The sequence below is a fragment of the Actinospica sp. genome, assembly GCF_035552695.1.
Lineage (GTDB): Bacteria > Actinomycetota > Actinomycetes > Streptomycetales > Catenulisporaceae > Actinospica.
On sequence record NZ_DASZKT010000129.1, the window covers coordinates 1 to 49,778 of the forward strand.

Genomic DNA, 49,778 nt, shown 5'->3' on the forward strand with positions numbered 1-49,778 from the left:
ATGGCCTCGGTCGTCGCGACGGTGGACTCGGGCTCGTTCAAGCAGCCGATCGTGGTGCAGGGCGCCGCCCAGCTGACCGCGACCTCGCTGCCCTCGAGCGCGCAGCAGAGCCTGTGGCAGATGATGAAGGCGGTCACGACGGAGTCCGACGGCACCGCCTACAACGTCTTCAGCGGCGTCAACTCGACGGTCTACGGCAAGACCGGCACGGCGGACGTCGGCTCCACCCAGGACAAGCCGAACAGCTGGATGGTCGTGTTCGATCCGACGCTGGACATCGCGATCGGCTGCGTGGTGCTCGACGCGGGCTACGGCGCCTCGTACGCGGGGCCGGAGACGGCGGCGGCGCTCGCGGCGATGCAGTGATGCCGCAGTCACAGATGCCGCGGTCGCACCGCATCCGGTGAGGTCATAGCACCGCAGAACCCTGTCCCCGATGGGCGCACTCCGGTAGGATTGCGCCCATCGGAGCTTTCGTAAGACTTCGAAGGGGATGGGGAATGGGGATTCTCGGGGACCTCGAAAACGCTGCGGGAGACCTCGTTCACGCGGGTGCGGACGTGGTCGACGCCGGAGCGCAGGTGGCGGGCGACGTCGTGCACGGGGTGGGCGACTTCCTGACCGGCGTGGGCGACGGCGTGGAAGGCATCTTCAAGGGCCTGTTCGACCACGTCGGCGCGCCCGAGGAGATGGCCGCGGACCTGCGGAAGATGGCGCAGCAGCTGGAGCAGCTCGGTCAGCAGCTGGTGCAGGACGCCGCGAAGGTGACGTGGCAGGGCGAGGCGGCGGACTCGTTCCGGCAGCACACCTCGCAGCTCTCCGAGCAGTTCTCGCAGATTTCGACGGAGCTGAACGACGCCGCGAATCTCGCGGCCACGCTGATCTGACGCTGAACGGAACCGCGATCCGCGGGTCGCGATATTCATAGGGGGCACGGGGATGGCCGACGCGTTCTCGGTCGACGCACAGCAGTTGCAACAGGTCTCGCAGGACTGGAACACGCAGGCGCAGCAGGTGGAACAGTTGCCCAAGCAGCTGTCCACGATCGAGTCGCATCTCGGCACGCTGCTGGAGAACACGCTGGCGAGCGACGCGATCAACATCTTCCTCGGCGGCGCGCAGCTCGCGGTCTGGTTCGAGCTGCGGTCCAAGCTGAACGACGCGGCGGGCAAGCTGGACACGCTCGCGCAGCAGCTGGGTCAGGACTCGGAGACGCTGCGACGCTGCGCGGTCGAGTACCAGATCGTCGATGACGCGGCGGCGAACGGGATCACCAACATCCAGGCGGCGCTGAACTCGAACGCGCCCGGCTCCGCACAGATCAGAAATCTGCTGAACTCGCTTTCCGGGAGCGACGGGGCGACGGCGGCGGGCGCGGCGCAGTCGCTGCTCGGCACACCGGCCGGCGGCGGCTCCAACGGCGGCGGATCGACGAGCACCAGCGGCACGGGCACCGGAGGCGGCGGGTCCACCGGCGGAGGCGGCTCGGCCGGGGGTGGCGGAGGCGGCGGTTCCACGGGCAGCGGCGGCGGCGCTGGCGGCGGCGGAACCGGCGGAGGTTCGACCGGCGGCTCGACCGGCGGCGGTGGCACCACGACCGCGGGCGGCGGCGGGATCGCCGACACCACCGGCGGCGACTGGCAGACCACCGGCAACTGGACCGCGGGCATCAACGGCCCGCGCACCGGTGAGGGCATGCGCACCACGCTGCCCGACTACTCCTCGCTCTCCCCCGGGCGCCAGCAGATCTTGGCGAACATGGAGGCGCGGGTGCGCCATCAGATCGGCTACAGCCAGTCCGCGTACACCGACGGCTACCGGGACGACTGCTCCGGCAGCGTCTCCGCGGCCTGGGGGCTGGCCAAGCCCGGCACGAACTGCACCGGCCTGATGGGCTCCTCGGTCTCGCACTCGATCAGCAAGGACGACCTGCAGCCGGGCGACGCGATGATCGCCAGCGACCACGTGGTGCTCTTCGGCGGCTGGGCCAACGCGCAGCACACCCAGTACTACGCGCTGGAGGACGACGGCTCGGACGGCACCGTGGCGCACGTCATCCCGTACCCGTACTGGTCGCACAACGGCGTGACCAACGGCGGCACCTACGAGCCGTACCGCAAGAACGGCGTTTCCTGACCACCGAAGCAGAAGGCGGGATACCCACCCGTGCCCGGAATCACCTCGCGCGCCGCGCTCATCGGCGTCGCGATGCTCACGCTCGCGCTCACCGGCTGCTCGGCTCAGGTCGGCCAGTCGAGCACGAACGTCTCGAAGGTCACCACGACCGGCCAGGGCAGCCCGAGCGCCCCGGCGAGCACCACGAACGCGGCGGTCGGCGACTGCACACCGCAGACCACGAACGTGTCCGCCGAGTCCGCCGCGCAGATCGTCCAGACGCCATGTACGAGCCCGGGCAGGCGAGCGCCGCGCCCGACTCGATGGTCGAGACGTCCTGGGGCAGCGTGCTGACCAGCAGTCAGATCGCGGCCGCGGGCGCGAACTTCGTGAAGCTGACGGGCGCACAGACCACGACGTTCTTCAGCGGCGGCCTGGGCGGCACTGACGCACTGCTGACGCCGAGCACGCTGGGCAAGGCCCTGACCTCGGCTTCGTCCAGCTGGGCGCTCGCCGGGACCAAGACCGTGCAGGGCGTGAGCTGCGTCGAGATCAGCGCACCGAGCGCGCAGGACGCTCCGGCCACGGCCATCGCCGTGAACGCGGCGACCGGCCTGCCGGTCGAGGTGACCTACTCGGGCTCGAACGCGCTGACGTTCGCGGGCTACGGCACGACGGCCGCGATCAGCGCGCCCAGCGGAACGGTGGACGGCTCAAGCCTCGGCTGAGACCAGCGCGTCGCGGCACAGCAGCACGAGAGCACGGTCGTCGTTCACCGAGCGGGCGACCGTGTCCACGATGCGCATCGCGCCGCCCGGGAAGCTCTTGGTGTGCAGGGTCTGCGCGGCGCCGAGCAAGCGGTCCAGGCCCACGGAGAGGTCCCGGCCGGGCCGCTCGACGAGTCCGTCGGTGTACAGCAGCAGCGCGTCGCCGGGGTCCAGGCGGCCGCGGCACGGCTCGTACACCACCTCGGGCAGCACGCCGAGCACCGGGCCCGGGGTCTCGGCGAGCTCCCACTCGCCGGCGCCCGCGTTCAGCCGCGCGACCGGCGGATGTCCGGCGCTGTAGCACTCGAACTCGCCGGACTCCAGGTCGAGCACGAGGTGCACCGCGGTGGCGAAGCCCTCCTCCCAGCCCTGCCGCAGCAGGTAGCGGTTCGCCGAGGCCAGGAACTCGGCGGCCGGGACCGAGCCGAGCAGCCCGCCGAACGCGCCGGACAGTGCCAGGGCCCTGGTTCCCGCCTCCAGGCCCTTGCCGCTGACGTCCACCAGGCCGAGTTGCAGCACGCCGCCCTGTTCAGAGCGCGCGGCGATCAGGAAGTCCCCGGCGAAGGACTGGCCGCCCGCCGACTTGAGCGCGACGTCCACCTCCCAGCCGTTCGGCAGCCGGGGCACCCGGCCCTGCGCCTGCAGCCGCTCGCGCAGATCGAAGAGCATGGATTCGCCGCGGGTGCCGCGCACGCCGAGGCGGACCCGTTCCCGCGACATGACGAGCACGACCAGCGCGGTGAGTCCGACCAGCAGTACGGTGCCGGGGTCGGGCCGGGACGGATTCATCGTGGCCGAGTCGGCGAGCACGACCACGGCCGCCGCCGCCAGCAGGACCAGCTGCGAGGTGAAGGTGAGCGTGAAGCCGCCGAGCAGCAGCGGCAGGGTGACCATCGAGGTCTGGACCCACGGGTTGTGCAGGTGCGCGAGCACCCCGAGCACCGCGGTGAGCGCGAGCAGCGCCGGCAGGACCAGGGCCTCGGCCGCCAGCAGTCGATGCCTGATCCAGAACCGCGCCGCCCACATCCGGCTCCGGCGGCGCGCCGCATCACGCGAGCGGGCCGCCGGACGGTCCATCGCAGCCGTCGCCATCATGGACGCCGACCTTACCGACCCGGCCTCGCCACCGTCATCCGGCGCGGGGGCAAAAGTCCCGGTGAAGTCCCACCGTGTCACTCGTTGGTAGGAATACGGTGGGGCACGGCCTACTCCGGCTTGGGCAGCTCTCCGGTGGACTCGAACTCGGTGAGCATGGCGATCCGGCGGACGTGCCGCGGGTCCTGGCTGAACGGCGTGTCCACGAAGATCTCGACGAAGCGCGTCGCGACCTCGATCGAGTGCATCCGGGCGCCGATGCTGATCACGTTGGCGTCGTTGTGCTGCCGGGCCAGCGAAGCGGTCTCCTCGCTCCACACCAGCGCCGCGCGGGTGCCCGGCACCTTGTTGGCGGCGATGACCTCGCCGTTGCCGGAGCCGCCGATGACGACGCCGAGCGTGCCCGGGTCGTCGGCCGCGCTCTTGGCCGAGGCCATCACGTAGGGCGGGTAGTCGTCGGTGGCCACGTACTCGTACGGCCCGCAGTCGACCGGCTCGTGCCCGAGCTCCTTCAGCCGTGCGACGAGGTGGTTCTTCAGCTCGAAGCCCGCGTGGTCCGAGCCCAGGTAGATACGCATGTGGCTAGTCTGCCATGGTCCGGTTGCCGACGAGCTTCCAGGCGGTCGGCAGCAGGCCGGCGGCGAGGAGAATCTTCAGCGCGTCGCCGAGCAGAAAGACCGTCAGCCCGTAGTGCAGCGAGGCGGACGCGGACAGGTGCGCGGACCAGGCCAGGTAGGGCACGCCGCACGCGTAGATGACCACGTTGCCCGCGACCATCGTGAGCGCGGTGCGCCACGGGGAGCGGTCGGCGCCGCGTTCCGCGAGCCGGCCGACGAGCGCCCCCGCCAGGACGAAGCCGACCAGGTAGCCGAGCGTGGCCAGGTGGATCGAGCCGGTGCCTCCGCCGGCGAACCACGGCACCCCCACGAGTCCGGCGAGCAGGTACAGCGCCATCGAGGCGGCCCCGCGGCGGGCGCCCAGCGCCGCGCCGACCAGCAGCACGCCGAATGTCTGACCGGTGACCGGCACCGGCGAGCCGTGCACCGGGATGGAGATCTGCGCGGCGAGTCCGGTCAGCCCGGCACCACCGATGATCAAGGCGGCCGCGCGAGCCGTCGAGCCGAGCGGGACGCGGACGAGATCGGCGAGCACGCGGCGGTCGGCGCGCGGATCGAGGGCGAGAGTGGACGCCATCGAGGCTCCTTAGCTTGTAGGGATCCTCAGATTGGGATCTTCATCCAACGACGCTAGCGGCGCGCCGATCGCGAACCTGTTGCCGAAAGCCACAAAATCAACTCTCATGCCTTGCTCAGCTCCCGCTCGACCGGCTCACAGCCGACTCCCAGCCGGCTCACAAGTGGGGCACAGTGGATGAAGGCACGTTGGACGCATGACCAGAGCGGCCGCGAGCCCGGCGAGGACGAGACGGGGAGACGAGGCGGAGTGGCGGATGGCCGAATCACGACCTGAGGCGCGCATCCTGGTGATCGACGACGAGGCCTCGATCACGGACCTGGTCGGCCTCGCGCTGCGCTACGAGGGCTTCGAGGTGGCCAGCGCGGCGAACGGCCGGGCGGCGCTGGCCGCGGCCGCCGAGTTCGGTCCGGACCTGCTGGTGCTGGACGTGATGCTGCCGGACTTCGACGGGCTTGAGGTGTGCAGCCGGCTGCGCGCGCAGGGGCTGCGGGTACCTGTGGTGTTCCTGACCGCGCGGGACGCCACCGAGGACAAGATCACCGGGCTGACGGTCGGCGGGGACGACTACGTGACCAAGCCCTTCTCGCTGGACGAGCTGATCGCGCGGATCAGGGCCGTGCTGCGCCGCACCCGGCCGGGCCAGGAGGGGGCGCAGCTCGGCTACGCGGACCTGGTCATCGACGAGGACGCGCACGAGGCGCGGCGCGGCGGCGAGCCGATGGAGCTGACGCCGACCGAGTTCAAGCTGCTGCGCTTCCTCACCCTGAACGCGGGCCGGGTGATGTCGAAGGCGCAGATCCTGGACCACGTGTGGCAGTACGACTTCGGCGGCGGCGACAACGTCGTCGAGACCTACATCTCCTATCTGAGGAAGAAGGTGGACCGCGACCGGGTGCCGCTGATCCACACCGTGCGCGGGGTCGGCTACTCGCTACGGCTGCCGCGGGATCCGAGAGCGTCCCTGGGATCCGATGGCGGGCGCTAAGCGGGTCTATCGCTGGTTGTGCGCGAAGCATCGCGGCGGCCGCGGTTCGCTGCGGGCGCGGCTGCTGCGCACGCTGCTGATACGGCTCGTCGTCGCGCTGCTGATCGCCGGCGCGGTGACCTCCTGGGCCGTCTACAACCTGCTGCTGAGCAACCTGGACGCGCAGCTGTCGGCGGCCTCGGTGCTCATGAACCAGTACGTCGCCACACAGTCCGAATCGCACAACCCGCCGGTCCTGAGCACCTCCTCGGACACGCAGTGGGCCAGGGCCGCGCAGTCCGGCATGCTGCCCGCGCTGCTGCTGATGCGGCTCTCCAACGGCACGGTCCAGCAGATCGGCTCGACTCCGGCGATCACCGCCGCCATGAAGGCCGGACGGCCGGGGTCCGGGCCGAACCAGGACGGCGCCGAGTTCTACACGACGATCCAGGACTCGACCAAGTACCGCGTCCGGGTGAGCTACCTCCCTGATGATCAGGGCACGCTGATCCTCGCGACCTCCGAGCGCAGCGTGACGAACACCATGTGGCACATCGGCCTCGTCGAGCTGGTCACCGCGGGCCTCGCGTTCTGCTTCGTCGGCTGGATGGCGAGCATGAAGATCAAGCGGCAGCTGCGGCCCTTCGAGAAGATGGGCGACGAGATCGTGCTGATCGGCAGCGGCGAGCTGAACCAGCGGGTGGCGCCGGCCGATCCGGACACCGAACTGGGCCGGGTGGGGCATTCGGTGAACATGATGCTCACTCGTCTGGAGCACGCGTTCAACGAGCAGCGCGCCTCGGAGAACCGGCTGCGGCGCTTCATCGCGGACGCCTCGCACGAGCTGCGCACCCCGCTCGCGTCCATCCGCGGCTATGCCGAGCTGTTCCGCCGCGGTGCGTCCTCGCGGCCCGAGGACCTGGCCTTGGCGATGCGCCGGATCGAGTCCGAGGCAAGCCGGATGGGCGTATTGGTCGACGAATTGCTGCTGCTCGCCCGGCTGGACTCCGGACGTCCGCTGGACCGCGCGATCGTGGACCTCAGTGTTCTGATCCACGACGCGGCGCGGGACTCGCTGGCCGCAGATCCGCGCTGGCCGATCGAGACCGCGGTGGACGACGCGGACGGCCCGGTGCGCGTGATCGGCGACGGGGACCGGCTGCGCCAGGTGCTCGCGAACCTGTTGTCCAACGTGCGTGCGCACACCCCGCCGGGCAGCCGCGCCACGATCCGGGCGTGCCACGAGGGCGAGCAGGTGGTGCTCGAGGTGGCCGACGAGGGGCCGGGCCTGAGCGAACAGCAGCAGCGGCTCGTCTTCGAGCGCTTCTATCGCGCCGACAGCTCGCGCGGTCGCGGCGGCGGTACCGGCGGGAGCGGACTCGGGCTCTCGATCGTGAACTCGGTCGCGCAGGCGCACGGCGGCACCGCGGCGGTGCGGTCCCGGCCGGGCGGGGGCGCCGTGTTCACGGTGCGCCTGCCGCTGGCCGGGACCGCCGTCAGGCCGTCACCGACTGATGATTCGACCGATTCGACGCCGCTCAGTCAAAGATCGGCTCGCGGGTCCGGGTCCGCTTGAGCTCGAAGAAGCCGTCGGTCCCGGCGACCAGCAGCACCCCGTCCCACAGCTTCGCCGCGGCCTCGCCCTTGGGCGCCGGGGAGACCACCGGACCGAAGAACGCCACGCCCTCGGTGGCGATCACCGGGGTGCCGACGTCCATGCCCACCTGGTCCATGCCGGCGTGGTGCGACTCCTTGAGCGCCTCGTCGTAGGCGTCGGTGCCCGCCGCGTCGGCCAGCGACGTCGGCAGCCCCGCCTCGGTGAGCGCGGCCTCGATCACCTCCCGGCTGAACTCCTCCTTGCCGAGGTGCCGCCGCGTGCCGAGCGCCTCGTACAGCGGACGGACGACCTCGTCGCCGTGCTGCTGCTGAGCCGCGATCAGCACCCGGACCGGGCCCAAGCCGCGGCCGAGCATTTCCTTGTACCGCTCGGGCAACTCCTCGCGGCCCTCGTTGAGCACCGAGAGCGACATCACGTGGAAGCGCACGTCGATCGGACGCAGCTTCTCCACCTCGAGCAGCCAGCGGCTCGTCATCCAGGCCCAAGGGCACAGCGGGTCGACCCAGAGGTCGGCCGCCACCCGTTCCCGCACAGAATCCGTCATGACATCGCCAACACCGGCAGCGGCCCCGCCCATTCCCGCCACCCACGGCCGTAGGATTCCATGCAAGTATCTTCAGCACGCAAGAGACCTGACCAACCAGTCCGAGTAAGGAGCCGTGCAGGAAAGTGCCCGGTACCAATCTGACACGTGAAGAGGCCGCTGACCGCGCGCGCCTGATTTCGGTTTCGTCCTACGAGGTCGAGCTCGATCTCACGGTCGGCTCCGAGAGCTTCGGCTCCAGCAGCACCATCAGCTTCACCGCCGAGCCGGGTGCGGCCACGTTCGCCGACCTGGTCACGAAGGGTTCGGTCCACGAGATCACCCTCAACGGCCGCTCGCTCGACCCGGCCGTCGTCTTCGCCGACTCGCGCATCGCCCTCGGAGACCTCCAGGCCGAGAACGTGCTGCGGGTGCGGGCGGAATGCCAGTACAGCCACACCGGCGAGGGCCTGCACCGGATGGTGGACCCGGTGGACGGCGGCGTGTTCCTGTACACGCAGTTCGAGGTGCCGGACGCCCGCCGCGTGTTCGCCAACTTCGAGCAGCCGGATCTGAAGGCCAGCTTCGAGTTCACCGTGACCGCGCCGGCGACCTGGGAGCTGTTCTCCAACGCGCCCACGCCGGCGCCGGAGCCGGTGGCCGACGGCGTGGCCGTGTGGCGTTTCGCGCCCACGGAGCGGATCTCGACCTACATCACCGCGCTGGTCGCGGGTGACTACGGCGTCGTGCGCAAGAACTACACGTCGGCCAACGGCACGGTGATCCCGATGGCCGTCGTCGCGCGCAAGTCCCTGATGGAGTACCTGGACGCCGACGAGATCTTCGACGTCACCTTCAAGGGCTTCGACTACTTCGAGGCGAAGTTCGACCAGCCCTACCCCTTCGCCAAGTACGACCAGCTGTTCGTGCCCGAGTACAACGCCGGCGCGATGGAGAACGCGGGCTGCGTGACCTTCCGCGAGGTCTACGTCTTCCGCTCCAAGGTCACCGACGCCTCGTACGCGCGGCGGGCCGAGACGATCCTGCACGAGCTCGCGCACATGTGGTTCGGCGACCTGGTCACCATGCAGTGGTGGAACGACCTGTGGCTCAATGAGTCCTTCGCCACCTACGCCTCGGTCCGCTGCCAGGCCGACGCGACGCGCTGGACCGGCGCCTGGGCCACCTTCGCGAACGTCGAGAAGTCCCGGGCCTACTCGCAGGACCAACTGCCGTCCACGCACCCTGTCGTGGCCGAGATCCCGGACCTCGAAGCCGTGTACGTGAACTTCGACGGCATCACGTACGCGAAGGGCGCCTCGGTGCTCAAGCAGCTCGTGGCGTACGTCGGCGATGAGCCGTTCTTCGAGGGCCTGCGGACCTACTTCCGGCGGCACGCCTGGGGCAACGCCCGGCTGTCCGACCTGCTCGACGCGCTCGAGGAAGCCAGCGGCCGGGACCTCGCGGCCTGGTCGAAGGCGTGGCTGGAGACGGCGGGGCCGAACACGCTGCGCGCGGAATTCACTCTCGCCGAGGACGGCGCGTACACGTCGTTCGCGGTGCTGCAGGAGGCCCCCGCGGACTACCCGACGCTGCGTCCGCACCGGATCGCCATCGGCCTCTACGAGAAGTCCGAAGCGGGCCTGGCCCGGGTGCGCCGGATCGAACTCGACGTGGACGGGCCGCGCACCGAAGTCCCCGAACTCGTCGGGGCGGGGCAGCCGGACGTGGTCGTGCTCAACGACGACGACCTCTCGTACACGAAGATCCGCTTCGACGACCGCTCCATCGCGACGCTGATCGAGTCGATCGGCGAGTTCACCGAATCGCTGCCGCGCGTGCTGGCCTGGGTCGCGACCTGGGACATGATGCGCAACGGCGAGCTGTCGGCGAGCGCGTACGTGGCGCTGGTGCTCTCCGGGGCGGCCAAGGAGACCGACATCGGCATGCTGCAGTCGCTGCAGCTCCAGGTGAAAAGCGCGATCGAGCTCTACGCGTCGCCGGCGCACCGCAAGGAGCTCGCCGACCGGTGGGCCCGGTTCGCGCACGAGCGGCTGCTGGCGGCCGAGCCGGGCAGCGACATCCAGCTCTCCTGGGCCAAGGCGCTGACCGCCTCGGCGCTGACGAACGCTCAGCTGAACCTGCTCGGCGGGCTGCTGGAGGGAACCGAGCGGATCGACGGCCTGACCGTGGACACCGATCTGCGCTGGGCGCTGCTGGCGCGGCTGACCGCGATGGGTCGCGCGGACGCCGCGCTGATCGACGCCGAGCTCGCCAAGGACCCGACCGCCGCGGGCAGGCGGCACGCACTGAACTGCCGCGCGGCCATCCCGACGGCCGAGGCCAAGGAAGAGGCCTGGGCCTCGATGGTGGAGAGCGACAAGCTCAGCAACGAGGAGCTGCTCGCGGTCATGACCGGCTTCACGCAGAACGAGCAGCGCGAACTGCTCAAGCCGTACGTGGCGCGCTATTTCGAGGCCGTCACCCGGCTGTGGGCCGAGCGCACGCCGCACATGGCGCAGTATCTCGTCGGCGGTCTCTACCCGATCCTGACGGTGGAACAGTCCGTCGTGGACGCCGTGGACGTGGTGCTCGCGGAGACGGACGAGAAGATCATGCCGCCGGCCCTGCGCCGGATGCTGCTGGAGCAGCGCGACGGCACGCAGCGGCTGCTGCGCGGCCAGGCGATCGACGCGAACGCGTAGGAAACGAGACCTGAGTGCCCCTCAGCTGAGGGGCACTCAGGCTTCTTCGCGCCAGCTGCCCGGTTGCCCAGCTGCCCGGCGCTCAGCTGTAGTCGTAGAACCCGTGGCCGGTCTTGCGGCCCAGATCCCCGGCCGCGACCATGCGGTTCAGCAGTTCGGGCACCGCGAACTGGTCCGCGTGGGTCTCGTTGTAGATGTTCCGGGTGGCGTTGCGCATGATGTCCACGCCGGTCAGGTCGAGCGTGGCGAGCGGGCCCATCGTGTGCCCGAAGCCGAGCTTGCACGCCGTGTCGATGTCCTCGGCGGTGGCCACGCCCGTCTCCAGCAGCCGCACCGCCTCGTTGCCCAGCGCGGCGATCAGCCGGGTGGTCACGAAGCCGGCCACGTCCCGGTTGACCACGATGCACGTCTTGCCGACCTTCTCGGCGAACTCACGCGCGCGGACCAGCGTCTCGTCCGCGGTCTTGTAGCCGCGCACGAGCTCGCACAGCGCCATAAGCGGCACCGGGGAGAAGAAGTGCGTGCCCACGACCGCCTCGGGCCGCTCGGTCACCGCCGCGATCTGGGTGATCGGCAGCGCGGAGGTGTTGGTCGCCAGCACCGCGCCCGGCTTGGCGATCTTGTCGATCTCGCGGAACAGGCCCTGCTTGACCTCGAGGTCCTCGAAGACGGCCTCCACGACCACGTCCGCCTCGGCCACGGCCCCCAGGTCGGTGGTGGCGGTGATCCTGGCCAGCGCCGCCTCGGCGTCCGCCTGGGCGAGCCTGCCCTTGCTCACGAACTTCTCGTAGGAGGCGGTGATACCGGCCAGCCCGCGCGCGGTGGCGGCGTCCGACACGTCCCTCAGGACCACCTCGTATCCGGCGGCCGCCGATACCTGGGCGATGCCCGAACCCATCAGTCCGGCACCGATCACGGCGATAGTGTTTGTCATGGCTCGCAGCCTACTAGCCGGTAGCTAAGCGAGGTCAGCGAGGACCGGGGGCAGTCCCGACCGCAGCATGGTGCGCCGGACGCGCCCGAGCAGCCGCGCCATGAAGAACCCGCCGACGCCCCTGAAGCCCGTGTGCTCGTAGACGAGCCGGGTCCCGCCATCGCCGGTCGGCGCGAGCAGGAAGGCGACCTCGGTCACGTCGCCGCTGCCACTGTCCGTCCAACTGAAACGGAAGACGGAAGGCTCGCGGGCCTCGAGCACCACGCAGTCGACCACGCCGTCCCAGCCGGGCTTGGGCTTGCCGATGAACTGGAACCGCGTCCCCACCTCCGTGGAGAACCCGACCGGCCGCCCGCCCGCGCCGGTCGACGTCCACCGCGGGACCACCTCCGGATCGGTCAAGGCGCGCCAGACGACGCCGGTCGGCTGCGGATAGGTCTGCTCGATGCGTATCGCGCTCATGGCACTGCCTCCAGCTAGATCTCTACAGTCACTGTAAGTTCTACAGTAGCAGTAAACTAGACCTATGAGCCTGCGCGAACGCCGGAAGCAGCAGACGCGGAAGCTGCTGACCGACACGGCCACGGAACTGTTCCTGGCCAAGGGCTTCGACGCCGTGCGCGTGGTCGAGATCGCAGAGGCCTGCGGCGTATCGGAGAAGACGGTCTACAACTACTTCCCGACCAAGGAGGCGTTGCTGCTCGACCACGTCGAGGCCCTCCCCGATGCCCTCCGGACCGCTCTCGGCGACCACGCGACCCCGCCGGTGACCGCCGTTCTCGGCGTGCTGGCCGAGGAACTCGGTGCGCTCATCGGCCGGATCGCGTCCGAGCCCGACTTCGGGCGGGCACGCGAGCAGACGCGTCGCTTCGGCGCGCTCATCCGGTCCACGCCCTCGCTGCGCGCCTACCAGCACGAGGAGACCGCGCGCATGACCACGATGGCGGCCGAGCTCCTCGCCCCGAGATTCGGCGGCGACCCCGAGGCTCTGGCCGCGGCCCACGCCCTGCTCGGCCTCTGGCCCGTCCAGTACGCCAGCCTGCGCCGCCACCTGGAGACGGCGTCCGGCCCCGAAGACCTCCACGCCGCCGTCACGGCCGACGTCCGGCGCGCCGCCGAGCTGATCGAACGCGGCCTCGGCCCCGCTCCGGGTGGCTAAGCTCGGGACATGGCAGTCAACCTCACCAGGATCTACACGCGCACCGGGGACGACGGGTCCACCCGGCTGGGCGACATGAGCAAGACCTCCAAGACCGACGCGCGGCTCGTCGCGTACGCGGACACGGACGAGGCGAACTCCAGCATCGGGGTCGCCATCGCCCTCGGGCAGCTGGATCCCGAGAGCGCCGCCACGCTGACCCGGATTCAGAACGAGCTGTTCGACGTCGGCGCCGACCTCAGCAACCCGGTCGTGCCCGAGCCGGAGTATCCGCCGCTGCGGATCGAGCAGGCCGACATCGACCGCCTCGAGCGGGACTGCGACCACTACAACGAGAGCCTGGAGAACCTGCGCTCGTTCATCCTGCCCGGCGGCACGCCGGGCAGCGCGCTGCTGCACGTGGCGCGCACGGTGGTGCGGCGGGCCGAGCGCTCGGCGTGGACCGCGATCGACGCGCACGGCGACTCGATGAACGTGCTGACGGCGAAGTACCTCAACCGGCTGTCGGACCTGCTGTTCATCCTGGCGCGCTACGCGAACAAGGACGCCGGCGGCGACGTGCTGTGGGTGCCGGGCGGTACCCGCGAGAAGAGCTGACGCGGGCTCAGGAGACCCGGGAGACGTCCTGTCCCGGGGGCGCGGCCTCGAGCCAGGAGAGGAATCCGGTGAGCGCGTCCTCGGACAGCGCGAGTTCGGCGTATCCGGCGCCGAAGCGGCAGTCCAGGATCGTCCAGCCGGGGAAGAGGGCGAGCTCCTCGGTGCCCTCGGGGGCGCGGCGGCCGACCACCTCGAGGTCGCGCCGGGTGAGCACGGCGGCCGGGCGGAGGGCGTAGGAGAAGATGCGGTACCAGTCGACGCGGTCGGCGCCGTACTGGGCGATGCCGTAGGACCAGCCGCGGCCGTCGCGCACGCCGGCGGCGGTGAACGGGGTGCCGGTGCCGCGCACCGGCTCGACCTCGACGGCTTCGGCGGCCGGCGCGGGGGCGCCTATGCGCGCAGCAGCCCGCGTCGCCCCCGGCAGCGCGGGAGTCAGACGCAGGCTGCAGTCGAAGGTGCCGCCCCGGCGCCGGATCATGATCCGGCGCAGGAAGAGGGCGCCTATCGCGCACAGGACGAGTAGGCACAGCGCTGCCAGAATCTCGAGGAGCCCGGTCAACATCGTCGACCCGCCACGCCTCGCAACGCCCGCCTCCGCCGGCTATTCGCCGCGGCCTACGGCGCGCAGCCGCAGCTCGGCTCTTGCGGCGGCGGCCTCGGAGTCGGCGCCGAACTCGCCGGCCCTGGCCCGGTTCAGCGCCTCCTGGGCGCGGCCCGCGTCGATCTCGGCGGTGAGCTCCGCGGACTCGCTCAGCAGCGAGACCCGGTTGTCGGCCACCGAGATGAAACCGCCGTGCAGCGCGGCCTTCAGGGTCTCCCCCGCGGCCCCGTCCACGACGGTCTTGATGGTGATCACCGACGGCTTGAGCAGCGAGAGGATCGGCTGATGTCCGGGCATGACGCCGACGTCGCCGTCCGCGGTCTTCGCGATCACCAGCGACGCCTTGCCCGACCAGACCTCACGGTCGGCCGCGACCAGCGCCACGTCGAGTTCAGCCATGGTGCGGCTCCCTTTGCCACTAGTGGTTGAAGTCTATCCGAACCGCCGGGCGCCTCCGGCCAGATCTCGAACCCTGGCCGGAAGCGCCCGCACGGACTGGCGCCTGACTACTTGGTCAGTTCCTTGTACTTGCGCTCGAGGTCCTCGAGCCCGCCGCACATGAAGAACGCCTGCTCCGGCACGTGGTCGTACTTGCCGTCGGCGATCGCGGTGAACGCCGCGATGGTCTCGTCCAGCGGCACGAACGAACCGTCGAGGCCGGTGAAGACCTTCGCCACGAAGGTGTTCTGGGACAGGAACCGCTCGATGCGGCGCGCCCGCGCCACGGTGAGCTTGTCCTCTTCGGAGAGCTCGTCGATACCCAGGATCGCGATGATGTCCTGCAGGTCCTTGTACTTCTGCAGGATCGCCTTGACCCGGGTCGCGCACTCGTAGTGGTCCTTCGCGATGTACCGCGGGTCCAGGATGCGCGAGGTCGACTCCAGCGGGTCCACCGCGGGGTAGATGCCCTTCTGGGTGATCGGCCGGGAGAGCACCGTGGTCGCGTCGAGGTGCGCGAAGGTGGTGTGCGGCGCGGGGTCGGTGATGTCGTCCGCGGGGACGTAGATCGCCTGGACCGAGGTGATCGAGTGACCGCGGGTCGAGGTGATCCGCTCCTGCAGCTCACCCATCTCGTCCGCCAGGGTCGGCTGGTAACCCACCGCGGAGGGCATCCGGCCCAGCAGCGTGGAGACCTCGGAACCGGCCTGGGTGAAACGGAAGATGTTGTCGATGAACAGCAGCACGTCCTGCTTCTGCACGTCGCGGAAGTACTCCGCCATCGTCAGCGCGGACAGCGCGACCCGCAGACGGGTGCCCGGGGGCTCGTCCATCTGGCCGTAGACCAGCGCGGTCTTCTCGATGACGCCGGTCTCGGTCATCTCCGCGATCAGGTCGTTGCCCTCACGGGTGCGCTCGCCGACTCCGGCGAACACCGACACACCGCCGAAGTTCTCGGCGACGCGGTAGATGAGCTCCTGGATCAGCACGGTCTTGCCGACGCCGGCGCCGCCGAACAGGCCGATCTTTCCACCGCTCACATACGGGGTGAGCAGGTCGACGACCTTGATGCCCGTGGTGAACATCTCGGTCTTCGAGTCGAGCTGGTCGAAGCTCGGCGCCTTGCGGTGGATGCCCCAGCGCTCCTTGACCTCGAACGTCTCACCCTCCTTGAGGTTGAGCACGTTCCCGGTCACGTCGAAGACGTGGCCCTTGGTGATGTCGCCGACGGGCACCGAGATCGGGCCGCCGCTGTCCTTCACCTCGGAGCCGCGCACCAGGCCGTCGGTCGGCTTCATCGCGATCGCGCGGATCATGTTGTCGCCGATGTGCTGAGCCACTTCGAGGGTGAGGGTACGGGTCTCACCCAGGAAGTCGTAGTCGATCGTCAGGGCGTTGAAGATCTCCGGCATCGCGTCGACGGGGAACTCCACGTCGACAACGGGACCGATGATCCGCGAAACGCGGCCGACGCCGGTCGTGGTCGTGGTCGTCATGGGTTCTAATCACTCCCTGCGTTCGCGTCGGCCAGGGCGTTCGCGCCGCCGACGATCTCGCTGATTTCCTGGGTGATCTCGGCCTGGCGGGCCGAGTTGGCCAAACGGGTGAGCTGCTTGATCAGGTCGGACGCGTTGTCCGTCGCCGACTTCATGGCGCGCCGCCGGGCGGCGTGCTCCGAGGCCGCCGACTGCAGCAGGGCGTTGTACAGACGCGCCTTGATGTAGTTCGGCAGCAGGGCGTCGAGCACCGCGGCCGGGGACGGCTCGAACTCGTAGAGCGGGAAGACGCCGCCGGCCGGGGGCTCGGTCGACTCCTCGATCTCCAGCGGCAGGAACCGCGCCGCCGACGCGGTCTGCGTCAGCATCGAGACGAACTCGGTGGACACCACGTGCAGCTCGTCGACCCCGCCGTTCTCGCCGCCCTTCTCGAAGTCGGCGATCACGACGTCCGCGATCTCCGCGGCGTCGCCGTACTGCGGGCTGTCCGAGAAGCCGGACCAGGTCCCCGCAAGTTCGATACCCCGGAAGTTGTAGTACGACGCGCCCTTGCGGCCGACGACATACCTGACGACTTCCTTGCCCTCGTCCCGCAGCAGCACGGCCAACTGCTCGGCCTGCTTGATCGCGGCGCTGTTGTAGGCGCCGGCGAAGCCGCGGTCCGCGGTGATCAGCACGATCGCCGCGCGCAGCAGCCGCGGGCGCTCACCGATCAGCGGGTGCTTGGCGTTGGAGTGCGAGGCCACCGCCGACACCGCCCGGGTGATCTCCCGGGCGTACGGGGTCGACGCCGCCACGCGCTGCTGCGCCTTGACGATGCGCGCGGTCGCGATCAGCTCCTGCGCGCGGGTGATCTTCTTCGTGGCGGAGACGGACGCGATGCGCCGCCGGTAGACACGGAGTTGGGCTCCCACTGCCTCAGCCCTCCTTCCTGGACTGTCGGATCACTCGGGACATGGGGCTCAGGCCTTCACGTTCCGGGTGATCGTCTCCTGGGCGACCTCGTCGCGGGTGAGCGGGGCCACCGCCACGTCGCCGCGCAGCAGCTGGCCGTCCGCCTTCTCGAAGCTGTTCTTGAACTCGTCGATCGAGTCCTTGAGCAGCTCGATCGTCTCGTCCGAGAGCTTCTCGTTCTTCGCGGCGATGGAGACCAGGATCTCCGGCTTAGAGGACTTGAGCCAGGCCAGGAACTCGGCCTCGAAGCGGCGCACGTCCTCGGCCGGGACCTCGTCCAGCTCGCCGGAGGTGCCGGACCAGATCGAGACGACCTGGTCCTCCACCGGGTACGGCGTGTACTGGCCCTGCTTGAGCAGCTCGACCATCCGCTGACCGCGGGCCAGCTGCGCCTTCGAGGCGTCGTCCAGGTCCGAGGCGAACGCGGAGAAGGCCTCCAGGTCGCGGAACTGGGCCAGGTCGACACGGAGCGAGCCGGACACCTGGCGCATCGCCTTGACCTGCGCGGCACCGCCGACTCGGGAGACCGAGGTACCGACGTTGATCGCCGGGCGCACGCCGGAGAGGAACAGGTCCGTCTCCAGGAAGCACTGGCCGTCGGTGATGGAGATGACGTTGGTCGGGATGAACGCGGAGATGTCGTTCGCCTTGGTCTCCACGATCGGCAGACCGGTCATCGAGCCCGCGCCCATGTCGTCGGAGAGCTTGGCGCAGCGCTCCAGCAGCCGGGAGTGCAGGTAGAAGACGTCACCCGGGTAGGCCTCGCGGCCCGGCGGGCGGCGCAGCAGCAGGGACATGGCGCGGTAGGCCTCGGCCTGCTTGGACAGGTCGTCGAAGACGATCAGCACGTGCTTGCCGGCGTACATCCAGTGCTGGCCGATGGCCGAGCCGGTGTACGGGGCGAGGTACTTGAAGCCGGCCGGGTCGGAGGCCGGGGCGGCGACGATGGTGGTGTACTCCAGCGCGCCGTTGTCCTCGAGCGCCTGGCGCACCGCGGCGATCGTCGAGCCCTTCTGGCCGACGGCGACGTAGATGCAGCGGACCTGCTTCTTCGGGTCGCCCGAATCCCAGTTGGCCTTCTGGTTGAGGATCGTGTCGATGCAGACCGCGGTCTTGCCGGTCTGCCGGTCGCCGATGATCAGCTGGCGCTGGCCGCGGCCGATCGGGGTCATCGAGTCGACGGCCTTGATGCCGGTCTGCAGCGGCTCGTTGACCGACTGGCGCTGCATGACGCCGGGCGCCTGCAGCTCGAGCACGCGCAGGCCCTCGGCCTCGATCGGGCCGAGGCCGTCGATCGGGGTGCCCAGCGGGTCCACCACGCGGCCCATGAACTTGTCGCCGACCGGGGTCGAGAGGATCTCGCCGGTGCGGCGGACCATCTGGCCTTCCTCGATCTTGCTGTAGTCGCCCATGACCACGACGCCGATCTCGCGTACGTCGAGGTTGAGCGCGATGCCGAGGGTGCCGTCCTCGAACTTCAGCAGCTCGTTGGTCATCGCCGAGGGCAGGCCCTCGACCTTCGCGATGCCGTCACCGATCTCGAGGACCGTGCCGACCTCGTCCACATTGGCGGCCGAAGGCTCGTACGAGGCGACGAAGCGCTCCAGCGCGTCCCGGATCTCCTCCGGACGGATCGTAAGCTCCGCCATCAGTGTTCCTGTCTCCTAAGTCTTCTCGGACGCCTGCGGTACTCGCCGTCGCCCGCGAACTCGTCGTGGGGTACTGCTCTGTCTGACTGGGGGTGAGGCCGCGTCAGGCCGCGAAGCCGCGCGCCGCCTCGGCCAGCTTGCTGGCCAGCGAGCCGTCGATGATGTCGTCGCCGATGCGGATCGTCATGCCGCCGATCAGCTCGGGGTCGAGCTCGACGTTCAGTCGGATCTGCTTGCCGTAGCCGCGGGCCAGGATGGCCGTGAGCCGTTCGCGCTGCGCCTCCGTCAACGGGACCACCGCCGTGACCAGCGCGGTGATCCGCTCCCGGTGCGCCGCGGCGATCGAGCTGAGGCGCTCGACGCCGTCCAGCACCGAGCCGAGGCGCGGGTTGGCCACCACGCGCTGGATCAGCCGCACCGCGGACGGGTTGGCCTTGCCGGCGAGCAGCGAGTCCACCAGGCCGGAGCGCTGGCGCAGCGGAATGCGCTGACTCAGGCCCTGGGTGAGCTCCGGCTCGGCGGCCAGGATCCGGCCGAAGCGGAACAGGTCGTCCTCGACCGAGTCGAGGGCGCCGGCCCGCTCGGCGAGGGCCAGTTCGGCCTCCACCGCGAGCTCGTCCAGCGCGTCGGCCAGGTCGCGAGGCTGCGACCAGCGGCTGCGCACCACGCCCGAGACCAGCTCGACCGCGTTCTCGCCCACCTTGCCGCCAAGCAGCTCGGCCACCAGCTCGGCGCGCTGATCGCCCGGACGAGCCGGATCGGTCAGCAGCCGGCGCAGCGAGACCTCGCCGTCCAGCAGCGCCGCGATCGCGGCCAGGTCGTCCGACAGCGCGGTGACGTCGGTCGTCGGGACCTCGGTCAGGGCCGCCAGGGACTCGCGCGCCGCTTTGAGGGACTCGCGAGATGCGCCACGCATCGCTCAGCCCACCTTCTGGGACGCGCCCAGCTTGGCGTCGAGCTCGTCCAGGAAGCGGTCGATGATCCGCTCCTGCAGCGCCGCGTCCTGCGAGCGCTCCCCGACGATCTTGTCGGCGAGCTCGGTGGCCAGCTTGCCGAGGTCGGCCTTGAGCACGTTGACCGCGCTGTTCCGGTCCGCGTCCAGCTGGGCGTGCGCGGAGGCGATGATGGCCTCCTTCTGCGTGCCGGCCTCGGTACGGGCCTGCTCCACCAGCGCCGCGCCGTCGGCCTGCGCCTTGGCCCGGATGTCCGCGGTGGAGTGCCGCAGCTCGGCGAGCTGCGCCTGGGCGTCGGCCTTGACCTGGGCGGCCTCGGCCTGCGCGGCCTCCGCCTGCTGCAGGCCGCCCTCGATCGCCTCGGTGCGCTCGTCCAGGGTCTTGCGGATGTTCGGCAGCAGCTTCTTCGCCAGGAAGTAGAAGACGACGGCGAAGGAGATGATGCCGATGATGAGCTCGGGCAGCTCGGGCAGGATCGGGTTGCCCATGTTCACCGAGCTGTCGGCCAGGATCGTGACGGGTGCCACGGTGAAGCCCTCCTTAATCGACTCGGAGATCCGCGAGGACCTACTTGCCGAAGACGAACGGCATGACGATGCCGAGCAGCGCGAGCGCCTCGGTCAGCGCGAAGCCGATGTACATGTTGGTGCGGATCATGCCGGCGGCCTCGGGCTGACGGGCCATCGCCTCGACGCCGTGGCCGAAGATGAGGCCGATGCCGACGCCCGGGCCGATCGCCGCGAGGCCGTACGCGACGGCGCCGAGCGAGCCGGAGACACCAGCGGCTTCGATGATTGCCGGAGCAGACATTTCGGTTTTCCTTCTCGTCGAACCGGTAGACGGGACCTACCGGTAGGGCTAGCGGGTATTCGGTTGGTTCGGTCGGCCGCTTTAGTGCGCGGCCTGGACGCCCTCGCCCACGTACTGGGCGGTGAGCATCGTGAAGATGTACGCCTGCAGCGCCTGGATCAGCATCTCGAAGGCGGTCAGCACCACCACCATGACGGCGGAGCCGGCGGCGAACAGGGCGCTGAACGTGGCGCTGGCGAGGTACCAGGTGGCGATGGTGAAGGTGGCGAGCAGCAGGTGGCCGGCGAACATGTTCGCGAACAGCCGGACCATCAGCGTGAACGGCTGGATGACCAGGACCCGCAGCCACTCCACCGGCACCAGGATGAACAGCACCGGAAGCGGCACGCCCTTCGGCACCACGTTCTTCAGGAAGCCGAAGAAGCCCTGGTGCTTGATCGCCTGGTACCAGTACGTGATGTAGACCATCAGCATCAGCGAGGCCGGGAACGCGATGAACGAGGTCACCGGCAGCTGCGCGATCGGGATGATCTCCATCAGGTTCATCACCCAGACGAAGAAGAACAGTCCGGTCAGGAACGGCACGAACCTGTCGCCGTTCTTGCCGATCATCGGTCGGGCGATCTGGTCCCGGATGAACAGGTAGCCCATCTCGCCGAGGTTCTGCACCCCGGTCGGTACCAGCTTCGGCTTGCTGAACGCGGCCCAGAAGAACCAGATCACCAGGCCGGCGCAGATCAGCGCGAGCAGTTCCGGCTTGTAGAAGCCGAGGCTGCCGAGGTGGAAGATCGGTCTGAGGTTGAAGTCCGTGAGGGACGGGGCCTGGAAGCCGCAGTTCGAGCCCGCGTGAGAGTTGGTCGCGGAACAGTCGCCGCTGGCGAGCAGCACGGTACTCGCGGTCGTACTCACCGGTTCACTCCTTCGGCTGTGCGCATTGGGTTCACCATCTGTCGTGGCGGACGGTGCTTGCTGGGTATCTTCATCCGCTCAGGGGGCGGGTACGCGTGGATCTCGGGCATGGCGGACCGGCGGCTCAGCGCTGCTTCCCGGTGCGGTTCGCCACCCAGATCGTGTAGGCCAGCGAAACGACCATGCCGAAAAGCAGGCCGAACAGCAGCAGGATCGGGTGGCCCAGCCAGCGGCCGAGCAGGTAGCCGATGCCTCCGTAGACGAGCAGTGCGGCGCCCATGTGCCCGATGACGGTCCACATCATGGATTCCATCGCCCTGGCTTCGCTGCGCTCGCGCTCGGCCTTCGACTCGTCCGTCTCGTGCGGATCCGGGCCCGCGGGGGGCTGGGAGCTCACTTCGGTACGGGACTCGTCAGCACGGTCGGCCGACCCGTCGGGGGTTCGGGTCGTCGGGCTCATCACCCGCGCCGATGCGTGCTCCGGCGTGCTCACGGCACAACTGCTCGCCGCGCCTGCGACTCTGTGCTGAACAGGCGCGCGTTGACCGTGAATGGCCTGGACGGGCGCGGTGGCTCGTCCGGGCTACGGCGTGACGGGAGCGGGCGCTCATGGCCTCGGCTCCACGTAGAGGATCTTGCTCTTGACCATCGCGCGCACCTGCGTGCCGCTCCACACCAGCACCAGGGCGATGGCGGAGAAGCCGAACACCTGGCCGTTGAACAGCGTGGTGCCCTGGAAGGCGGACAGGATCGCGGCGAGCGCGATGATCTTCACCATGTAGCTGCTCAGTGCGGCGATCATCATGGCCTGCGGGCTGATCTTGGCGGCGCGGCCGACGACGTACAAGGAGATTGCGAAGAAGATGGTCACGACGACGAGCGCGAGCAGTGCTCCGAGCGCTCCCTTGCCTCCGGCGGCGGCGGCACCGACGGCCACGCAGACAAGGCCGGCGAGGGCCGTGGGCACGGCGGACTGCCGTAGCGCGCGGACGTCTTCGGCCTGCATGTCGGTCTCCGAGGCGGTCATCGTGTGGCTGCCGGGGATTCGGCTTTTCTCACTTCTGGATCTTCGAATTCTCGGGTCCGCGACCGGGGGCGCACGAGTGGTGCGACTGCTCCGATCGGGTTCCTCTTCCTGCTCGTGAAACCTATCACAAGAGCCGCTACCCGTCTCGCACGGGGGTACGTGGTATGGATCACTCCACCGTACGCCCAGTTCAGGGCCGGGGTGGCGGAGTATTTTCGAGCCCTGATCCGGTGTGCGCCAACTGCCGTTCCACGGCCGTTTCCCCGGCCGCCGCGTGCTTTCCGCGCAACCGCGCCGGCCGCACCCGGCCGGCCCGGTCGTCGAGGTGCTTGCGCACCCGCGGCAGCAGCAGGCCCACCAGACCCAGGGCGGCGAAGCCCATCGCGCCGAGCACGACCGGCCGGGACTGCGAGGAGACCGAGAACATGACGACGGTGAAGGAGATCAGCGCCGACCAGAAGTACATGATCAGGACCGCGCGGCGCTTGGAGTGGCCGATCTGCAGCAGCCGGTGGTGCATGTGCTCGGCGTCCGCGGAGAACGGCGAGCGCCCTGCCCTGGTGCGCCGGATGACGGCCATCACGGTGTCGGCCACCGGCAGCGCCACCGCGCAGAACGGCAGCACCAGCGGCAGGAAGCCGGGCACGGTCTTGTAGGTCGCCGTGCTCTGCGATCCCGCGACGTACTTCAGCTGGTCCGGGTCGATCAGCCCGAATTCGAGGATGGTGATGGCCGCCAGCAGCATGCCGATCATCATCGATCCGGAGTCGCCCATGAAGATGCGTGCCGGGGACCAGTTGTGGCAGAGGAAGCCGAGGCACATCCCGATCAGCACCACGGAGACCGTGGCCGCCGGGACGATCGAGCTGATGTCGTAGCCGTGCTGCAGCCGGTACGCGTACACGAAGAAGCAGCTGGCCGCGATCGCCACCATGCCGGCGGCCAGACCGTCGAGCCCGTCGACGAAGTTGACCGCGTTGATCATGCCGACGATCAGAAACACCGAAACGGTGACCGCGAGGTTCGGCTCCAGGCTGACGATGCCCACACCCGGGATGGAGATCCAGGTCAGCTGCACGCCCATCAGCACCATGATCGAGGCGGCCAGCGTCTGCCCGGCCAGCTTGATCAGCGCGTCCACACCCCAGCGGTCGTCGACGATGCCGATGACGATCAGCATGGTGCAGCCGATCAGCAGCGCCGGCACGGTCCGCGAGGACTGGAAGAAGCGGATCTGCATCATCGGCAGCTTGGAGGCCGCGAGCAGCGCCACCAGGAGTCCGAGGTACATGCCCACGCCGCCGAGGCGCGGGGTGGGAGTGGTGTGCACGTCCCGGTCGCGCAGCGGAGCCCACGCGCCGAAGCGGAAGGCGACCTCGCGCACCGGCCCGGTCGCGAGGTAGGTGACGACCCACGCGATCATCAGGACCGCCAGGTACTCGCGCATCGCGGCTTGATCGCCACCTTCCGGACCCGGGACCTTGGCTGCCAACTAGGGTTTCAGGGTAGCCGCAACGGCGCACCCTCGCAGACAGACGCTCACCCGCCCCGGCCCGGTTTCCGGCGTTGGGCCGACCGGGTTCCCGGAGTTGTCCGAGTCTTCTCTAGGCGTACAACGGGAATCGTGCGACGAGCTCGGCGACCTCGTCGGCCAGCGCGGGCTCCGGACTGCGCACCGCGCGGGCGACGAGGTTGGCGATCACCTTCATCTCCTGCTCGCGCATGCCCTGGGTCGTCACCGCCGCGGTGCCGACCCGGATGCCCGAGGAGAGCATCGGCTTGGCGGTGTCGTACGGGATGGCGTTGCGGTTGAGGATGATGCCCGCCCGCTCGCAGCGCTGCTCGGCCTCGCGCCCGTTGACGCCGCGGCCGGCGGCGATATGGATGCCGCGCAGGTCCAGCAGGGCCAGGTGGGTGTCCGTCCCGCCGCTCACCGGCCGCATGCCCTCCTCGGCCAGCGCCGAGGTGAGCGCCTGGCAGTTGACCACGACCTGCTTGCTGTACGCGGCGAACTCGGGCGTGGCCGCCTCGCCGAAGGCCACCGCCTTGGCCGCTACCGCGTGCATCAGCGGACCACCCTGCGCGAAGGGGAACACGGCGCGGTCGATCGCGTCGGCCAGTCCGGCCTTGCACAGGATCGCGCCGCCGCGGGGACCGCGCAGTGTCTTATGCGTGGCGATGGTCACCACGTCGGCGTACGGCACCGGCGAGGGCACCGCTCCCCCGGCGACCAGGCCGGCGATGTGCGCGGCGTCCACCAGGAGATAGGCGCCCACCTCGTCCGCGATCCGCCGGAAGGCGGCGAAGTCGATCAGCCGGGGGTACGCGGTGGCGCCGCAGATGATCAGCCGCGGCCGGTGCGCCCGGGCCAGCTCGTGCACCCGGTCGTAGTCGATCAGCTCGTTGTCCTCGCGCACGGGGTAGCCGATGGCCTGGAACCAGGTGCCGGAGAAGTTGCCCGGCGAGCCGTGGGTGAGGTGCCCGCCGTGCGGCAGGGCCATCGCCAGCACGCGGTCGCCGGGATGCAGCAGCGCCGCGTAGACCGCGAGGTTGGCCGAGGCGCCGGAGTGCGGCTGGACGTTGGCGTGCTCGGCGCCGAACAGCTCCCTGGCCCGCTCGATCGCGAGCCGCTCGGCCCGGTCCACCTCGGCGCAGCCGCCGTAGTAGCGCCGGCCGGGGTAGCCCTCGGCGTATTTGTTGGAGAGCACGGAGCCGAGCGCGGCCAGCACCGCGGGCGAGGTCGGGTTCTCACTCGCGATCAGCTGGAGGCTGCCCCGCTGGCGTTCCAGCTCGTCCAGGACGATGCCGGCCACCTGCGGGTCCGTGCGGACCAGGGCGGCGAAGTCCGGACCGTAGAAGGGCGCCGCGGCGTGCGGCGTCGCGTGGGCGGGAGCGGCGACGGCGGCCATCAGGACCACGCTCCTAGGGAGGGAAACCGGGGGATCCGTGCGGTTACCAGTCCACAGTAGGTGCGGTTCCGGGATCTGGCACTAGGACGGGGCCGAGGATCTCGCGTGTCTGCTTCACGGCGGGCTCACGAACCGCCGCGCGCGCCGGGTGACCGGACGATCGCTCTCCGGACACGCCGAAAGAGTCACACTACTTGTCAGGCATTACCGATACACTCTCCGTGATAAATGATGATTAATTTGATACGTAGAGTTATATTGTTATCACTGCCAGTTGATGTGATCCTGCCCACGTACGTTTAATTTGAAATCCTGCTGAAGAACTGTTTACCGTCGAAGACGCCCGGCATACCGGGCACCGTGATCGAGAACGCCTAATCCAGCCCTCCGATCACGGCAACCAAAACCCTTGAGGGCTGGAGCGGAGGAACCAAACTTCGCCGGGGCGACGGGAGATTCTCCGTTCGCAACGGCTCGGGGTGAATCCGACCGGGGACTGTGGTCTTCGGAGGTAGGGCTACTTTCCGGCCCGAATCCGACAGCTCACTTCGCAGGCGTGGGAGAGGAAAACGACTTCAGCATGCCCAAGCACGCTCTTGCCTCCAAGTCCTTCACCCGCCGCGCCGTAGCCACCGCCGCCATCGCCGGCGCCGCGATCGCCATTCCGGTCGCCCTGGCCGGCACCGCGTCCGCCGACTCCGTGAACTGGACCGCCATCGCGAACTGCGAGTCCTCCGGCAACTGGGCCGCGGACACCGGCAACGGCTTCTACGGCGGCCTGCAGTTCACCCAGTCCACCTGGGACGCCTACGGCGGCGACCAGTACGCCGCGTCCGCCAACCTGGCCTCCGAGGCCGACCAGATCACCGTGGCCGAGGCCGTCCTGGCCGGCCAGGGCATCGGCGCGTGGCCGGTGTGCGGCGCCAACGCGGGCAGCTCCACCACCTACACCGGCACCAACACCTCGGGCTCGTCCTCCTCGGACAGCTCCAGCTCCTCGAGCACCTCGTCGTCCACGGACACGAGCTCCACCCCGTCCACCTCGGACAACAGCTCGTCCACCTCGAGCAACACCAGCTCCTCGGACTCGAGCTCCACCCCGGCCGCCTCGTCCTCCTCCTCGAGCTCCAGCTCGAAGAGCGGCAGCTACACCGTGCAGTCCGGCGACACCCTCTCGGGCATCGCCGCCAAGGAGGGCGTCTCCGACTGGCACTCGCTGTACACCAACAACGAGTCGACCATCGGCTCGAACCCGAACCTGATCTTCCCGGGCCAGGTCCTCAACCTCGGCTGAGGTTAAGCAATAACCCGAAATCCCGGACGCATTCGCTGCGTCCGGGATTTCGGCCTGCCTGAATAAAAGAATTCAGCGCGTCAGATTCGTGGCCACCTTGGCGATCTCCTCGAAAGTGAGCGCGCCCTCTCTGAGCAGTTTCGGCGCCTCGCCGGTGAGATCCACGATCGAGGAGGGCACATTGTCCGCGGTCTGTCCGCCGTCCAGGTACACGTCCACGGCGGTGCCGAGCTGATCCTGCGCCTCGGAGGCGGTGGTCGCCGGCGCGTGCCCGGTCTTGTTCGCCGAGGAGACCCCGAGCGGGCCGGTCTGCATCAGCAGTTCGATGGCCACCGGGTGCAGCGGCATCCGCAGCGCGACGGTGCCGCGCGCGTCGCCGAGGTCCCATTGCAGCGACGGCTGGTGCCGCGCCACGATGGTCAGCGCGCCCGGCCAGAACGCGTCCACCAGGTCCCAGCCGTTCTCCGGGAACTTCGACACCAGGCCGTGCAGCGTGCTCGGCGAACCGACCAGCACCGGCACCGGCATGTCCCGGCCGCGGCCCTTGGCCGCCAGCAGCGCGGCGATCCCGCTGCTGGAGAAGGCATCGGCGCCGATGCCGTACACGGTGTCGGTCGGCAGCACGATCAGGTCACTCCGGCGGATCGTCGAGGCGGCCTCGCGCAGGCCGACCGCCCGCTGGTCCGGTTCGGCGCAGTCGTAGCGGCGGCTCACGGTACTCACAGCCTCCAGGAATCGAGGAAGTAATTTCGCACCTGACGTCGAGTCAGGTCAATTGCGGGGACCGTCCTTACGGGCGGTGAAGAATCGCGGTCGGCCGGTCAGGTCGCGGTGGTCGCCCGCCTCCACCCAGCCGTACTCCTCCAGGAAGATCCGCTGCACCGCGCCGCCCTGCTGATCCGAGTGCTCCACGGCCAGCCAGCGCCCGGCCTGCAGCAGACGGTGCGCGGCCCGCTCGAGCGCGCGGATCATGTCGAGCCCGTCCTCGCCGGAGAACAGCGCCAGCTGCGGATCGTACTCGCGGGCCTCGGGTGCCACGTACTCCCACTCGGTCAGCGGGATGTACGGCGGGTTCGTGATGACCAGGTCCACCTGGCCGTCCAGCTCGGGCAGGGCCGTGCGCGCGTCCGCCTGATGCAGGATCACCCGGCTGTCGGCCACGTTCTGCCTGGTCCACACCAGCGCCTCGTCGGACAGCTCCACCGCGTGCACCTGGGCCCGCGGCACCTCCTGCGCTATGGCCAGCGCGATCGCGCCGGATCCCGAGCACAGGTCCACGATCAGCGGTTCGGCGATGTCCAGCTCGCGCAGCCGGTCGATCGCCCAGCCGACCATGACCTCGGTCTCCGGCCGCGGCACGAACACCCCGGGGCCGACGGCCAGCTCGAGGTAGCGGAAGTAGGCGCGGCCGGTGATGTGCTGCAGCGGCTCGCGGTTCTCCCGCCGGGCCACCGCCTCCCAGTAGCGCGCGTCGAAGTCGCCGTCCCGCACGGTGTGCAGCCGGCCGCGGGTCACCCCGTGCGTCCAGGCCGCGAGCTCCTCGGCATCGGCGCGCGGCGAGTCCACCCCGGCCTCGGCCAGCCGCGCGGCGGCGAGCGCGACCTCCGACAGCAGCAGGTTCAGCCCCGGCGGCGTCGCGCGGGTCTCGGAGGGGGTGGTCATCTCCCGCTCAGTCCCCGTTCCCGGCGAGCTTCGCCGCGAGGTCGGCGTCCACGCAGGACTGGATCACCGCGTCCAGGTCCCCGTCCAGCACCTGGTCCAGGTTGTAGGACTTGAATCCGGTGCGATGGTCGGAGAGCCGGTTCTCCGGGAAGTTGTAGGTGCGGATGCGCTCGGAGCGGTCCATCGTGCGGATCTGGCTCTTGCGCACGTCCGAGGCCTCCTTCTCGGCCTCCTCCTGCGCGAAGGCGAGCAGTCGCGCGCGCAGGATCCGCATCGCGGACTCCTTGTTCTGCAGCTGCGACTTCTCGTTCTGGCAGGAGACCACGACGCCGGTGGGCAGGTGCGTGATGCGCACCGCGGAGTCGGTCGTGTTCACCGACTGGCCTCCGGGCCCGGAGGAGCGGAAGACGTCGATGCGCAGGTCGTTCGCGTTGATCTCGACGTCCACCTCCTCGGCCTCTGGCAGCACCAGCACGCCGGCCGCGGAGGTGTGGATCCGGCCCTGCGACTCGGTCACCGGCACGCGCTGCACCCGGTGCACGCCGCCCTCGTACTTGAGCCTGGCCCAGATGCCCTCGCCCGGCTGCGGCGTGCCGCGCCACTTGACGGCCAGTGAGACGTCCTTGTAGCCGCCGAGATCCGAGTCGGTGGACTCGATGAGCTCGGTCTTCCAGCCCTGACGCTCGGCGTAGCGCAGGTACATCCGCAGCAGGTCCCCGGCGAACAGCATCGACTCCTGGCCGCCCTCGCCCGCCTTGATCTCGAGGATGACGTCCTTCTCGTCGTTCGGGTCGCGCGGGATCAGCAGCTCCTGCAGCCGCTGCTCCAGCTCGCCGCGCCGGGCCTGCAGCGCGGACAGCTCCTCGGCGAAGGACGGGTCCTCGGCGGCCAGCTCGCGCGCGGCCCCGAGGTCCTCGGCGTTGGCCTGGTACGCCCGGTACGTCTCGGCGATCGGGCCCAGCTCGGCGTAGCGCTTGCCCAGCTTGCGGGCCAGGGCCTGGTCGGTGTGGACGTTGGGATCGGCCAGGCGCGCCTCGAGCTCCGCGTACTCGACGAGGAGCTGCTCGATCGCTTCGAACACCCGGGTCCACTGCCTTTCGGAGACTGCGTAGCTGTTGCGGTGAGCGGGTCACCGGCACGAGGCCGGATACGCGAGACGGCGCCAGCGGAGCGGGTCACACCCGCCACGCCGGCGCCGTCGGGCGCGCTACTTCTTCTTGCCGAAGCGCGCTTCGAACTTCGCCACCCGGCCGCCGGTGTCGAGGATGCGCTGCTTGCCCGTGTAGAACGGGTGGCACTGCGAGCAGGTCTCCGTGCTGATCCGGCCGCTGGACGCGGTGGACCGGGTGACGAACGAGTTGCCGCAGGCACAGGTCACGGTCGTGACCACGTATTCGGGGTGGATACCGGGCTTCATGATGCTCCTAGGGTCTCTCGGGGCCGCCGGGTCGCCACCGCGGGAGCGCGGAGCGGGAACCGGGACCGACGTACCATCCTACAACGACGGGAGGCCGGGTATTCCCGGCCTCCCGCACGCTCAATCCTGCAATCCTGCGGATCGCTACTACTCGTACTACTCGCCGCCGCCCGAAGGTGACAGTGCCGCCTTCTGGATCGTCAGGCCGTACTACTCGCCGCCGCCCGGAAGTGACAGTGCCGTCTTCTGGATCGTCAGGCCGTACTACTCGCCGCCGCCCGGAGGTGACAGTGCCGTCTTCTGGATCGTCAGGCCGTACTACTCGCCGCCGCCGGGCGCCGTCTTCTGGATCGTCATCAGGAACTCGGCGTTGGACTTGGTCTTCTTCATCCGGTCGAGCAGCAGCTCCATCGCCTGCTGCTGGTCGAGCGCGTGCAGCACCCGGCGCAGCTTCCAGATGATGGCCAGCTCCTCGGCGCCCAGCAGGATCTCCTCCTTGCGGGTGCCGGACTGGTCCACGTCCACGGCCGGGAAGATGCGCTTGTCGGCCAGCCGGCGGTCCAGCTTGAGCTCGAGGTTGCCCGTTCCCTTGAACTCCTCGAAGATCACCTCGTCGGCCTTGGAGCCGGTCTCCACCAGCGCCGTGGCCAGAATGGTCAGCGAGCCGCCGTTCTCGATGTTCCGCGCGGCGCCGAAGAAGCGCTTCGGCGGGTAGAGCGCGGTCGAGTCCACACCGCCGGACATGATGCGTCCTGAGGCGGGGGCGGAGAGGTTGTAGGCGCGGCCGAGCCGGGTCATCGAGTCGAGCAGGACCACCACGTCCTGGCCCAGCTCGACGAGGCGCTTGGCCCGCTCGATGGCGAGCTCGGCGACGATGGTGTGGTCCTCGGCCGGCCGGTCGAAGGTGGAGGCGATGACCTCGCCCTTGACCGAGCGCTGCATGTCGGTGACCTCTTCCGGCCGCTCGTCCACGAGGACGACCATGAGGTGCACTTCCGGGTTGTTCGTGGTGATCGCGTTGGCGATCGCCTGCAGCACCATCGTCTTGCCCGCCTTGGGCGGCGAGACGATCAGGCCGCGCTGGCCCTTGCCGATCGGGGCGACGAGGTCGATGATCCGGGTGGCCAGCTTGCCGGGCTCGGTCTCCAGGCGCAGCCGGTCCTGCGGGTAGAGCGGCGTCAGCTTGTTGAAGTCCGGGCGCTGCGAGACCTGCTCGGGGGGCAGGCCGTTGATCGAGTCCAGGCGGACCAGCGCGTTGAACTTCTCCCGGCGCTCGCCCTCGCGGGGCTGGCGCACGGCGCCGACGATCGCGTCGCCCTTGCGCAGGCCGTAGCGACGCACCTGGGCGAGCGAGACGTAGACGTCGTTGGAACCGGGCATGTAGCCGGTGGTGCGCACGAACGCGTAGCTGTCGAGCACGTCCAGGATGCCCGCGATCGGGATCAGGACGTCGTCGTCGGCGACCTGCGGCTCGGCGTTCTGGTTGCCCTCGAACTCGCGCCCGCGACGGCCGCGGCCGCGCTCGCGGAACCGGCGGTTGCCGTCCTCGCCGCCGCCCTGCTGCTCGTTGCGGCCGCCGCCCTGGCCGCCGCCCTGCGGCCGGCTGTCCCGGCTCTCCCGGGCTCCGCCTTCGCGGTTGTCCCGGTTGCCCTGGCTGTCGCGGCCGCGGCGGCGCTCCCGCTCGCGCTCCCGGCGCGAGGGACGCTGGTCGGCCTCGGCCTGGGCGTTGCCCCTGGCCTCGGCGCCCTGCTGTTGCGGCGGCGCCGCGGCGGCAGGCGCGTCGACCACGGCGGTGGCCGCCGCGGCTGCGGGCTCGGCCGACTGGGTCGCGGCCTGCGCCTGCTGCCGGGACCGGCGGCTCGGCTGCCGCTCGGCGGGCGGCTCGATCTCGGTCTGCACGGCGGACGCCTCGGCGCGCTGCTGCTCGGGGATCCGCTGCTGCGGGGCCGTCTGCGGAGCGGAGGCGGCACGCCGGGCGCGGGTGCGCTCCCGCGCCGGAGCGGCGGGTTCGGCGGCGCGGGGCTGGTCCTCGCGGGGCTGGTCGTCGCTCTGCTCGGCCGCCGCGGGTGCCTCCGGCTGCTTCTTCTCCTTGGGCGCGGCTGACGCGGCGCCCTTGCCGCGGGAGGAGGAGGTTCCCTCCCGCTCCGACTGCACACCGCCGCCCTGGCGCTGCTCGATCGCCTCGATCAGGGCGCTCTTGGGCATGCGTGTCACGCCCTTGACGCCGAGCTCGGCGGCCTTGAGCCGTAGCTCGGGCAGCAGCAGGGCCGCGAGGCCCGAGCCGGCGCCGGTGGATCGGCGACGTGCGGTGGTCAGTTCGGTGGTATCGCTCACGAAGGGTCCTTCCCTGGAGCGGGCGCCGCGCGGCTGTATGCCGAAGGGCGACCGGTCGTGCCCCCGGGGACCGCCGAGAAGCGGGTCCGACCGGTTGGGCCATGGGTTGAGATGCCTGGCCGTCGAGGGGCCGTCCGGTTGGCGGCGCGATACGGCCGCGCGCACGGTACGACCGTGGCGGGACTGCCAGGAGGAGGGGGCAACAGTATTCGAACGTCGACGGGCATGCTGACTGCCGAAAATCCTATCGGGGGGATCCTAGTCAGCCCACATACCGCCGCGAACACCGGTTGCGGTTACCAGACTAACACTTTCTCGCCGTCGTGGCATTCCCCACCTTCCATGTGCACGGCGTTTCGCCGAACGTACTGATTGGCGCCCGTTGACCGTACCGACAGGCGCGCGTTGACCGTCACCCCGCTCAGCCGGCTTCGTCCTCATCGACGACCACCCCGACGGCCGCGACGGGCAGTTCCGCGGCGCCCCAGATCGGGCCGCCCACCCGCGGATCTCCGCCGCGAGCATACTCCGCCGCGCGCAACGAGGGTGCGCCGGCCACGCCGAAGGCCAGCACCGAAGGTCCGGCGCCGGAGACCACGGCCGGGTGCCCGTCGGCGCGCAGCCGGGTGACGAGCTCCGCGGTCGGCCGCATCGCGGCGGCGCGATAGCCCTGGTGCAGCCGGTCCTCGGTGCCGGCGAACAGCAGTTCCCTGCGTCGCTCCGGGCGCAGGTCGGGCGCGGTCAGCGCGAGCGCGAGCAGCCCGGAGCGGCCCGCGTTGAAGGAGGCGTCGACGTGCGGCACGTCCTTGGGCAGCAGGCCCCGCGCGACGTGCGTGGAAAGAGGCTGCGACGGCACGAAGAGCACCGCCGAGACCCCCTCGGCCGGGTCGATCCTGAGCACGTCCACCCCGTCCGGCTGCAGCCACGCGGTGGTGAATCCGCCGACGAGGCAGGGCGCGACGTTGTCCGGGTGGCCCTCGAGCTCGTTCGCCAGGTCCAGGGCGCCGTACGCGTCGAGGGCCAGCTCCGCGTCCACGACCAGGGCACGGGCGGCCATGATGCCCGCGCAGATCGCCGCCGAGGAGGAGCCGAGCCCGCGGCCGTGCGGGATCCGGTTGACGCAGCGCACCCGCAGCCCCGGAGGCTGTACGCCGAGCCGGCCGAAGGCGGCCCGCAGGGACCTGACGATCAGATGATTTTCATCAACCGGCAGGGATTCGGCGCCTTCCCCGCTGATCTCGAGCTCCAGACCGCCGTCGGTGGCCTCGACGGTCACCTCGTCGCGCAGCTCGAGCGCGAGACCGAAGGCGTCGAAGCCGGGGCCCAGGTTGGCGCTCGTCGCCGGGGGACGGACGGTGACCGGCCCCCGGCGCAGTCGTGCGTCGAACGTCACGCGAGCCCCAGCACCCCGGCCGCGCTGACGGTGTCGCAGGCTACCTTCGGCGGGCGCGGCGCTCCGTTGATGGCCCAGTCCGCGTCCTTGAGCCCGTTGCCGGTGACGGTGACCGTGATCCGCTGCCCGCGCTCGAGCCGGCCCTCCTCGGCCAGCTTGAGCAGCCCGGCCACGCCCGCGGCGCTGGCCGGCTCGACGAATACGCCCTCCTGCGCGGACAGCAGCCGGTAGGCGGACAGGATCTGACGGTCGGTCACCGACTCGATCAGGCCGCCGGACTCCTCGCGCGCGGCGATCGCCAGGTCCCAGGAGGCCGGGTTGCCGATCCGGATGGCGGAGGCGATCGTCTGCGGGTTGGCCACCGGGCCGCCGGAGACGAACGGGGCGGCGCCGGCCGCCTGGAAGCCGAACATCCGCGGCCGGCGGGTGGACACGCCGTCCTTCGCGTACTCCGAATAGCCCATCCAGTAGGCGGAGATGTTGCCCGCGTTGCCCACCGGCAGCACGTGCACGTCCGGCGCGTCGCCGAGCGCGTCCACGATCTCGAAGGCGGCGGTCTTCTGCCCGGCCAGCCGGTCCGGGTTGACCGAGTTGACCACGGCCACCGGGTACTTCTCGCCGAGCTCGCGCACCATCGTGAGGCAGTCGTCGAAGTTGCCCGCGACCTGGAGGATCTTCGCGCCGTGGGCCAGCGCCTGGCTGAGCTTGCCCATGGCGATCTTGCCGTCCGGGATCAGCACCGCGCACATCATCCCGGCGCGCACCGCGTAGGCCGCCGCCGAGGCGCTGGTGTTGCCGGTCGAACCGCAGATCACGGCCTTGGCCCCGGCCTCCGCGGCCTTGGAGATGGCCAGCGTCATGCCGCGGTCCTTGAAGGAGCCGGTCGGATTCATCCCCTCGACCTTGAGGTACACCTCGCAGCCGGTCAGCTCGGAGACCGTCGGGGCGGGCACGAGCGGCGTGCCGCCCTCGCCGAGTGTCACCACCGGGGTCTCGGCCGTCACCGGGAGCCGGTCCCGGTACTCCTCGATCAGCCCGCGCCACTGGCGCCCGACCCGCTGCTCGGCCTGCGTGCTCATGATGGTCTCTCCTCCTGCTGACTGGCCATCATCCCTGCTCTGCCTAATCGCCTTCAACGCGCATCACCGAGGCGACGGCGCGCACCGTGGGCATCGCCCGCAGCTTCTCGACCGTGCCGCTCAGCGCCGCGTCGGTGGCCTCGTGCGTGGACACCACGAGCCGCGCGTCGTCCCCGCGGCCCTCCTGACGCACCGTCTGGATCGACACGTCCTGCTGCGCGAAGATCAGTGCGACCTGCGCGAGCACGCCCGCCTTGTCGTCCACGTCCAGCGAGATGTGGTACCGGGTGCGCGCCTCGCCCATCGGGCTCACCCGCAGGTCGGCGTACGCGGTCACGCTCGGCGCGCGCCCGCCGTTCACCCGGTTGCGGCACACGGCCACCAGGTCGCCGAGCACCGCGCTCGCGGTCGGCGTGCCGCCGGCGCCCGGGCCGTAGAACATCAGCTGTCCGGCCGCCTCCGACTCGACGAAGACCGCGTTGTACGCCTCGCGGACCCCGGCCAGCGGGTGCGAGCGCGGGATCATCGCCGGATGCACCCGGGCGGTGACCGACTCGCGCGCCTTGTCCACCTCGCAGATGGCCAGCAGCTTCACGACCGAGCCCATCTCCCGGGCCGAGGCCACGTCGGAGGCGGTGACCCGGGTGATCCCCTCGCGGTAGACGTCCGCGGCGGTCACCTTGGTGTGGAAGGCCAGCGAGGCGAGGATCGCGGCCTTGGCTGCGGCGTCGAAGCCCTCGATGTCCGCGGTCGGGTCGGCCTCCGCGTAGCCGAGCTCGGTGGCCTCCTCCAGCGCCTCGTCGAAGCCGGCGCCGGTGGAGTCCATCCGGTCCAGGATGAAGTTCGTGGTCCCGTTGACGATGCCGAGCACCCGCTCGACCTTGTCGCCGACGATGGACTCGCGCAGCGGCCGCAGCAGCGGGATGGCCCCGGCGACGGCGGCCTCGTAATAGAGGTCCACGCCGAACTTGTCGGCGGCCGCGTGCAGCTCGGCGCCGCGCTCGGCCAGCAGCGCCTTGTTCGCGGTGACCACGCTGGCGCCGGCCTCCATGGCGCTCAGGATGAGGCTGCGCGCGGGCTCGATGCCGCCGATCACCTCGATGACCACGTCGTTGTCCGGCCGCGCCGCGAGCTCGCGGGCGTCGGTGGTGAACAGGGCCGGGTCGACCGGGAGGTTGCGGGCCCGGGCCGGGCGGCGCACCGCGATGCCGGAGAGTTCGACCGGCCGGCCGATCCGGGCGGACAGGTCGGCGCCGGTCGTCGTCATGAGCCGGGCCACCTCGGAGCCGACGACCCCGCAGCCCAACAACGCCACCCTGAGTGGGCGCTCGCTCATGATTCAAGACCTTCCGTATCCACTGTGTGTCTGACCAGTCTCACCTGTCGGTCGGCGGAAGTCCCACGACGTCCACTGGGTGAGACCGTAAGTCTTGCGGCCCGCGGCGCTCCGGACAACCGGATTCAGCCCAGGTCGAGCGAGAGCAGATCTTCTTCCGTCTCCCTGCGCACCAGCACCCGCTCGGCCCCGTCCAGCACGGCGAGCACCGGCGGCCGCAGCGCGTGGTTGTAGTTCGAGGCCATCGAGCGGCAGTAGGCGCCGGTCGCGGCGACAGCGAGCAGGTCGCCGGGCGCCACGTCGGCCGGCAGCCAGGCGTCCTTGACCACGATGTCCCCGGACTCGCAGTGCTTGCCGACCACGCGGGTGAGCATCGGCTCGGCCTCGGAGGTGCGCGAGGCGAGCACGCAGGTATACGCCGAGTCGTACAGCGCGGTGCGGATGTTGTCGCTCATCCCGCCGTCCACCGACACGTAGGTGCGCAGGCCTTCGAGCGGCTTGACCGTGCCGACCTCGTAGAGCGTGATCCCCGGCGGTCCGGAGATGGCGCGGCCCGGCTCGACCGTGATCCGCGGCGTCGGCAGCCCGTAGCCGAAGCACTCGCGCGCGACGATCGCCTTGAGCGCGGCCACGATCGTGAACGCGTCCTCCGGGTCGTCCTCGCTGGTGTACGCGATGCCGAGTCCGCCGCCGAGGTCGAGCTCGGGCAGCGCGACGCCGTGCTCCTCGCGGATCGCGGCGAGCAGCCCCACGGCACGGTGCGCGGCGGTCTCGAAGCCCGCGGTGTCGAAGATCTGCGAGCCGATGTGCGAGTGCAGGCCGACCAGGTCGAGCGTGCCCCGGTGCTTGAACACGCGGCGCACCGCCTCGGCCGCCTCCCCGCCCGCGAGCGAGAAGCCGAACTTCTGGTCCTCGTGCGCGGTGGCGATGAACTCGTGCGTGTGCGCCTCGACCCCGACCGTGACCCGCACCATCACCCGCGCGACGGTCCCGCGCTCCGCGGCGAGCGAGGCGAGCCGCTCGATCTCCAGCTGCGAGTCCACCACGAAGCGGCCGACCCCGGCGTCCAGCGCGCGGGAGAGTTCGGCGGCGGTCTTGTTGTTGCCGTGGAAGGTGATCCGGTGCGCGGGGAACTCGGCCGCCAGCGCGGTGGCCAGCTCGCCGCCGGAGCACACGTCCAGGCCGAGGCCCTCCTCGGCGGCCCAGCGGGCGATCGCCTTGGACAGGAAGGACTTGCCCGCGTAGTGCACCGGCGGCTCGTCGCGGCTGTAGTCGCCGAACGCGGCGAGCCAGGTCTGCGCGCGGCGGCGCCAGTCGGCCTCGTCCAGCACGTAGGCCGGCGTGCCCTGACGCGCCGCCAGTTCGCGCACGGCGAGACCGCCGAGCATGAGCTGCCCGGTCTCCTCGTCCCGGCCGGCCGTGATCGGCCAGACCTTCGGGTCGAGCGCGTTGAGGTCGGCGGGCGGCGCGCCGACGCCGCCCGCGGGCAGCACGTCGGCGTACCGCGGTCCCGCCGGGTGCGCGGCTCGGCTCATCGCTGGTTCCCTTCGCTCTTGACGGTTCGAGATATCGCGGCCAACGTGCTCACATCCGCTCCGGCGCCGAGACCCCGAGCAGTTCCAGCCCGTTCGCGATCACGGTCTGGGTTGCCTCGGCCAGCCACAGCCGGGCCCGGGTGAGCTCGGGCGGCAGCTCGATGTCGCCCTTCGGCAGGATCCGGCACTCGTCGTAGAAGCGGTGGTAGACGCCCGCCAGCTCCTCCAGGTAGCGCGCCACCCGGTGCGCCTCGCGCAGCTCGCCCGCCTTCGCGATGACCAGCGGGAACTCGCCGAGCTTGCCGAGCAGGTCGTTCTCCTTCTCGTGGCGCAGCAGCCCCGGGTCGAAGTCCTCCGCCGGGCCCTTGTCGATGCCCATCTCGGCGGCGTTGCGCCTGACCGAGCACATCCGCGCGTGCGCGTACTGGATGTAGTAGACCGGGTTGTCGGTGGACTGACGGGTCAGCAGGTCGATGTCGAGCGTGATGTTCGAGTCCGTGGACTGCCGCACCAGCGCGTACCTGGCCGCGTCCACGCCGATCCACTCGACGACGTCGTCGATGGTGATGATGTTCCCGGCCCGCTTGGACATGCGGACCTCTTCGCCGTCCTTGAGCATCTTCACGAACTGCCCGATCAGGACCTCGATGTCCTTGTCCGGATCCGCACCCGCGCAGGCCACGATGGCCTTGAGCCGCCCCACGTACCCGTGGTGATCGGCCCCGAGCAGGTAGATCGCGGGCGAGAAGCCGCGGTCCCGCTTGTCCAGGAAGTAGGCCGCGTCCGAGGCGAAGTACGTCTTCTCCCCGTTGGAACGCACCAGCACGCGGTCCCGGTCGTCCCCGAAGTCCGTCGTACGCAGCCAGACCGCGCCGTCCTTCTCGAAGACGTGCCCCTGCTCGCGCAGCCGGTCGAGCGCCTTCTCGACGGCGCCGGACTCGTGCAGCGACTTCTCGGAGAACCAGACGTCGAAGTGCGTGCCGAAATCCTCGGTGGACTGCTTGATCTGATCGGTCATCAGCTGCAGACCCTCCTCGCGGAAGACCTCCAGCTGCTCGCCCTCCGGCAGCGCCGTTACATCAGGGTGCTCGCCGACGATCCGATCGGCGATCTCCTTGATGTACTCGCCGACGTATCCGTCCTCCGGCGCCGGCTTCCCCTGCGCCGCGGCGTACAGCGAGGCCGCGAACTTGTCGATCTGCGTCCCGGCGTCGTTGATGTAGTACTCGGAGGTCACCGACGCGCCGCTCGCACGCAGGATCCGGGCCAGCGAATCGCCGACGGCGGCCCAGCGCACGCCGCCGATGTGGATCGGCCCGGTCGGGTTGGCCGAGATGAACTCGAGGTTGATCTTCTGCCCGGCGAAGGTGTCGGTGTGCCCGTACTCCGCCCCGGCCAGCACGATCGTCCGCGCCAGCTCCCCCTGCACCGCGACATCGAGGGTCACGTTGATGAACCCCGGCCCGGCGACGTCCGCCGACTCGATCCCGGCGATCTCGGCCAGCCGCGGCGCGATCAGCTCGGCCACGGCCCGCGGCGGCCGCCCGGCGGGCTTCGCCAGCTGCAGCGCGACGTTCGTGGCGTAGTCGCCGTGATCGCGGTTCTTCGGCCGCTCGACGGTCACCTCCAGCGAAGCCAGGACGTCGGCGGGCAGGGCAAGCTCCCCGGCGTCCACGGTGGAGCGGATCGCGGCGAGCACGGTGGCGGAGAGTTCGGCTGGGGTCACGATCCAAGGCTACGGGACCGCCCCGCCGCCGCCCCAATCCTGACCGGCACGCGGACGCCCGAGGCGGGGCGGCGGCGCTCGGGTGTGGCAGCGTGTCGCGGGGTCCACGGCCCCGCGACGGCAGTCCGCGCATCTTCCGCACGGTGTATCTTCCGCACGGTGGCAGCCGCCAGCTACCTTCGGCCCCGCCGACTTCGGCCGCGCTATCCGTGGCCCTACTTATGACGTACGGCCCTGCTGACGTACGGCCTGCGGCTTCGCCACCGCTACCTCTACGACCTGTACTACGTACTACGACCTCTACCTCTACTATCTCTACCTTCGACCGTGGGGTCTTCCCGAGCCCCCGCGGCGCGGCGGCAGCGGCTCCTCCCCCGCGTCCAGGATCTCCAGGATCCGCCGCAGCTCCGTCTGCTCCGCCGTGCCCAGCTTCCCGAACAGCTGCTCCGCGGCCTCCGCGCGCATCCGCCCGACCCGGCTGAGCACCTCGTGCCCCGCCTCCGTGAGCACCACGATCGTCGCCCGCCGGTCCGTGGGGTCGTTCTGCCGCGCGACGAAGCCGGCCGCCTCGAGCGTGTCCACCATGGACGTGATCGAGCGCGGTACCACCTCGAGCGCCTGCGCCAGGTCCGCCATCCGAGGCCGCTCGTAACGCGAGATCACCCGCAGCGCCCGCGCCTGCGCCTCGGTCAGCCCGAACTGGTCGTAGGAGGGTGCGGACCGCCGACGGATGCGGTGTGCGGTGCGCAGGTAGAGTTCGGCCAGGCTCGGCTCACCCGTGGCCGGGGCCGAAGGTGCCGGCGAGATGCCACCTTCGGGCGGCGGGCCTGCGGATTCTTGGTCGGACACTAGGGTCATGGTCACACAGTCTATTTGTAAGAGCCGTCTGTACGAGGTGTCGGAGCAGAAAAAGCTGAAGCTCGACTTAAGACGGCTGACCTTACCGTACGGACCAGCTCTGCGGGATCGAAGGGCTTGGTCAAGTATGCCTGCACGCCGAGCTCACGCCCCCGTGCCAGGTCACTGTCCTGCGCGCACGCCGTGACCATGACCACCGGCAGCGTTTTCGTCGCGGCCGCCCCGCGCAGCCGCGCCAGCGTCGCGAACCCGTCGAGCCGCGGCATCACCACGTCCAAGGTGATCGCGTCCGGCTGCACGTCGTCGAGCCGCTCGAGGCAGTCCATCCCGTCCTCCGCGAGATGAACCTCGAACCCCTCGAGTTCCAGATTCACCGCGATCAACTGCCGGATGACTTCGTTGTCGTCCACCACCAGCACCCGCGGCCGCCGCCCGGGTCCGGCGGAAGCATGCAGGTCAGCGGTGTCCTCAAGCCCAGATGAAGGTGTGGTGGTCACACGCCCCAAGGTACCCCCGCCCAAACCCCCGCGCGTCCGCTTCCCCGGAACTGGTACAGTTCTCACCGTTGCCGCCCCCGTAGCTCAGGGGATAGAGCACCGCCCTCCGGAGGCGGTGGCGTAGGTTCGAATCCTACCGGGGGCACCCACGTGATCAGGACCGCAGCTCACTGAGCTGCGGTTTTTTGTTTCTCAGCCGTACGCCACCGTCGGCACCTTCGGGACCTTGGTTGTCCCATATAGCCGCTCGAAGCGGATGCGCGACAATAGTCGCATTCATAGAGTTTGGCGCGATATGGAAGCCTTGCCGGCGTAAATGCGACGTAAAGTCGCCCGCTGATTTAGACGTTCGCTGTCGCGGGTGTCTATCGTGAGCGAGCCGTTGGGGGCAACGGGATCTTGATCGCACGGGTGGACGAGGGGTGGGGTGTGTCGTGGCGTTGGATCCGCCGTGGGAGGTGGTGACGCTTCCGAACTTCATCGGTATCAAGTGGCCGATGATCAACGAGGACACGGTGCGAGACGTGGCGACGGTGATCCAGTCGTTCGCCTCGGATGTGCAGTCCACGCATCAGGACATGACGAATCAGATCCATGCGATGTCTGAGGCGTAACGGACCACCATCTCCGGCAAGCGCCTGCAATGGCATCTGAGCTGGAATCAGCGGGGCCGGCTCACCGAGCAGCACTGCGGTGGCGGTCACCGTGGCCGACGCGTCCTATGTGGACATCGAAGGAATCTCAACTTACGAAGACGCCAACCTCAGCGGCATTGTCGTGCCGAAGTCTTCGCATGTCACGCTGGACGGCGACTACTCAGGACAGGGGTACATCTACTCGAGGGGAGCAGGTATATCGATCGCAGGCGGCTCGTCGTACGTCACGGTGAGCAGGAGCCGGATCGAGACCTATTCCAGCGACGGCGGCATCTACGCCGACGGCGGCTCCGGTGACGTGATCACGACGAACTCGGTCGACAATCAGGATGGTCCGGCTGTCTCGCTGGTCGGCGTGCCATCATCGGACGTCACGAGTAACGTCATCATCGCTGCGTGCAAGGCTGGGATCAGCCTCGCCTCTGGCTCGTCGTCCGCCTCTGTGCAGAACAACGTCGGCGTCTCCGCCTGGTTCGACGGAGCGCCCTCGTCGTACGAGTGTCCCGTAGTCACGGCGTCCCAGGTCGATCTGCTCGTAGACAGCTCGTCGACTAAGGGCACGACAGAGGGCTACAACGACTTCGCCACCAACTCTACGGCGATCCCGGACGTCTACTCGTGGGCCGGCGTCGGCTACGCCGCTCCCGCTGCGTTCACGGCGGCGACCGGTCAGGGCGGCGACGATCAGAACTCGACGGCTACCGCTGACGCGATCGACTCGGCGAACGCCGATGCCCCTGGCGAACTGTCGACGGACTTCTACGGCAACGCGCGCGTCGATGATCCGGACGTGGCCAATGCCGGTTCAGGGACCTATACCGACTACGACCGTGGCGCTTACGAGACGGACGATCCGCTCGCCGCCACGTTCGGCCAGACCAACCCGGCGCTCGTGCCGGTCGCGCAGTCCGGCACGTTCGGCGCAACGGTGACCGACCCGTGGGGGAATTCGATCGCCCACCGGGCAGACGGTGCCGAACGAGGTCGTGGTCCAAGTCGGATCGGACGGCTACGTCGACTTCGCCAACAACAGCAACGGCACCGTGCAACTGGTCGTCGACATCTCCGGATACTTCATCAACGGCTCGGGAGCGAAGTTCGTCCCGATCACGCCGGAGCGGGTACCTCGACACGCGCTCCGTCCCGAACACGGCAACGGCCCTCGCCGCCAACGTCACGGTCACCCAGCCGACGGCGCAGGGCTTCATCGGAGTGTTCCCGCCCGATAGCGGAATCCAGAGCACGTCGGCGGTCAACTACAACCCCGGGCAGACGACACAGAACGCCGTCACCGTCGGCACGACTTCGTCGAGCAGCTTCAGCGATTTCTGGCTCTACAACGCCAGCAAGGGCTCGACCCAGCTGATCGTGGACGTGTACGGCTACTACAACGAGTAACACCTGACCGAGCTCACCTGATCCCGCTACTCGCGACCACCTGAGATGGTCAATAGCAGGTGCCGCACGCCCTTGCCGAGCCGAAGACGTCCCACGGGAACGGGACAGCGTGACGGTGTGACCGCGCGGTCGGACGGCACAGCGGGCCGATATCATGCGAACTCGACACTCTCGAGTGGGACGGGGACCCGTGATGACGATCGCCACGAGTCGGCGGCTTCCGCACCGCGTCGAGTTCGGCGGGCCCGAGGACGGTCCGCGGGTCGTGTTGGTCCACGGGCTCGGCGGCTCGCATGCGAACTGGGCCGCCCTCGGTCCGCTGCTCGCCGCCACGACGCGTCCGGTCGCCGTCGACCTCGCCGGCTTCGGCTACACGCCAGGCGCGAGGAAGACGGCGCACGTCGCCGCGAACGCCCGGCCGCTCGCGCGGTTCCTGCGAGGAGATCGGGGAGCCCGCCGCCCTGGTCGGCAACTCGATGGGCGGCATGATCTCGATCATCACGGCGGCGGCCCACCCCGACCTGGTCAACGCAGTCGTCCTCCTCGACCCGGTCCTGCCCTGGGCACGGGGCGCACGTTTAGACCGGCCGCGATCGCAGGCATCGCCACGGCCCTGATGCCCATCGTCGGTCCGAGGCTGCTGACCCGGCGCCGGTCCGTCGCGGACGCCCGCCAGCGCGCCCTGTCGGCCCTCTCCATCTGCTACTCGGATATCAGTAGGCTGGCCGACGTGCAACTCGACGTCGAGGTCGAACTCACCGAAACCGCTGAGGCCGAAGGGCTCACCCCGGTCGCGGCGTACGTCGGCGCGGCCCGCTCACTCGTGCTGCACGGCGCTCGGCGCCGCCACCGACGCGAGATGGCCGCGACCACCGCCCCCGTCCTGCTTCTGCACGGCACCCACGACCGCCTCGTCAGCGTCACCGCCGCCGATGCGGCAACCCGCGGCAATCCGTCCCGGCGCTATCAACGCCAGGACGGCGGCCACGTCCCGCACATGGAAATACCTGCCGAGACCGCGCACACCATCACGGCCTGGCTCGAAGGAAAGGACACGTAACCCATGTCACAAGGCATCGGCGTAGGCGACAAGGCACCCGATTTCACTCTCCCGTCGAACTCCGGCGAGCAGGTGAGCCTGCACGACCGGATCGGCGAGCACGCCGTCGTGCTCTACTTCTACCCGAAGGACGAGACGTCCGGCTGCACGGCCGAGGCGTGTGCCTTCCGCGACAGCTACGAAGCATTCACCGACCTCGGCGCGGACGTGATCGGCGTCAGTTCCGACTCCGTCGAGCGGCACGTGGCCTTCGCCGGCAAGAACAACCTGCCCTTCACCCTCCTCAGCGATGCGGGCGGCAAGGTCCGCAAGCTCTACGGAGTACCGTCCACGCTCGTCGTGCTGCCCGGCAGAGTCACCTACGTCATCGACCGCTCGGGCACGGTGCGCCACACGTTCAACTCCATGATGAACTTCGGCGGTCACGTCACCGAGGCGCTGGACGCGGTCCGCCGACTCCAGGCGGAGAATTCGTAACAGCGGCGCGCGCGGGCAGGACGGTCTTCAGTCGCACAGGCGACGTCCGTTCCGATCCAGCGTCGTGGATCGGAACGGACTTAGCTGACGGCTGATCAGCTGACGGCCACGTTGGTCGGCGCGATATAGGAGGACCCGTAGTCGCCGCTGAACTGGAACGTCAGGGTGCTGCCAGCCGGGATGGTGGCGTCGGAGCTGGTGTTCGTCAGCGTGTAGTGGTTGCCGCTGTTGGTGTAGGTGACGTTGGCCGAGCTTTCGATGTTCTCGCTCGGGTCGAGGTCGAACTGCACGTTCCAGCCGGTCATCGCGCTCCCGGTGCTGTTGGTGACGGTGGCCGTGTCCGTGTAGCCAACGCCGAAGTCCTTCGTCTTCGCGATGGTCACGGAGAGATTGCCGCCGCCGGTGCTGCCGGAGGTGGTGCCGTTCGCCGACGCGCTCCGGGTCGACTCCACCCCGGCCGAGTCGACCGCCGTCACCGTGTAGGTGTGACTGCTGCCGGATGCCAGACCCGTGATCGTGGTACTGGTCGTCGTCGACGTCGCGACCACCGTGCTGCCCTCATAGACCTTGTAGGACACCGCGGGATCGCTGTTGTTCGCCTCGGTCCAGGCGAGGTTCAGACTCGAACTCGTCGCACCGGACACCGCCAGACCCGAGGGCGTGGCGGGAGCGGTGCTGCCACCGCCAGTGCTGTGATAGACGCTCAGTGCGTAGAACTGCACCGCCGCCCCGACCGTGCTGCTGCTGCCGCTGGACTGGTCGTAGTCGCCGGCCTTGAAGTACATGGGGTACCCGGTGAAGGACGAGGGCATCGCAAAGCTCTGCTTCGTACCGTTGACGGTCAGGTTGATCGTGTTTCCGCCGGACAGGCCGAGCACGTAGCTCCACTGCGTGCCGAGCGGCACGCTGGTGATGGTGTGCGGGGTCTGGCCGCCGGAGGGGCTGTCCTCGATGCCGAGCACGATCTGGCCGTTGCTGTAGTAGTACAGCTCCGCCAGCGGCTTGGTCGAGGTGCTGTTCTGGCCGAGGTGGATCTGTCCGACGCAGACGTGGTCGGGGATCTCGGTCGACTTGACCGTCGCGGACAGCGTGTGCGTGCCGGGTATGGACCAGTTGGCCGCGGACCCGTCCGCGTTCATCTCGCGCAGCTCGGAGCGAGCGTAGTTCGAATTCGGTGTGGTGACACCGTTCTCCGGGTCCCAGAAGCTCATCGAACCGTCGGTCGTGTCGGTGAAGAAGTAGCTGTCCTGGAAGCCGTTGGCCCCCTCCAGGCTGGACGGCAGGATCGTGGTGGGTGATCCCGCCGAGCCGATCGGCAGTTGGAGCTCCCAGCGGGACAGATCGAAATTGCCGCCGGGAGCGACGTTGGGATTGAGGGTCGCCGCCGACGGCGCTCCGGCGGCCGCGGCCGTACCCGCCATGCTCACCCCGATGACGGGTACGGCGAGCAGCGCGAGGGCCAGGGCCCCCGCACCGATGCCGGCCGTGCGACCTCGAATCCTGTAGTGCGCCATCGCACATTCTCCTTAGCTGGGTTGGTGGTGAACCCGCGTCCATGCCTCATCCATTCACATATGTGGGCTGAGATTTTATATATGTGAACAGGCGTCATGTGGATGAACTCTGCCGGAGAAATTAATGTGACCCCTGGCCCTTGTCAACGGCCGCGGCGGTCATCATGCGTCGGGTGTGTTCAATCGGCGAGCGCGAGGTAGGCCTCTGATGCCGCGGCGACCCTGCCCCCGTCGATGTCGGCCGCGATCTTGGGGGCGACGAAGTCGACGGCCCACGGCGCGGTCTGGAAGCGCAGCGGCGGATTGTCGGATGCCAGCAGGTCGAGGAAAAGCGGGCCGATCTCCTCGACCGGCTGCACACCGCCGGTGTTGGCGATGACCCGGGTCAGCAGGTCCCAGGGCTCGGGGTACGGACTGTTGGCGACCTGCTCGTTCGGCAGCAGCTTCGCCAGCCGCCTCGGGGCCATGACACCGGTCACGACCGGGCCCGGCTCGACGATCGTGGTCCTCACCCCGAAGCGGGCGACGACCGGGGCGAGGGACTCCACCGCGCCTTCCAGGGCGAACTTCGAGGCGGCGTACGCCTCGTTGTACGGAGCGCCCATCACGCCGTTGGCGCTGGTGACCACGATCAGGCGGCCCTTGCCGGCGCGCAGGTGGGGCAGCGCCGCCTTGATGACGGCGAGGTTGCCGAAGAAGTTGGTCTCCATCACGAAGCGGTAGCCGTCCATGGTGATCTGTTCGGCCGTGCCCAGGGCGAAGATGCCGCCGGCGTTGGAGACGACCGCGTCGATGTGGCCGTAGCCGCGGGCCACCTCGGAGACCAGATTCTCGACGGCCTTGTGGTCGGTGATCTCCAGGAAGCGGATGTCGAGTTCGACGCCGCGGCGTGCGGCTTCCCGCTCCAGGTCCTTCATTCGCTCTTCGTCGCGGCCGGTCGCGACGACCGCGTATCCGGCCGCGGCCGCGTCCAGAGCGGTCACCCGCCCGATGCCGGACGTCGTACCCGTGACGAGCAGGGTCTGCCGGCTGCCGTTCGTGGTCATGTCGCCCTCCAGGAGTTAGCGCACACTCTGTGCGTTAACGACGTCAGGACGAACTCGGCGAAAGCGCAACGCACATCATGCGCGTTATTCTCGTCGCCGTGACCACCGCCCCGTTCCAGCGCGCCCGCTCGGCCGAGAGCAAGCGCCGGCGCTCCCAGGACCTGATCGACGCCGCCCGCGGCCTCGCCCTCGAAAACGGGGTGGCCTCCCTGACCCTGGTCGCCATCGCCCAGCGCGCCGGCGTCCACCACTCCGCGGTGCGCCGCTACTTCGGCTCCCACAAGGAGGTCCTGCTCCACCTCGCCGCCGACGGCTGGATCCGCTGGTCGCACGCCGTCCGCGACGCCCTCCACGGACGGCAAACCGACGCCCGGCGACTGGCCGAGGTCCTCGCCACCACCCTGGCTGCCGACCCGCTCTTCTGTGACCTGCTCGCCCACGTGCCCCTACACCTGGAGCACGAGATCGACGTCGAACGCGTCATCGACTTCAAAAGGCAGACCCGCGAACCGATCACCGCAATGGTCGACGCCATCGCCGCGGCAGCCCCGTACCTCGATGCGCGCGCCGCGGGCGACCTCGTCCTGGCCACCGACGCCCTGGCGGCCACGCTGTGGCAGGTAGCCCACCCGGCACCCAGCCTGGCCGCCGCCCGGCAACGCGACCCCGACCTATCAGCCATCGACGTCAGCGACTTCACCAGCACCCTGCTACGCCTGCTCACCGCCACCTGTATCGGACTCGCACCACGTGATCAGCCACCGTTTGCGGGCTGATAGTCCCTTGCCGATACCCGCAGCCCACGGCCACAATCGCGGCTGTGAATACGACAGAGTTGTCCGGCTGCGTCATCGTGGCGGGGATGCCGGGGGCGGGGAAGACGACCGTGTCCGGGCAGGCCGCCCGGCTGCTGCCGCGAGCGGCGCGCGTGAAGGCCGATGACCTGAACGAGATGATCCTCCGGGGCTTCGTGTGGGGCCTCGGCGAGCCGCGTGAGGAGGCCTTGCGGCATCGGGAACTGTGCGACCGGAATCTGGCCGCGTTGGCCTCGAACTTCATCGACTACGGCTTTCCGGTGTTCTTGGATCAGCTCGCCGTGGACCGGGCGGAGCTCGACTTCCTTGTCGGGCTCATGGCGCCGAGGCCGGTCCGGCTGGTCACCCTGGCGCCGTCGATTGCGGTCTGCCAGCAGCGGAACGCGACCCGCGACCCCGACGAGAGCTGGCAATTCGACGGCTACCACCAGCTGGAAGCCGACCTGCGCCGGGATTTCGGCGACGTCGGCTGGTGGTTCGACACATCCGAGCTCACTCCCGAACAGACCGCCGAGCAGCTGCTGAGCGAGGTGGCGCAGCGCGCGCCGATCCTGTGACCGAGCTCGGGCAGCGGGCGGTGGCTCCACCCGCGGACTCACGAGGAGACCGGTAATTGTGTCGCGTGTTATTGCGGGTGTCGGGATACTGCGTCGGTGACCGGTGCTGTGCTGCTGCCTCAACTGCCTCGACCGCCTCAGCTGCTTCGGCCTCGTGCCCTGAGGCCCGGGGATCTTGTCGTGATCGCATCGCTGTCCGGGCCGCTGCATGCGGTTTACGAGCCTGACCTTGAGCAGGCGGTGATCGTGCTCGAGCGGATGGGATTCCGTGTGCGGCGGGCGCCGCTCCTCGAAGCGGGGCGGCACCGTTGGTGGAGCGCGGCTACGCCGGCGGAGATCGCCGGGGAATTCAATGCTCTTCTGCGTGATCCCGAGGTGCGTGCGATCGTCGCGCACGACGGCGGTCAGACGGCGCTCGGTTACCTCGACCTGATCGACTTCGAGGCGGTCACTGCCGACCCCAAGCCGATCCTCGGCTACAGCGACATCTCACTGCTGCATCTGGTGCTCTATGCGCGCACGGGTCTGGTCGGGTTCCATGCCGACCTGGCCACGCCTGGACTCGGCGGACACTGGCAGGCTGCGCCCGCGGCGCGGCAAGCGGAACTCGAGAAGCTCTACTCGACTCTGCTGACCGGTACGGACGCGATCGGAGCGCTGCCTACCAGCGCGTCGTGGGAGTGCTGGCGTGCCGGTCGTGCCGAGGGCCGGCTGATCGGCGGGGTGATCAATCGCATCGTGCTGGCGCAGGCGACGCCCTTCGCGCTGCCGCTCGAATGGTTCGACGGGGCGGTGCTGTTCTGGGAGGAGATGGGCGGCCTGGCATCGTACGTGTGGAGCTATCTACACGTGCTGCGACACTCCGGCATCCTCGATCGGATCGCCGGCATGGTCGTGGGCGTCCCGTACGCGATCGACGGACTCGGCACACCCGACGACGACGCGTCCCCGACCCTCTCCGAGATCGTGCTCGACGTCCTCGGCGACCGTGACATCCCGGTCCTGGGCAACGTCGAGTTCGGACACGCCGGGCCGAATCTGCCGATGCCGGTCGGCATCCGCGTCGGCCTCGATGCGCAACAGCGGAAACTGTCGCTGCTCGAACCGGCGGTACGGGTGCCGGTAATCCGGGGCGTACGGATCGGCTGCTGCCATTGATGAGTGAGCCGGTGTGGCAGCGAAAGCGCCGCCGGCCAACGCCACGGTGCCGAGGACGAGCACGCCTCCGGTGACCAGTGCGACGACACCGCGCGCGATGAGTCGATTGCGACGACTGGGTATCACGAGCTTCGGTTCCCTTCATGGGTTGGCGGGGGCCGAGTGGGCCACGGCCCCACTACCGCGGGGTGGGACAACCGCTTCGGGAACGCGAGGGATCACGCGCCGGCATGCACGATCCGTGCATCGCGGATGGCGCGATACGAGCGTCAGTTAAGAGATTTACAGTCGAACTCTGTGATCTTCTCGGCGCCCGAAGCGCCTGCCCGGATGCCAGGATTGCCCGGCGGAAGAGGCCTTGGCAATCAGTCCGGGACCCTTGACTCTTTAGGGTATAAGGAGGATAAAGCGCTGCTGTGCAAAGCAAAGGCATGCCAGCCGGCTGACGCCGGGGTCAATCGAACTGCCAGCGAATGCCGTGCCGACCCGGGCCCACGTCCGCCAGGACGAGCAGCGCGCGATGGTCCTCGTCGAGCGTGAGCAACC

General features: G+C 69.5%; 51 protein-coding genes, 1 tRNA gene, 1 pseudogene and 1 riboswitch. Of the genes and pseudogenes, 20 read left to right on the forward strand and 33 right to left on the reverse strand.

The genetic code is table 11. The annotated features are described in order from the left end of the window. From VG296_RS16110 to VG296_RS16125, 4 genes are all read left to right on the forward strand, one after another. A partial coding sequence (locus VG296_RS16110; protein ID WP_325566543.1) for a penicillin-binding transpeptidase domain-containing protein occupies positions 1-366 on the forward strand: 366 nt, incomplete at its 5' end. A 134-nt stretch (positions 367-500) separates the two neighbouring features. Next, positions 501-887 carry a hypothetical protein gene (locus VG296_RS16115; protein WP_325566544.1) on the forward strand — a complete coding sequence of 129 codons (387 nt, stop codon included), beginning with the start codon at positions 501-503 and terminating at the stop codon, positions 885-887. A gap of 52 nt (positions 888-939) precedes the next feature. Further along, positions 940-2,136, forward strand: coding sequence for a hypothetical protein (locus VG296_RS16120; protein WP_325566545.1), 1,197 nt, complete (start codon positions 940-942; stop codon positions 2,134-2,136). A gap of 263 nt (positions 2,137-2,399) precedes the next feature. Further along, complete coding sequence (locus VG296_RS16125) at positions 2,400-2,843, forward strand: hypothetical protein (protein ID WP_325566546.1); 444 nt, start codon at positions 2,400-2,402, stop codon at positions 2,841-2,843. Here the strand turns inward: VG296_RS16125 and VG296_RS16130 are convergent. The 3 genes from VG296_RS16130 to VG296_RS16140 form a co-directional block, all read right to left on the reverse strand. Further along, positions 2,829-3,977 carry a PP2C family protein-serine/threonine phosphatase gene (locus VG296_RS16130; protein WP_325566547.1) on the reverse strand — a complete coding sequence of 383 codons (1,149 nt, stop codon included), beginning with the start codon at positions 3,975-3,977 and terminating at the stop codon, positions 2,829-2,831. The two genes, VG296_RS16125 and VG296_RS16130, sit on opposite strands and share 15 nt — an antisense overlap. A gap of 110 nt (positions 3,978-4,087) precedes the next feature. Then, the gene (locus VG296_RS16135) at positions 4,088-4,555 is read right to left on the reverse strand and encodes a ribose-5-phosphate isomerase (RefSeq protein ID WP_325566548.1); all 468 of its coding nucleotides are present in this window, start codon (positions 4,553-4,555) and stop codon (positions 4,088-4,090) included. Positions 4,556-4,559: 4 nt separating this feature from the next. Then, positions 4,560-5,171 carry a biotin transporter BioY gene (locus VG296_RS16140; protein WP_325566549.1) on the reverse strand — a complete coding sequence of 204 codons (612 nt, stop codon included), beginning with the start codon at positions 5,169-5,171 and terminating at the stop codon, positions 4,560-4,562. Positions 5,172-5,427: 256 nt separating this feature from the next. Between VG296_RS16140 and VG296_RS16145 the strand changes: the two genes are divergently transcribed. Both VG296_RS16145 and VG296_RS16150 read left to right on the forward strand, forming a co-directional pair. Continuing rightward, on the forward strand, positions 5,428-6,159 hold the full coding sequence (locus VG296_RS16145) for a response regulator transcription factor (RefSeq protein WP_325566550.1): 732 nt from the start codon (positions 5,428-5,430) through the stop codon (positions 6,157-6,159). Further along, the gene (locus VG296_RS16150; RefSeq protein WP_325566551.1) at positions 6,146-7,714 is read left to right on the forward strand and encodes a HAMP domain-containing sensor histidine kinase; all 1,569 of its coding nucleotides are present in this window, start codon (positions 6,146-6,148) and stop codon (positions 7,712-7,714) included. The genes VG296_RS16145 and VG296_RS16150 overlap by 14 nt, the downstream gene beginning before the upstream one ends. On the opposite strand, the gene VG296_RS16155 is transcribed toward VG296_RS16150, so the two are convergent. Then, positions 7,677-8,300, reverse strand: coding sequence for a DsbA family protein (locus VG296_RS16155; protein WP_325566552.1), 624 nt, complete (start codon positions 8,298-8,300; stop codon positions 7,677-7,679). The genes VG296_RS16150 and VG296_RS16155 overlap by 38 nt on opposite strands. Positions 8,301-8,425: 125 nt before the next feature. Between VG296_RS16155 and pepN the strand changes: the two genes are divergently transcribed. After that, complete coding sequence (gene pepN / locus VG296_RS16160; protein WP_325566553.1) at positions 8,426-10,984, forward strand: aminopeptidase N; 2,559 nt, start codon at positions 8,426-8,428, stop codon at positions 10,982-10,984. An 82-nt stretch (positions 10,985-11,066) separates the two neighbouring features. Here pepN and VG296_RS16165 read toward each other — a convergent pair whose 3' ends face one another. Continuing rightward, the gene (locus VG296_RS16165; protein ID WP_325566554.1) at positions 11,067-11,918 is read right to left on the reverse strand and encodes a 3-hydroxyacyl-CoA dehydrogenase family protein; all 852 of its coding nucleotides are present in this window, start codon (positions 11,916-11,918) and stop codon (positions 11,067-11,069) included. Between the two features lie 24 nt (positions 11,919-11,942). Beyond that, positions 11,943-12,380 (reverse strand): SRPBCC domain-containing protein, encoded by a 438-nt coding sequence (locus VG296_RS16170; protein ID WP_325566555.1) that lies wholly within the window; start codon positions 12,378-12,380, stop codon positions 11,943-11,945. Positions 12,381-12,444: 64 nt separating this feature from the next. Here VG296_RS16170 and VG296_RS16175 point away from each other — a divergent pair, with 64 nt between their 5' ends. Together VG296_RS16175 and VG296_RS16180 are read left to right on the forward strand one after the other, a co-directional pair. Next, the gene (locus tag VG296_RS16175; RefSeq protein ID WP_325566556.1) at positions 12,445-13,077 is read left to right on the forward strand and encodes a TetR/AcrR family transcriptional regulator; all 633 of its coding nucleotides are present in this window, start codon (positions 12,445-12,447) and stop codon (positions 13,075-13,077) included. Between the two features lie 9 nt (positions 13,078-13,086). Further along, on the forward strand, positions 13,087-13,674 hold the full coding sequence (locus tag VG296_RS16180) for a cob(I)yrinic acid a,c-diamide adenosyltransferase (RefSeq protein ID WP_325566557.1): 588 nt from the start codon (positions 13,087-13,089) through the stop codon (positions 13,672-13,674). A gap of 7 nt (positions 13,675-13,681) precedes the next feature. Here the strand turns inward: VG296_RS16180 and VG296_RS16185 are convergent, their stop codons facing one another. From VG296_RS16185 to glyA, 13 genes are all read right to left on the reverse strand, one after another. Then, positions 13,682-14,236, reverse strand: coding sequence for a DUF2550 domain-containing protein (locus VG296_RS16185; protein WP_325566558.1), 555 nt, complete (start codon positions 14,234-14,236; stop codon positions 13,682-13,684). A 39-nt stretch (positions 14,237-14,275) separates the two neighbouring features. Continuing rightward, a complete protein-coding gene (locus VG296_RS16190) occupies positions 14,276-14,674 on the reverse strand; it encodes a F0F1 ATP synthase subunit epsilon (RefSeq protein ID WP_325566559.1) in 399 nt (132 codons plus the stop codon). 107 nt (positions 14,675-14,781) lie between these two features. Next, positions 14,782-16,209, reverse strand: coding sequence for a F0F1 ATP synthase subunit beta (atpD, locus tag VG296_RS16195; protein ID WP_325566560.1), 1,428 nt, complete (start codon positions 16,207-16,209; stop codon positions 14,782-14,784). Positions 16,210-16,214: 5 nt separating this feature from the next. Continuing rightward, positions 16,215-17,123 (reverse strand): F0F1 ATP synthase subunit gamma, encoded by a 909-nt coding sequence (locus VG296_RS16200; RefSeq protein WP_325566561.1) that lies wholly within the window; start codon positions 17,121-17,123, stop codon positions 16,215-16,217. Between the two features lie 48 nt (positions 17,124-17,171). Continuing rightward, a complete protein-coding gene (atpA, locus tag VG296_RS16205; protein ID WP_325566562.1) occupies positions 17,172-18,812 on the reverse strand; it encodes a F0F1 ATP synthase subunit alpha in 1,641 nt (546 codons plus the stop codon). Between the two features lie 103 nt (positions 18,813-18,915). Beyond that, the gene (locus VG296_RS16210) at positions 18,916-19,728 is read right to left on the reverse strand and encodes a F0F1 ATP synthase subunit delta (protein ID WP_325566563.1); all 813 of its coding nucleotides are present in this window, start codon (positions 19,726-19,728) and stop codon (positions 18,916-18,918) included. A 3-nt stretch (positions 19,729-19,731) separates the two neighbouring features. Beyond that, positions 19,732-20,253, reverse strand: a complete 522-nt coding sequence (locus VG296_RS16215) for a F0F1 ATP synthase subunit B (RefSeq protein ID WP_349259577.1) — start codon at positions 20,251-20,253, stop codon at positions 19,732-19,734. Positions 20,254-20,332: 79 nt separating this feature from the next. Continuing rightward, positions 20,333-20,575, reverse strand: coding sequence for an ATP synthase F0 subunit C (atpE, locus tag VG296_RS16220; protein ID WP_325566565.1), 243 nt, complete (start codon positions 20,573-20,575; stop codon positions 20,333-20,335). Between the two features lie 81 nt (positions 20,576-20,656). Then, on the reverse strand, positions 20,657-21,484 hold the full coding sequence (atpB, locus tag VG296_RS16225) for a F0F1 ATP synthase subunit A (protein WP_325566566.1): 828 nt from the start codon (positions 21,482-21,484) through the stop codon (positions 20,657-20,659). Between the two features lie 124 nt (positions 21,485-21,608). After that, on the reverse strand, positions 21,609-21,881 hold the full coding sequence (locus VG296_RS16230; protein ID WP_325566567.1) for a hypothetical protein: 273 nt from the start codon (positions 21,879-21,881) through the stop codon (positions 21,609-21,611). Between the two features lie 210 nt (positions 21,882-22,091). Beyond that, a complete protein-coding gene (locus VG296_RS16235) occupies positions 22,092-22,511 on the reverse strand; it encodes a hypothetical protein (protein ID WP_325566568.1) in 420 nt (139 codons plus the stop codon). A 190-nt stretch (positions 22,512-22,701) separates the two neighbouring features. Further along, a complete protein-coding gene (locus VG296_RS16240; protein ID WP_325566569.1) occupies positions 22,702-23,958 on the reverse strand; it encodes an MraY family glycosyltransferase in 1,257 nt (418 codons plus the stop codon). 157 nt (positions 23,959-24,115) lie between these two features. Beyond that, entirely contained in the window at positions 24,116-25,420 is a 1,305-nt protein-coding gene (glyA, locus tag VG296_RS16245; protein ID WP_325566570.1) for a serine hydroxymethyltransferase, read from the reverse strand. A 362-nt stretch (positions 25,421-25,782) separates the two neighbouring features. Then, a riboswitch (cyclic di-AMP (ydaO/yuaA leader) is annotated at positions 25,783-25,992 on the forward strand. An 8-nt stretch (positions 25,993-26,000) separates the two neighbouring features. Between glyA and VG296_RS16250 the strand changes: the two genes are divergently transcribed. After that, the gene (locus tag VG296_RS16250; RefSeq protein ID WP_325566571.1) at positions 26,001-26,714 is read left to right on the forward strand and encodes a transglycosylase family protein; all 714 of its coding nucleotides are present in this window, start codon (positions 26,001-26,003) and stop codon (positions 26,712-26,714) included. A gap of 72 nt (positions 26,715-26,786) precedes the next feature. Here VG296_RS16250 and VG296_RS16255 read toward each other — a convergent pair whose 3' ends face one another. The 12 genes from VG296_RS16255 to VG296_RS16310 form a co-directional block, all read right to left on the reverse strand. Next, positions 26,787-27,428, reverse strand: a complete 642-nt coding sequence (locus VG296_RS16255) for an L-threonylcarbamoyladenylate synthase (RefSeq protein WP_349259578.1) — start codon at positions 27,426-27,428, stop codon at positions 26,787-26,789. 57 nt (positions 27,429-27,485) lie between these two features. Beyond that, on the reverse strand, positions 27,486-28,337 hold the full coding sequence (gene prmC / locus VG296_RS16260; protein ID WP_349259579.1) for a peptide chain release factor N(5)-glutamine methyltransferase: 852 nt from the start codon (positions 28,335-28,337) through the stop codon (positions 27,486-27,488). 46 nt (positions 28,338-28,383) lie between these two features. Next, positions 28,384-29,457 carry a peptide chain release factor 1 gene (prfA, locus tag VG296_RS16265; RefSeq protein ID WP_325566574.1) on the reverse strand — a complete coding sequence of 358 codons (1,074 nt, stop codon included), beginning with the start codon at positions 29,455-29,457 and terminating at the stop codon, positions 28,384-28,386. 126 nt (positions 29,458-29,583) lie between these two features. Further along, a complete protein-coding gene (gene rpmE / locus VG296_RS16270) occupies positions 29,584-29,793 on the reverse strand; it encodes a 50S ribosomal protein L31 (protein WP_325566575.1) in 210 nt (69 codons plus the stop codon). 318 nt (positions 29,794-30,111) lie between these two features. Next, on the reverse strand, positions 30,112-32,127 hold the full coding sequence (gene rho / locus VG296_RS16275; RefSeq protein WP_325566576.1) for a transcription termination factor Rho: 2,016 nt from the start codon (positions 32,125-32,127) through the stop codon (positions 30,112-30,114). Between the two features lie 421 nt (positions 32,128-32,548). Next, positions 32,549-33,520, reverse strand: a complete 972-nt coding sequence (gene thrB / locus VG296_RS16280) for a homoserine kinase (RefSeq protein ID WP_325566577.1) — start codon at positions 33,518-33,520, stop codon at positions 32,549-32,551. Further along, on the reverse strand, positions 33,517-34,599 hold the full coding sequence (gene thrC / locus VG296_RS16285; protein ID WP_325566578.1) for a threonine synthase: 1,083 nt from the start codon (positions 34,597-34,599) through the stop codon (positions 33,517-33,519). The genes thrB and thrC overlap by 4 nt, the downstream gene beginning before the upstream one ends. A gap of 43 nt (positions 34,600-34,642) precedes the next feature. Then, on the reverse strand, positions 34,643-35,935 hold the full coding sequence (locus tag VG296_RS16290) for a homoserine dehydrogenase (protein WP_325566579.1): 1,293 nt from the start codon (positions 35,933-35,935) through the stop codon (positions 34,643-34,645). Between the two features lie 125 nt (positions 35,936-36,060). After that, a complete protein-coding gene (lysA, locus tag VG296_RS16295; RefSeq protein WP_325566580.1) occupies positions 36,061-37,470 on the reverse strand; it encodes a diaminopimelate decarboxylase in 1,410 nt (469 codons plus the stop codon). Between the two features lie 49 nt (positions 37,471-37,519). After that, positions 37,520-39,196, reverse strand: a complete 1,677-nt coding sequence (gene argS, locus VG296_RS16300) for an arginine--tRNA ligase (RefSeq protein WP_325566581.1) — start codon at positions 39,194-39,196, stop codon at positions 37,520-37,522. A gap of 315 nt (positions 39,197-39,511) precedes the next feature. Continuing rightward, entirely contained in the window at positions 39,512-40,054 is a 543-nt protein-coding gene (locus VG296_RS16305; RefSeq protein WP_325566582.1) for a MarR family transcriptional regulator, read from the reverse strand. 11 nt (positions 40,055-40,065) lie between these two features. Then, a complete protein-coding gene (locus VG296_RS16310; protein WP_349259581.1) occupies positions 40,066-40,473 on the reverse strand; it encodes a response regulator transcription factor in 408 nt (135 codons plus the stop codon). A gap of 151 nt (positions 40,474-40,624) precedes the next feature. On the opposite strand from VG296_RS16310, the gene VG296_RS16315 reads away from it, so the two are divergent. From VG296_RS16315 to VG296_RS16340, 7 genes and pseudogenes are all read left to right on the forward strand, one after another. Beyond that, positions 40,625-40,696 (forward strand) — tRNA-Arg (locus tag VG296_RS16315). A 289-nt stretch (positions 40,697-40,985) separates the two neighbouring features. After that, positions 40,986-41,165: a hypothetical protein gene (locus VG296_RS16320; RefSeq protein WP_325566584.1), complete on the forward strand. Its 180-nt coding sequence runs from the start codon at positions 40,986-40,988 to the stop codon at positions 41,163-41,165. Between the two features lie 109 nt (positions 41,166-41,274). Continuing rightward, a pseudogene (locus tag VG296_RS33220) lies at positions 41,275-41,652 on the forward strand (right-handed parallel beta-helix repeat-containing protein); the annotation flags it as partial. Positions 41,653-42,178: 526 nt separating this feature from the next. Beyond that, positions 42,179-42,436, forward strand: a complete 258-nt coding sequence (locus VG296_RS16325; RefSeq protein WP_325566585.1) for a hypothetical protein — start codon at positions 42,179-42,181, stop codon at positions 42,434-42,436. Then, positions 42,420-42,605, forward strand: coding sequence for a hypothetical protein (locus tag VG296_RS16330; protein ID WP_325566586.1), 186 nt, complete (start codon positions 42,420-42,422; stop codon positions 42,603-42,605). The genes VG296_RS16325 and VG296_RS16330 overlap by 17 nt, the downstream gene beginning before the upstream one ends. 193 nt (positions 42,606-42,798) lie before the next feature. Next, positions 42,799-43,665, forward strand: a complete 867-nt coding sequence (locus VG296_RS33360) for an alpha/beta hydrolase (RefSeq protein ID WP_325566587.1) — start codon at positions 42,799-42,801, stop codon at positions 43,663-43,665. A gap of 3 nt (positions 43,666-43,668) precedes the next feature. Then, positions 43,669-44,142: a peroxiredoxin gene (locus VG296_RS16340; protein WP_325566588.1), complete on the forward strand. Its 474-nt coding sequence runs from the start codon at positions 43,669-43,671 to the stop codon at positions 44,140-44,142. 95 nt (positions 44,143-44,237) lie between these two features. On the opposite strand, the gene VG296_RS33235 is transcribed toward VG296_RS16340, so the two are convergent. Both VG296_RS33235 and VG296_RS16350 read right to left on the reverse strand, forming a co-directional pair. Beyond that, positions 44,238-45,656, reverse strand: coding sequence for a polysaccharide lyase family 7 protein (locus tag VG296_RS33235; RefSeq protein WP_325566589.1), 1,419 nt, complete (start codon positions 45,654-45,656; stop codon positions 44,238-44,240). A 179-nt stretch (positions 45,657-45,835) separates the two neighbouring features. Continuing rightward, positions 45,836-46,702, reverse strand: coding sequence for an SDR family NAD(P)-dependent oxidoreductase (locus VG296_RS16350; RefSeq protein ID WP_325566590.1), 867 nt, complete (start codon positions 46,700-46,702; stop codon positions 45,836-45,838). A 77-nt stretch (positions 46,703-46,779) separates the two neighbouring features. Between VG296_RS16350 and VG296_RS16355 the strand changes: the two genes are divergently transcribed. From VG296_RS16355 to VG296_RS16365, 3 genes are all read left to right on the forward strand, one after another. After that, positions 46,780-47,478 (forward strand): TetR family transcriptional regulator, encoded by a 699-nt coding sequence (locus VG296_RS16355; protein ID WP_414641099.1) that lies wholly within the window; start codon positions 46,780-46,782, stop codon positions 47,476-47,478. Positions 47,479-47,522: 44 nt separating this feature from the next. Beyond that, positions 47,523-48,074, forward strand: a complete 552-nt coding sequence (locus VG296_RS16360) for an AAA family ATPase (protein WP_325566592.1) — start codon at positions 47,523-47,525, stop codon at positions 48,072-48,074. 180 nt (positions 48,075-48,254) lie between these two features. Continuing rightward, entirely contained in the window at positions 48,255-49,232 is a 978-nt protein-coding gene (locus VG296_RS16365) for a S66 peptidase family protein (RefSeq protein WP_325566593.1), read from the forward strand. The last annotated feature ends 546 nt before the right edge of the window (positions 49,233-49,778 follow it).

What these genes read in the sequence shown, in the direction of transcription:
- VG296_RS16115 (WP_325566544.1), top strand. Translation starts at nt 501, where the DNA reads ATGGGGATTCTCGGGGACCTCGAAAACGCTGCGGGAGACCTCGTTCAC.
- VG296_RS16120 (WP_325566545.1), top strand. Translation starts at nt 940, where the DNA reads ATGGCCGACGCGTTCTCGGTCGACGCACAGCAGTTGCAACAGGTCTCG.
- VG296_RS16125 (WP_325566546.1), top strand. Translation starts at nt 2,400, where the DNA reads ATGTACGAGCCCGGGCAGGCGAGCGCCGCGCCCGACTCGATGGTCGAG.
- VG296_RS16130 (WP_325566547.1), bottom strand. Translation starts at nt 3,977, where the DNA reads ATGATGGCGACGGCTGCGATGGACCGTCCGGCGGCCCGCTCGCGTGAT.
- VG296_RS16135 (WP_325566548.1), bottom strand. Translation starts at nt 4,555, where the DNA reads ATGCGTATCTACCTGGGCTCGGACCACGCGGGCTTCGAGCTGAAGAAC.
- VG296_RS16140 (WP_325566549.1), bottom strand. Translation starts at nt 5,171, where the DNA reads ATGGCGTCCACTCTCGCCCTCGATCCGCGCGCCGACCGCCGCGTGCTC.
- VG296_RS16145 (WP_325566550.1), top strand. Translation starts at nt 5,428, where the DNA reads ATGGCCGAATCACGACCTGAGGCGCGCATCCTGGTGATCGACGACGAG.
- VG296_RS16150 (WP_325566551.1), top strand. Translation starts at nt 6,146, where the DNA reads ATGGCGGGCGCTAAGCGGGTCTATCGCTGGTTGTGCGCGAAGCATCGC.
- VG296_RS16155 (WP_325566552.1), bottom strand. Translation starts at nt 8,300, where the DNA reads ATGACGGATTCTGTGCGGGAACGGGTGGCGGCCGACCTCTGGGTCGAC.
- VG296_RS16165 (WP_325566554.1), bottom strand. Translation starts at nt 11,918, where the DNA reads ATGACAAACACTATCGCCGTGATCGGTGCCGGACTGATGGGTTCGGGC.
- VG296_RS16170 (WP_325566555.1), bottom strand. Translation starts at nt 12,380, where the DNA reads ATGAGCGCGATACGCATCGAGCAGACCTATCCGCAGCCGACCGGCGTC.
- VG296_RS16175 (WP_325566556.1), top strand. Translation starts at nt 12,445, where the DNA reads ATGAGCCTGCGCGAACGCCGGAAGCAGCAGACGCGGAAGCTGCTGACC.
- VG296_RS16180 (WP_325566557.1), top strand. Translation starts at nt 13,087, where the DNA reads ATGGCAGTCAACCTCACCAGGATCTACACGCGCACCGGGGACGACGGG.
- VG296_RS16185 (WP_325566558.1), bottom strand. Translation starts at nt 14,236, where the DNA reads ATGTTGACCGGGCTCCTCGAGATTCTGGCAGCGCTGTGCCTACTCGTC.
- VG296_RS16190 (WP_325566559.1), bottom strand. Translation starts at nt 14,674, where the DNA reads ATGGCTGAACTCGACGTGGCGCTGGTCGCGGCCGACCGTGAGGTCTGG.
- atpD (WP_325566560.1), bottom strand. Translation starts at nt 16,209, where the DNA reads ATGACGACCACGACCACGACCGGCGTCGGCCGCGTTTCGCGGATCATC.
- atpA (WP_325566562.1), bottom strand. Translation starts at nt 18,812, where the DNA reads ATGGCGGAGCTTACGATCCGTCCGGAGGAGATCCGGGACGCGCTGGAG.
- VG296_RS16210 (WP_325566563.1), bottom strand. Translation starts at nt 19,728, where the DNA reads ATGCGTGGCGCATCTCGCGAGTCCCTCAAAGCGGCGCGCGAGTCCCTG.
- VG296_RS16215 (WP_349259577.1), bottom strand. Translation starts at nt 20,253, where the DNA reads ATGGGCAACCCGATCCTGCCCGAGCTGCCCGAGCTCATCATCGGCATC.
- atpE (WP_325566565.1), bottom strand. Translation starts at nt 20,575, where the DNA reads ATGTCTGCTCCGGCAATCATCGAAGCCGCTGGTGTCTCCGGCTCGCTC.
- VG296_RS16235 (WP_325566568.1), bottom strand. Translation starts at nt 22,511, where the DNA reads ATGACCGCCTCGGAGACCGACATGCAGGCCGAAGACGTCCGCGCGCTA.
- VG296_RS16240 (WP_325566569.1), bottom strand. Translation starts at nt 23,958, where the DNA reads ATGCGCGAGTACCTGGCGGTCCTGATGATCGCGTGGGTCGTCACCTAC.
- glyA (WP_325566570.1), bottom strand. Translation starts at nt 25,420, where the DNA reads ATGGCCGCCGTCGCCGCTCCCGCCCACGCGACGCCGCACGCCGCGGCG.
- VG296_RS16250 (WP_325566571.1), top strand. Translation starts at nt 26,001, where the DNA reads ATGCCCAAGCACGCTCTTGCCTCCAAGTCCTTCACCCGCCGCGCCGTA.
- rpmE (WP_325566575.1), bottom strand. Translation starts at nt 29,793, where the DNA reads ATGAAGCCCGGTATCCACCCCGAATACGTGGTCACGACCGTGACCTGT.
- thrC (WP_325566578.1), bottom strand. Translation starts at nt 34,599, where the DNA reads ATGAGCACGCAGGCCGAGCAGCGGGTCGGGCGCCAGTGGCGCGGGCTG.
- VG296_RS16290 (WP_325566579.1), bottom strand. Translation starts at nt 35,935, where the DNA reads ATGAGCGAGCGCCCACTCAGGGTGGCGTTGTTGGGCTGCGGGGTCGTC.
- lysA (WP_325566580.1), bottom strand. Translation starts at nt 37,470, where the DNA reads ATGAGCCGAGCCGCGCACCCGGCGGGACCGCGGTACGCCGACGTGCTG.
- VG296_RS16305 (WP_325566582.1), bottom strand. Translation starts at nt 40,054, where the DNA reads ATGACCCTAGTGTCCGACCAAGAATCCGCAGGCCCGCCGCCCGAAGGT.
- VG296_RS33360 (WP_325566587.1), top strand. Translation starts at nt 42,799, where the DNA reads ATGACGATCGCCACGAGTCGGCGGCTTCCGCACCGCGTCGAGTTCGGC.
- VG296_RS16340 (WP_325566588.1), top strand. Translation starts at nt 43,669, where the DNA reads ATGTCACAAGGCATCGGCGTAGGCGACAAGGCACCCGATTTCACTCTC.
- VG296_RS33235 (WP_325566589.1), bottom strand. Translation starts at nt 45,656, where the DNA reads ATGGCGCACTACAGGATTCGAGGTCGCACGGCCGGCATCGGTGCGGGG.
- VG296_RS16350 (WP_325566590.1), bottom strand. Translation starts at nt 46,702, where the DNA reads ATGACCACGAACGGCAGCCGGCAGACCCTGCTCGTCACGGGTACGACG.
- VG296_RS16355 (WP_414641099.1), top strand. Translation starts at nt 46,780, where the DNA reads ATGCGCGTTATTCTCGTCGCCGTGACCACCGCCCCGTTCCAGCGCGCC.